Raw genomic sequence first — 57,671 nt, 5'->3', positions numbered from 1 at the left:
CGATTTCCACGAGCATCCAGACAACGAATTCGCGCCAGCGCGGCAAGGCGAGGGCGAACAGCGGAATCAGCCAGACGATGAACTGTGGTGAATACACCTTATTGACCATGACAAAGGAAGCAATGATCAAGAAGGCCATGGAGGCCAGGCGCGGGGTGCGTTTAGCAGTCAAGCCCAGCACTGCGACGCCCACGCAGCACAGGAAGAAGAGGACCAGGCCGTAACGGGAAATCTGTTCGGCTTCAAAGAGCGGGACCCCTCCCCTGTTATCGGCGATGACATTCCATGCGTGCCAGAAGCTGGAGAAGCCTGCCCCGCGTTCAGAAGAGAAGTTGAAGAAGTGCATGAACGAGTCGGGGAACGCCAGCGCATAGGGAAGGTTCACCAGTGCCCATGTCGCCGCGGCGGTTCCGCCAGTCACCCAGAAGGTCTTGAGCCTGCCGGTGCGAATGGCCAATACCAGCACCGCGCCGAGGATGAAGAACGGATAGATCTTCATCGCGGCACCTAAGCCGATCAGCACCCCGGCAAGGACGGTGTGCTTTCGTGCGAATGCCAGCATGCCCAGGGCCAGCAAGGCCACAGCCCACATGTCCCAGTTGATGCTGCCGGCCAGGATGATGCCCGGGGCAATAGCCACCATTGCGGCATCCCACGGGCGGCGCCCGGTCATCCGCAGGGTGGCGATCACGGTGACCATCCACAGGATCGCAACGAGCAGCAGGTTGATGTCGAAGTACAGCAGCGAACGGTTTTCGATCCCCGTGGGGATGATCGAGGCAACGGCCGAGGCCACCGTGCTCATCAGTACCGGGTACTCGAACTGGGCGGTCGCGCTGAATGGCGCCCAGGGGTTCTCGGCGAAGCCGCGGGCGGAGAACAGCGGAACCCAGTCGCTGTAGCACGCATAGGCGTACGGGTTGTTGCCAGTCCACCCGTTGACCCGGCAGGGGTTCTTGGCAAGGAGCATCAGCAAGGCGCCCACGGTGGTCATCAGGATAATGACTCGTTCCACGCTGAAGAATCCTGGATCGACTCGGCCTGGATCGCTGTGTCGTCCCAGGCGGCCACCGATCATTGCGGTGAACTGTCGAAGGAACCCGTCAGCGCGTGATGGCACGGTAATCCGCAGGGGGCCACGCGTGGGCTGTGACTGGTTTGGCTCGTGCATACCCTCCAGCCTAAATGTTCTGTGCCTAAGCTCCGCCTTGCACACTCATGTTTCATTAGTCGCTTTGATCTTTTATGCGGTTCCGAGGGCTCGAAATCCCTCTTCCGGATTCGCCTACTGGTACGTAAAACGCTTGCTGACCTCGCATTCAGCAAACAAACAGGTGATTACACCGGCACTTCACCGTGCGTTAACCCAGATGCCCCCTCTTAGTTAACTTGTGCCCATAGCGTCTTACTCGTGAGCAAAACCAACCAGCCAAATGCCATGGCGATCATCCCCGCCAGGGGAGGATCCAAGGGCATCCGGCTTAAGAACCTGCGTGAGATCGGCGGCAAATCGCTGCTGGGCCGCGCAATCGAATCAGCCAGATCCGCGGCGGCAGTCAGCGACGTCGTGGTCAGTACCGACCATGAGCAGATCAAGGCCGAAGCGCTTCGCTACGGGGCGCGAGTCATCGATCGACCGGCAGATATCGCCGGCGACACGGCCAGCAGCGAGTCAGTTCTGCTCCACGCGCTAGCGAATGCGGAATCTCAGCCAGAGATCACCGTGTTCATCCAGTGCACCAGCCCGTTCATCGATCCGGAGGATCTGGACGCAGCCATTGCGGCGGTTTCTTCGAAACGCGCCGACGTCAGCTTCGCAGCTGTAGCGGACCACGGTTTCCATTGGGGCCTGGATCCGCAGGGCGAAGCGGTCGCCGTAGGCCACGACAAGCTGCACCGTCCGCGTCGCCAGGATCGCGAACCGCGCTTCCGCGAAACCGGGGCCTTCTACGTGATGGATACCCGGGGATTCCGCGAGGCAGGGCACCGTTTCTTCGGAAAGGTCCGGGTTCACGAAGTTCCAGCAGAGCACGGCATCGACATCGATACCGAGGCAGACCTGCTGCTCGCTGGGCTGGCCGTTCCGGCCACCCGGGAACCGATCGAAGTCGACGCGGTCATCACGGATTTCGACGGGGTGCATACCCCGGACACCGCGTATGTCGATGAGCACGGAACCGAAACCGTGCGCGTCTCCCGCTCCGATGGAATGGGAGTGGCCCGGTTGCGGGCTGCCGGAGTGAAGTTCCTTATTCTCTCCAAGGAAATCAACCCTGTTGTCGCCGCCCGCGCCGCCAAGCTGAACGTCGAAGTGGCCCACGGAATCGACAACAAGGCCGAATACCTGGCCCGCTGGCTGGCTGACGAATCCATCAATCCGGCTCGTGTTGCCTACGTGGGCAACAACATCAACGATCTGGGCGCGATGGCATTGGTCGGCTGGCCGATCACCGTGGCCGATGCCCAGGAAGATGTGCACCGGGCAGCACGGTACAAACTGACCCGCAAGGGCGGGCACGGAGCGGTACGGGAACTAGCCGAACTGGTTCTCGCCGCACGCACCGCTACCAAGAGTTCTCCAAGTTTCACCCACTGAAAGGCAATACCCATGACTTCCATGACTACTGACATCAAGCCTGTTGCTATCGGCGACGTCCAGGTTGGCGCAGGCCAGCAGGTCTACGTCATCGGCGAGATCGGCATCAACCACAACGGCGACATCGAGATCGCCAAGCAGCTGATCGATATCTCTGCTGAAGCCGGTGCCAACGCAGTGAAGTTCCAGAAGCGCACCCCGGACATTTCCACCCCGATGGACATGCGCGACAAGATCCGCTCCACCCCATGGGGCGACATGACCTACCTGGACTACCGCTACCGCGTCGAGTTCGACCAGGCGCAGTACAAGGAACTCATCTCCTACGCAGCCTCCAAGGGCCTGCACGCCTTCGCCTCGCCATGGGATGTTCCATCGGTCGAATTCATGGAAGAGCAGGGTGCAGTCACCCACAAGGTCGCCTCCGCATCGGTCACCGACATCGAGCTGCTCAAGGCCCTGGCGCAGACCGGCAAGCCGATCATCCTGTCCACCGGCATGTCCACCATCGAGCAGATCGACAAGGCCGTCGAGACCCTGGGTACCTCGAACCTGGTCATGATGCACGCTACCTCCACCTACCCGCTGCCTCCTGAAGAGGCCAACCTGCGCATGATCGAGACCCTGCGCGACCGCTACCAGGTCCCAGTGGGCTACTCGGGCCACGAGCGCGGCCTGCAGATCTCGCTGGCTGCTGTTGCCCTGGGCGCAGTGACCGTCGAGCGCCACATCACCTTGGACCGCACCATGTGGGGTTCGGACCAGGCCTCGTCGCTGGAGCCAAAGGGCTTCGAGTCGCTGATCCGCGACATCCGCATCCTGGAGCAGGCCATGGGTGACGGCGTGAAGAAGGTCTTCCCAGGCGAGCTGGCACCGCTCTCGCGCCTGCGCCGCGTCGACGCCTAAGCACGCCAACGTATCCGGCGGTTGGACTCACCGACGGGTCCAACCGCCGTTTATTTTTGTCTGCATGAGGAAGGCCTTGAAGCACAGATGAGTTTGATCCCCGGGCGCATTTCCGTGGTTATCCCCGCCTATAACCAAGAAGCATATATTTGCGATGCCTTGTCATCGCTGGTCCGGCAGAAGCTGGGACGCTGGGAGCTGGAAGTGCTCGTGGTTGATGACGCTTCCGATGACCAGACTGCTGCCCTGGTTCGCAGCTACCAAGACCAGTTGCCTGGCCTGAACCTGATCTCGCTGCCTGAGAATGCCGGAGTTTCTGCCGCCCGCAATGCCGGGTTGGAACAGGTCACCGGCGAATACTTCACCTTCCTCGACCCCGACGACTGGTACTCCCCCGAGCATTTGGAAGCCCTGGCGGAATCCTTGACCGAACTGCACGTGGACTTCGTGCGTTGCGATCATGTGCGTGTCACCGGCACCAATCGCGTCATCCACCGCGCCCCGCAGGCGTTGCGCGGCATGCCGCTGAACCCGGCCGATGACATTGAACCTATCGATTCGCCGTCCATGGTGGACTACGCCTTCGTGTGGGCGGGCATGTACCGCACCGACCTGATGCGCGCCCGCGAACTGATGTACTTCGACGCGCAGTTGCACAGCGCCGAAGACCGCCTCTGGCTATGGAAGCTGCATCTGAACACCGAGCGCTATTCCGTCGTTTCCTCCCCCGGGGTGTTCTACCGCCGCGGCCTGCCCGGCTCGCTGACCCAGGTCTTCGACCACCGTCAGCTCGGCTTCATTCCGGCCTACTCGCAGATCCTCACCGAGGTGCGCTTGCACCCGGACGCGGATCGCCACCTGCCCAAGGCGATGCGGCAGTTCTTCGCCATCGTGTGCCACCACGAGAAGCGCGCGAAGAACTACCCGCCGGAAGTCCGCTTGGAGATGAAGCAGAAACTGCGCCAGGTATTCACCACTATTGATGCGCCGATGGCCCGCCAGGTTGCCCTCGAGATGGACGTTGCCCGTCGCCGCCATATTCTCTCCTTCCTCCAGCCAGGTCAGATCGGGGCCGCCAAGTGATCGCACTGATTGAAGCCAGCAGCTATTTCCAGCTTGCTTCTCTGGCCGCGATGGCCGATGCAGGACTGCTCCCCGAGGCAGATGAACGAATTCTCGTCTTGGCTAACGGCTCACAGGTTCCGGAACTGACTACTGCGTTGGATGAAGTCCCGGGCTTCGAGAAGCTTGCCGCCCGCTTTGACCGCGTGGTGGATTTCGCTGCGCTGACCTCCCCGCGTCGCCCGGCACAGTTCAACCCGCGTGAGGACGAGCTGCATATTTTCGAACGCCTCCTGCGCAGCGCTTGGGATCTGGGCAATGAACCCTTGACCTTGGTTCTGGAATCCATCCAGGTCAATCCGGCGCGTGCGCTGGCGCGTATTTTCTTTGATGCCCAGCTGTGGATCCACTCCGACGGCTTGATGTCCTATGGCCCAACCCGTAATCGATTGCCAATGCCGCTTCGCCAGCGCGTCATGGGCACCATCCATGTGGACTTGGTTCCAGGACTGCAGCCTCACCTGCTCGCAGAGCTCGAGCCGCGGCGCGAGGTCTTGGCCACCGGCGGCCTGGCTGCAATCTTCGGCGAACTGGCCCAGGGGGCAGAATTCGATCTGCCAACCGGCAGTGCGCTGATCCTCGGCCAGTACCTGGGTTCCTTGGGCCTGATGGATGCCGAGGAAGAATTCGAGCTGCATCTGGAAATGCTCAACGAGGTGGCCCGCCGGGAAATTTCCACCGTCCTGTTCAAGGCGCACCCATCGGCCAGCGCCACCTCAGCGGCACGCTTGTCTGCAGCCGCCAGGGACATGGGGCTGGAGTTCCGGCTGGTCGGCACCGATCATCTGGCGGAAACCGTCATCGCGGCGGTACGTCCAGCCGTGGTGATCTCCTGCTTTTCCACGGGCTTGGCCACCGCCAAGTACATCCTGGATACCGAGGTCTACGCAGTGGGCACCGGCAGACTGCTCCAGGCGCTGGCTCCCTACGAGAATTCCAACCGCATCCCGTTGTCCATCATCCATGCCTTGTTCGTCCAGGACGTGCCGGTTCCGGCGCACGGTGGCGGCAGCGACCGCCTCACCGAACTGCTGGCTGCCGTGGCCTACTGCATGCAGGCCGCGCAACTGCCTCACCTGCGCGAGCAGGCCGAGTCCTTCTTGTCCGCGCACTACCCGGAGTTCTCGGCTCATTTCAAGCGCCGGCGCATCACCAGGCTCGAGCTGCCTCCACGCTGGGCGCACATCAGCTCGCGCCGCTCGCTGCCTTCCAGAGTCCGCGGGGCCTCGCGCCGTGTGCTGCGCAATGGTTCCAAGCAGCTGGACACGCTTTCCAAATCCCTGAGCCGACTGGCAAAATGACCCTCACCATGATGAAACTGACTCAACATGACACCCACGAGGTGCCACGCCCGCGTTTCGGCACCGCGCACGTTTGGGTGGAGTCGCCACTGCAGCTGCTTTCGGCGGTAGAAACGCATGCCGCAGGGCTGCTGGGCACGGACATCCGGATCATCCCCCGTCAGGGAATGCCCCTGGAAGCCACGACGCAGGCAATGCTGAATCATGCCCCTGCAGGGGTTCATTTTGAACCGGCCGCTCGTAAGCCTCCGCAGCCCAAGGGCGCTGCCGATCGGTATGTCACCGGCGACGCCTACTCGGGCAAGATCCAGCGCACGCTGCTGGCAGGCGTACGGGCCAAGGAAATCGTGATCATCGATGACGGCATGGCTACGCTGGCCCTGATCAAGCAGCTCATTTCCGATGAGCCCACCCCGTTGGTGCGCGCCCGGACCAGGAATTCCGCAGCACGCGTGGCCATGGGGTTGGCGACCTGGCATCGCTTGCGCCAGCTGGCCCGTGAAGATCGCCTGCTGATCGTTTCAGCGCTGTATGTCGACCCGGCATCCCGTCAGAAGATGGCTGATCTGGGGATCAAATTCGCGCAGCACAAGTTTGAATGGCTCGCTACCCAGCCGGTAGCCGAGCAGTTCACCGAACCTACCTTGCTGATCGGTTCGGCGATGGTGGCTGATGAGCTGATTTTTGAGCAGCCGTATCTGCGCTGGATTGAGCAGATCGCTTCCGAAGGCCCGGTTGCGTACTTCCCGCATCGCCGTGAAACTCCCGAATTGCTGGAGAAGATCTCGAGGATTGATCAGGTGGTGCTCAAGGAGCACACCGTTCCCATTGAAATGCGTTTGCGTGTCCTGCGACCAGGCCAGGAAATCCGCGCCTTGCCTTCCACGGTGATTCCATCCCTGCGCCTGTTGCTGGGTCCTGATGCCCGCTGCCTCTATCCGCAAGCCGTGATTGACAGCTGGTGGACCCCTGGCACCCCATCCGAGTTGCGCGAGCACCTATCCAGTTCATTGAAGGTGTGAATCAGCCGATGAAGCCATCAATACTTGCCATTGCCGACTCGGATTCCTATCTGAAGCTGGCAACGAGCTTCCTGAACCGCCTAGGTCCCTCATGGGATCGCAAGGTGTATTTGGCGCGGACCCCGGTGATGCCGACCGCCGACCAGATCGCAGCCGCCTTTGATGGCACGGATCTGGATCCGGATATCCTGCAGGTGATTTCCGTATCCCAATTAGAAGCCGACACCGTAGATGAAGACATTGTTTTCGCTTCGGCCACCGGGCCGGTAGTTGCCGAGATCTACTCTCGCATGCTTCGCACCGAGCCGACTGATGGCCGGTGCACCGCACTGATTTCCGCCCTGCCCGGCGTGGCATTCCCCGCCACGCAAAAGGGGTGGAACTATCGTCGAGCCGGCGATGCGTTCATTTGCCATTCGCATGCCGAAGCCCGTGATTTCTCATTCATGATCGAAGGCCAGGTAGGGCACCAGCCGACCATCATGGTCAGCAAGCTCCCGTTCTTGCACTCGGCAGGATTCCCGCCAGCGCAAAAGCAGGTGGTCGAACGCTTGGTGTTCGCGCCGCAAGCGAAGGTACCTGCCCAAGAGAGCGAACGCGAGTCGATCCTGCTGGCTCTCGAGCAGGCCAGCAAGATGAATCCCGAACTTGAGGTGATCGTCAAGCTCCGCGCCAAGGCCGGTGAGCCCCAAACGCATCTCGAGGCGTTCCCGTACGATTCGCTGTTCGAAAAGTTGCAGTCCGAACGGCGGATCGGGACCGAATCGCGCCTTCGCTTCGATACCGGATCGATGAGTGAAGCATTGGCCGATGGCAGCGCCTTGGTAACAGTGTCTTCGACTGCTGCCTTGGAATCCATTGATCGCGGGTTGCCAACGCTGGTCCTTTCCGACTTCGGCGTCAGCGCGCAGATGATCAATACGGTCTTTGTTGCCTCCGGCGTCATCGGCACCTTGGATGACGTCGCCGGCTTGAGCTTCGGTGAACCTACCAAAGCCTGGTTGCGGGAAAACTACTTCCACAGGGTGGACCACAGTTTCGTTCAGTCCCTCGAGATTCTCGCGCAGCGAGCTCGAGCTGGAAAGCTGCACACTGATCCGGAAATGCTGGCGCATATTCGCCGCCAGCCTTTGCGCCACCGCCTCAGAACCACGTTGCCTGCACCGCTAGTCAGGGTTTTGGTGAAGTTGCGGCACCAGTTCGGGCTAGCACGCAAAAATGGCGCCAACTCATGGTCATGACCAACTAGGTCTTAGCCCATGAAGTCACTTTAATGCCTGAATTGATCGTCACTGTCAGTAGTATCTAATCCTTAGGTGCTTTACCTGCTATTGGTGCAGCTGCGCTGAGACAGTGCAGTAATCACCTCGGTTTCGCTAGCCCAGAGAGGCCGCCCCGATAGTTATTCGGTGATACCGGGCACGATTGGGAATGTTTGCGCTCCATTAAGACTTAAGATCATTATGGGTCAATTTGCGCAATGCGCTTTTGCGCGCCCTATTGCCCAAAGGTTTTATACATTTCAATAAGGAGTTCATGTGTCGGCGAACCCGATTCGCGTTGCCATCGTAGGCGTAGGCAACTGCGCCACTTCCCTTATCCAAGGTGTTGAGTACTACCGAAACGCCGATGCTGATTCCACGGTTCCAGGTCTCATGCATGTGCAGTTCGGCCAGTACCACGTGGGCGACGTTCAGTTCGTTGCCGCCTTCGATGTCGACGCCAAGAAGGTCGGGCTCGACCTCTCGGAAGCCATCTTGGCCAGCGAGAACAACACCATCAAGATTGCCGACGTTCCAACCACCGGAGTGACCGTTCAGCGCGGCCACACCTTGGATGGCCTGGGCAAGTACTACCGCGAGACCATCGAAGAGTCTGCAGCCGAGCCAGTTGACATCGTCCAGTCCCTGAAGGACAACGAAGTCGATGTCCTGGTTTGCTACCTGCCAGTTGGTTCCGAGCAGGCCGCCAAGTTCTACGCACAGTGCGCCATCGACGCAGGCGTTGCATTCGTCAATGCCCTGCCAGTATTCATCGCCGGCACCCCAGAGTGGGCGCAGAAGTTCACTGACGCCGGTGTGCCAATCGTTGGCGACGACATCAAGAGCCAGATCGGCGCAACCATCACCCACCGCGTGATGGCCAAGTTGTTCGAAGACCGCGGCGTTGTCCTGGACCGCACCTACCAGCTGAACGTTGGCGGCAACATGGACTTCAAGAACATGCTCGAGCGCGATCGCCTGGAATCCAAGAAGATCTCCAAGACCCAGGCAGTCACCTCGAACACCTCCGCCGCCCTGGGCGAAGACGACGTGCACATCGGCCCAAGCGACTATGTTGCATGGCTTGATGACCGCAAGTGGGCTTTCGTCCGCCTCGAGGGCCGCAACTTCGGCGATGCTCCGGTCAACCTGGAATACAAGCTGGAAGTTTGGGACTCGCCAAACTCGGCCGGCGTGATCATCGATGCCGTACGCGCAGCGAAGATCGCCCTGGACCGTGGCATCGGCGGTCCGATCCTGTCGGCTTCGAGCTACTTCATGAAGTCGCCACCAGAGCAGTACGACGATGAGACCGCGCGCAACAAGGTGGAAGCCTTCATTCGCGGCGACATCGAGCGCTAGCCCTCCGCGTTAGCGGAAAGGCAATGGCCAGGACCGTTCGGTCCTGGCCATTGCTGTATTCGACGGTGCTCTGGATGCGGAGAAGCCCGCCGGCTTGCAGGCCGGCGGGCCTCTTGGCGATGCCTTGCGAGTTCATCATGGGTACCTCGGATTCTTGTTAGCGGGCAACGGTAATGGCGTTGCCGGCCTTAGCGAATTCGAAGGTACATTTCTGGTGGCACGTGGTTCTTCAGCTCACGCTGACGCATGCGGCGGTTGAACTCGGTGCTATCAAGGTTGGTGAACTTGCGCTTGTCTTGACGCTTTTTCATTTGCTGTCCCTCCCTTCGGTCAAAGTAGAAGGGGAGGGAAGATCTTGGCGCGTAGTTGAAATGGCGCGAGCTTTCAGGCTTTCTGGTCCTGCGAAGATTAATTCCGAGGTGCGAACTGCCCGTTGAGCGGATGAGGAGAACAGTGGACTAGGCATGAAAAAAGTTCCTAAGGATGAGAGTCGATTACTGACCTGCAACCTCAGGAACTTATGCGGGATTTACCGTGAGTTAGGAATCCGCTTGTCCGGAGGTTGGGGAAATGAGCTTGCACAGACGAGACATGGGAGAGCCGCCAATAAATCGCGCTCCGCGATGAGTCTCTGTGTACCAATTGGTATTAATCATTTCGCCACCTCCTAAAATCTGCTCTCGGCCGGCCATGGATGCCATGGGGCCTCTTTGAAAAGTTTTCTCGATCCGCAAGTCTCATTGAGACTTCCCAATCACAGTATTCAGCATACATGGATTATCCCCGATGCGCTACAAATTTGCGCAGAAACTTTAAGCACTTTCCCGGGGACGGCAAAAGCACCCGAATCCATGCGGATTTCAGGTGCTTTTCCTTGGTGCTCAGGTCAGAGGTTACCCCTCGGTAGCCGATTCCTGGGCTTCAGGCTGTTCTTTCCACCAGGCGCGCAAGCGCTCAGTGGCGATTTCCGCGCCCAGCGGGCCTTCGTCCAAACGCAGTTCCAAGAGGAACTTGTATGCGCGGCCAACGACCTTGCTCGGCTTGATTCCCAACAGGTGCATGATCTGCTCGCCGTCAAGATCCGGGCGGATTGACTGGAGCTCTTCTTGCTCGGCGATCTGCGCGATGCGCGCCTCGAGGTCGTCGTAGGCAAAAGCTAGGCGGTCGGCCTTCTTGCGATTGCGGGTGGTGACATCCGAACGGGTCAGGCGGTGCAGGTGCTCGAGCAGGTCTCCAGCATCGGTGACGTAACGGCGCACCGCCGAGTCGGTCCAGCCGGCCTCGCCGTAGCCATAGAAGCGCATGTGCAACTCGACCAGTCGGGCTACGGACTTGGTGGTGTCCTTGTCGAAACGCAGGGCGCGCATACGCGCCTTGACGAGCTTCGAACCCACCATGTCATGGTGGCGGAAGGATACCGCGCCGCTTGGTTCAAATTTGCGGGTCGCCGGCTTACCGATATCGTGCATCAGCGCCGCGAAGCGCAACACGAAGTTCGGGCCGGGAACAGGTCCCTCTTCGTCGGTTTCCAACGCCATGGCTTGTTCCAGCACGGTCAGCGAATGCTGGTAGACATCCTTGTGCCGGTGGTGCTCGTCAATTTCCAGACGCAGTGCCGAGACTTCGGGCAGCACCTTATCGGCCAGGCCAGTTTCCACCAGAAGGTCGATTCCCGCGCGCGGGTCTGCACCGTTGATCAGCTTGACCAGTTCATCGCGAACCCGCTCGGAGGAAATGATGTCGATCCGATCGGTCATTCCGCTCATGGCTTCGCGCACCTCTGGACTGACTTCGATCTTCAGCTGCGAAGCAAAACGGGCAGCACGCATCATGCGCAGCGGATCGTCAGAGAAGGAGATATCAGGTGCACCAGGGGTGCGGATGGACCCGTCTTCCAGCGAGCTTACGCCGTCGAAAGGATCCACCAGCTCGAGCTGCGGCAAGCGCAGAGCCATCGAGTTCATGGTGAAGTCCCGACGGAAGAGATCGTCGTGCAGGTTATCACCGAAGGCAACGATCGGCTTGCGCGACTCCTTGTCATAGGCATCAGCGCGGTAGGTCGTGACCTCTAGCGTGTGTTCGCCCTTCTTGAAGGCAATAGTTCCAAACTCGCGTCCCACATCCCAAACGTTATCGGCCCAGCCGGAAATCACCTTGATGGTTTCTTCCGGGCGAGCGCTGGTGGTGAAATCGAGGTCCGGGGATACGCGTCCCAAGTACAGATCCCGAACCGGCCCACCTACCAGCGACAATTCATGGCCCGCCCGAACAAAACGGTCGGCCAAGTCGAAAATAACCGAGGGCAGGATTTGACGCAGTGCGTCAGGCGAGGGAAGTGCATGCATAGTTACTTAAGCGTGCCAGAAATCCCGGAAGAATGCTTGAAATTCCGACGGATTTGCCTGCGAGATAACTTACTTGTCCACGTCGATCAGGCGGCGAACGGTACTTTCTCGATAGAGTGGTTCCATGAACCGACCGATCCCGTCTGCCCCAAAGCGCACCCCATTGACTGCGTCAATGGCTCGCGCGCAGGCAACTGGCGGTCACACGAGCCTGCCGACCGTGGAAGAAGTCTCTTCCGGCGGCATCGTGATCGACTTCAACGACCCCACCTTCCCAGTGGCCATCATTGCCCGGTACAACCGTGGCGGACGGCTGGAATGGTGCCTGCCCAAGGGCCACCCGGAGGGCGTGGAAACCAATGAGGAAGCGGCTATCCGCGAAATCGAGGAAGAGACCGGCATTGCCGGACGCATCCTCGCCCCGCTGGGTTCGGTCGACTACTGGTTCACCGTGACGAATTACCGTGTGCACAAGACCGTGCACCATTTCCTGCTGGAAGCTACCGGCGGGCATCTGACGATCGAGAATGATCCCGATCATGAAGCCGTCGATGTTGCCTGGGTCCCCATCGGTTCCCTGGGCAAGCGCCTGTCCTTCCCTAATGAGCGCCGGATCGCTGATCTGGCACGCGAGGTCCTTACAAAGCATGTCTCAGGTTCCTAATCCATCTGCGGGCTCCGATCAGCTACACACCGGAGCCATGGACGTAGTCGCCGGACCTCCCCCGCAGCAGGCAGCTCAGCCTGTTGGCTCGCGCTCCAGGATCTATGCCCTGATGGCCTCCGGCACGATGGTCTCCCGCTTGCTGGGCTTCGTGCGCACGGCCTTGCTGGCGATGGCCATTGGTTCGGTCACCTCGGTGGCTGACATCTTTGAAAAAGCCAATATCATCCCGACTATCATCTACATGCTGCTGGCCGGCGGCATTTTCAACGTCGTGCTGATCCCGCAGCTGATCAAGGCCTCCAAGGCGAAGGACCGCGGCGCCGCGTACACGTCGAAATTGGTGACGCTGACCGTCGTGGGCATGGGTATCCTGACTCTGATCCTCACGCTCTGCGCCAGGCCATTGATCACAGTGCTCACCAATAACTGGACCGAGCCGATGATCGCGTTGGGAACGGCCTTTGCCTACTGGTCGCTGCCGCAGATCTTCTTCTATGGGCTCTACGCAGTGCTGGGCCAGGTGCTGAACGCGAATGGCCGCTTTGCCGCATTCATGTGGGCTCCTGCGGTCAACAACATCATCCAGCTGATCGTCATTGGCGCTTTCATCCTGACTTTCGGCGCCTACTCTTCGGGCGACCCGATGCAGGATTGGAGCGGGGTCAAGACCATGTGGCTGGCTGGCGGTGCCACCTTGGGTATCGTATTGCAGTCGGTGGCGCTGTTCTGGCCACTGAAGAAGACCGGGCTGAAACTGACACTGGACTTCCAATGGCGCGGCATGGGACTGCGCCACGTGGGCAAGCTGGCGATCTGGACCCTGGCGGCCATGGTGATCGGCAATCTCTCCTCGCTGGTGTACTCCAAGATCGTGTCCGGAGCTACCGCGGCTCGAGCGCAGCTGCCTCCCGAACAGGCCGCCTCGGTAGCCGGCGAGTACGCGTTGAACACCTCGCAGTTGATCACCGTGCTGCCGCACTCCCTGTTCGCGCTGACCGTCGCCACCGTGCTGTTCAACGACTTCGCCCGGGCTTTCACCGAGAACCGCCGCAAGGATGTTGGCAAGCTGCTCAATCAGGGCATGCGCTCCACCGCAATCCCTATCGTGTTCTGCACGCTGGTCTTCATCGTGCTGGCCGGACCGCTAGGCAGGCTCTTTGCCGGCAACTCCGAGAATGCTGCGCAGGCCGCGGGCGCTCTCGGGCAGCTGCTGGTGCTCACCGCGCTTGGGCTGCCGTTCAAGTCCTTGCAGTTCTTCATGCTGCGTGTCTTCTACGCAGAGGAAGATACCCGCACCCCGATGCTGATCCAGTCGGCCACCGCCGGGCTCGGATTGATCTTGGCGTTCGCCGCTGCCGCCGTGGTCGATCCGCTGCATATCGCCGCCGCCATTGCCTTCATCTACGGCTTGACCAACGTGCTGACCTGCGTCGGCACCCACTATCTGATCAAGCGCCGCTACGGCAACTACGGTGTTTCCTCTGTCATCGACACCTACATTCGAGTCGGTTGGATGGCTACGCTCTCCTCCATCATTGGATGCATCGCGCTCTGGCTGCTGGGTGGATTCAACTTCGGATTCGCCTACGACTCCGTATTCAGCGCCCTGGTTTCGGTGGCTATTGTCGCGCTGGTGATGGGCATCGTCTTCATTGGCTTGCTGTACAAAACCAAGGTCCCGGAGCTCCAGTCGTTCCTGGGTCCGATCCTTCGCAGAATCCCGGGACTCAATCGCTGATGGTCCGCTGAAACTTGCTAGTGATTCTGGGCAAATAGGCACCAAATAGCTTGATCTGACCGGTAACATGGCAGGTGGTGGTCCGTGGACCGCCACCGAACCAAAATCAACCCCTTGGAGATGCACGTGTCGCAGCCAATCGATGTCGGCTCTGTCCTCAGCGGTCGCTACCAAGTAACCGAGAGTGTCCTTTCATCAGCTGAAGGAGACTTGGTACTCGGTGGCGTAGACCAGGTACTGAACCGCTCGGTCAGCATCATGGTGGCTTCCGTGGAGAATTCATCGCAGCTGGCAACGAGCGCACGCGAAATCGCCATGGGCGAGCGCGCTTCGAACGTTCAGGTGCTGGATCTGGGCATCACCGATGCCAACCAGACCTACCTCGTCGCCAACACCGCGCGTTCCTCGGACCTGCTGGACCTGGTATTGGAAACCGACGACGCTCCATATGTTGAGCCGTTCTTCACCGACACCCTGGGCACCGAGATCTTCGGCGAGTCCCGCCAGGCCGTCCCTGAGACCTACGAAGACGACAACGAGTACTACGACCAGCTGCAGTACGAAGACGAACCAGAGCAGCAGGGCAAGATCGGTTCCGCCTTGGCTGGTGGCTTCGCAGGACTGAAGAACCGGTTCGGCAAGAAGAACCAGGAACAGCCTGAAGAAGAACAGTTCGACCAGACTGCGCCTAATGAGCAGGTTCCCGCCACCATGGCTACCCCGGTTGCGCCAGCTGAAAAGCCAGCGGCCGAAGACAAGCCGAAGGTCTCCCGCCTGGAAGACGAAGACGAGCCTAATGTCACCGCAACTGCGGCACTGGCTGCCGCTGCGCAGTCCAAGGGCAAGACGCCGGCCAAGCCTACCCAGAAGCCTGCCGAGGAAGATGAGAAGCCGGCAAAGAAGAAGGCTGCAGCAGCTGGAGCCGTAGCCGGCGCAGGCGCCGCTGCGGGTGCCGCCGCTGCCGCTGCCCCGAAAGCCTCGACCTTCCCCGCAGCTGCCAAGAATGCTCCTGCCCAGGACCCCCAGGTCGACGAAGAGGAAGAGGAAGAAGGCGGTTCCAAGGGAACTCGCCTGCTGGTTGGCGCCGTCTTGCTCATCGTGCTGATTGTTGCAGTCGTGTTCGCTTTCAACTTCCTTGGTGGGGACAAGAACACCACCGCCGATGGCGAGCAGCCAACTGCCGTGGAGTCCCCGGAAAAGCCATCCGAGACCGAGAAAGAAAAGGACTCAACCGAGGACGCCTTGCCTGCTCCGAAGATCGACGACGTATCCCGCCTGGTTCCCGGCAATCAGCAGCTGAACTCCGAAACCGATGGCAAGCTGGGCCAGATGATCGACGGCAACGCCTCGAGCACCTACTCAACGTACTCGTACACCACCGCTGATTTCGGCGGCTTCGCTTCCAACATGGTCTTCATCCTGGAACTGGACGAGAAGTCCAAGATCTCCGAGGTCAATCTCGAGGGCCTGAACGGCACCGGCGGCAACTACGAAATCCTCGTCGGCGAATCCGAAGACCTGGGCGATGCCAAGTCGGTAGCCAAGGGTTCATTCTCCGGTCCTTCGGTTTCGGTAACTGCCAAGGACGACGACAAGGACTACATGGAAGGAACCCACGTGTTCCTGGACATCACCGACCTGCCTCGCAAGGCATCCGGCGGCAATGATTCACGTCCATTCGGTCTCCAGATCGGTGAATTCTCCGCCAAGTAATAGAAGCGGAATTTTTTACGAAAGCAATGCGTTGAGGTGGATAGTGAGGTTAGACCTTGCTATCCACCTCGCATTATTAGAACGAAAGGGTTCTACCCCCGTGACTTCAGCACAGAACGACGAAATCCGCGACGTCATCATTGTCGGCTCCGGTCCGGCCGGTTACACCGCCGCGGTTTACACCGCCCGTGCGAATCTGAACCCACTAGTCATCGCCGGCTCAGTCACTGCCGGCGGCGAACTGATGAACACCACCGACGTGGAGAACTTCCCAGGCTTCCCCGAGGGCATCATGGGCCCAGACCTGATGGACAACATGCAGAAGCAAGCCGAACGCTTCGGCGCCGAGATTCTCTTCGATGACGTCACCGAAATGAACCTCGAAGGCGAAATCAAGACGCTGTCCCTGGCTGACGGCACCATCTACCGTGCTCGTGCTGTCATCGTCTCCACCGGCTCCGCCTACCGCGAGCTGGGCCTGCAGGACGAAAAGCGCCTCTCTGGCCATGGCGTCTCCTGGTGCGCCACTTGCGACGGGTTCTTCTTCCGCGATCAGAGAATCGCCGTGATCGGCGGTGGCGACTCCGCCATGGAAGAAGCGCTGTTCCTGACCAAGTTCGCCTCCAAGGTCATCGTCGTGCACCGCCGCAACGAGCTGCGCGCTTCGAAGATCATGGCCGACCGCGCCCTGGCCCACGAGAAGATCGAGTTCATCTGGGACTCCGAAGTCATCGGCATCAACGGTGCCGATAAGGTCGAAGGCTTGGTTGTGAAGAACCGCACCAGCGGCGAAGAATCCACCGTGGATGTCACCGGTATCTTCGTGGCCATCGGCAACGACCCACGCGTGGATCTGGTCAAGGACCAGCTGCAGCTGACTTCCGAGGGCACCATCGCCGTTGAAGGCCGCACATCCAAGACCTCGCTGCCAGGTGTCTTCGCCGCCGGCGACGTCATCGATTCCACCTACCGCCAGGCCATTACCGCGGCCGGCTCGGGCTGCGCCGCGGCCCAGGACGTGGAGCACTACCTGGCCAACGTTTCCGAAACCCTCGCTACCGCCTAATAGTTTTCTCAGAAAGGGGTTGTCTCTCATGAGCAACGCAAAAGCAGTAACTGAAGCAACCTTCCAGGCCGATGTCCTGGATGCCGACAAGCCAGTGATCGTCGATTTCTGGGCTGAATGGTGCGGCCCTTGCCGCCAGCTCGGTCCAATCCTGGATCAGATCGCAGAAGAGCACGCTGCGAAGGTCGACGTCGTGAAGGTCAACGTCGATGAGAACCAGGCAATTGCCGCGAAGTACGGCATCACCAGCATCCCAGCCGTATACGTCTTCAAGGGCGGCGAGCATGTCGCTACTTCCATCGGCGCCAAGCCGAAGGCTGTCATCGAAAAGGACTTCGCAGAATACCTGTAAGCCAAGAACATGATTGAAGTGGGGATCAACCGCAAGGTTGGTCCCCACTTCTTATTTAACCGTGGCGCCGCGAGAAGTTCACTTGCTTTCGTTTTCTGGCCGTTTCCGAGCCTTACCCCAGCTCAGGTGGAGCCGGTTCTTCATCTGAAGGCCCTTTTGACATGCTGTTGCGAATATCCAAGGCAAAATATTTGTTTTTATTATTCTTGCTCTGTTCTATGAAGCTTTGCACCGTACTTTGGCACCCGTCAGCCAAGATGCGCATTTCATGCTCAGCAATGGACCCGGCAAGTTCGGGTTCGCATTTGATCGTTTCTCTGGCCACCTAGACAGGTTCCCGAATTCTGAATCTTGATGTCCTATGCAAAATTCAGCGATCCGCAATCGCCGTATTTCTAGCCCTTCAACTTCGGCCCACAATTCCAGACTGCACTGTGAAGGGCCGCGGAAACGCATCCGGATACGCCGCACATGCTAGCTGATTGGATGTGCTTTCTGAGAGACAGCCAAAACCAATTCCTCATGGGACTATCCGCTTCCGGTCGAAATTGCGTCAAATTCTGTCCATGGATAATCCAGGCCATGCCGACTGCCGCATCCCCGTGTCGCCGCGACACTCAGTTTTCATGGGCGTCTTTAGCTGGAACAGCATCTCTTGGTCTTGATTATTGGGGAGGGTTCAACGCGCAGTGAGAACTGCCAGGGCTAACGGAGTTCCAGGGAATTAGCGGAGCACTCCCCTTCCGCGTATCCACTGGTTGCTCACTGAGCCTACTGTTTCGCCGTCAATCGTCAGAATCCATGATGCTATCTCTTCCAAAGTCCGAACGGTTCAGCAACGAGTTCCTGAGGACGTTCTCTGGCTAAACTGGCACGCAGCAAGCAGAACAGAATCTTTCGGCTTGTGAGTTGTTGCCGTAAGTCAGTTGCTGCGGCCCAAACCATGTTTCGTGCCGATACGTCATCACCCACTGCGCAACTGTCACATGGGCCGCTGGGTAATGATGAGGTGCGACCTGTCGAAGATTGAATGAATCTGAGGTCGATTGCCGTGGAGCGAACGAGCCACATCATCGCTGGATAGCTGTTCATACCCATCGGGGCGAAGCTTGCCGGTAGAACCTGCATCAGGGACAAAGGCCTTAGACTCATGCTCGTTGCCCTACTGTCGACTCGCGAAGAGAAGGCCTGAATCTCCAATCTGCTAGTGATCGGAGGGGTTTATCTCTGATCAGGTCATTGCAATTCTGCACTAGGTCCTAGTGCAATCAACTAACTCTGAACAGCGCGCTACCTATCTTTCGGGAAGTCGGTTTCCCCGAGGGCCAGTACTAACCCCACATATAAGTTCTTTCATTCACACGCTTCCCTCCTTCAGGTTCTCTTGCCTTTCAATTAATGGAGGTCTTCGCCCAGTTCTCCAACCCTGAGAAATTTAGGTTGATCACTACTACGGGCTTCGGCACCTGGGGCTTCGCACTCCACGGCATCATGCCTACCTATTGCGCGGCTGGTGCATGGACAGCTGGTCCGAATTCCCGCGCTATTTACCTTGGGGCTTTTTTCTAGTGAATAGTTCCTTCGAACCGGGACAAAAGCAGGAGCGGGTTGAGCCGGGTTTGCGGAGACTCTAGTGAACCTATTTCACCGCTAATCCTCCTGCTCTCTTGGATTGAAGGTTGTGATCCTTCTGGATTTCCCTTCGCTCACCTTGCTCATGAGCGGGATCTGGAGCGCTGCCGGGCCGCTCATGCCCGACAGGGCTCCCGGAGACCCATACATCCGCCTAGGACGCGCTTCTGCAGCCTCATAAGTCACTCCTAAGGCTTTCTGGCCATCTGTTGCCTTGACCCCTCCCTAGGGCCTTGGCGTCATTTCCTCCTGTCAGCTGCTGGCGTTGAAGTGGTTGGACGATCGTATCCAGGCTTCACCTTCCGCGCGTATGGGACCAAGGGTCAAGTTATCCCTCGGCATCTCGCGACGCTCTTACTTTCCTGCACGCCGTGCGTGCTCGCCGGGTTTTTGGCGCTGGAACGAACTTCCTCATGTCCGCGCCGCAAGCCGCAGGCTGATCACTGTCCTCTCACGTAGGCACCGGCCAGACAGGTCCTCTCCGGCGCTCGTACAGGCCTACGCATGTATTCAGCAAGCTTCTTATGCCTCATCTCAGCAAAGGCTGTCAGCCTCCGGGTAGTGGGTATAGCATCATTAGCTATTCATCTCGGGGGGCGGGGTGCCCAGGTCGTGCGTGGCCGCTCCATTCTGTGCAACGTCAACCCTGTATGTGCTTTCAGGTCGTTCTGGTTGTTTCACGTGAAACACCAAGCGCATCGTTGAATTCAGGACAATCAAAGGGCGGTCAGGTTAATGTTTCACGTGAAACACGTTTCGCTTCGCAGACGTCAGCAGGTTCGAAGGGCGGTCTGGATCATGTTTCACGTGAAACGTTGCTTCAAGGCAGCTGCTCTCAGTGTTCATGTTGCGGTTCCGCCCCCACCAGTCGCAGTCGCCGATTCAAGAAATTCGAGAGACGGTGACACGATTTCATGACAGCTCGAACTCGGATTTCTAGAGATCTGGATGTCGGTTCGGCAAGGGTGCGCACCAATGTTAATCCCACACCTGCGTCAGGAATCTTAATGGAGTCGTTGCTTCTCATCAGCGTGCCCTGGCTCAGGGTGCGCGTAATGGCTTCGGGAAGGGCTAGTACCACTCCCCCATCGCACGGCATGGCGCATTCGACATAAGAAGTTCCGGTCATGCCCGCAACACCAACTGAAGATCGCCTTCTTATCGTCAAACGGAATCGGACCTGTACCGTCCAATTCTCCCTACGCCAGCTCGGCATTGGTCAGCAAACCGGACGGTACTTCGCCCGATATGGATGGTTAGGCGAAGACAGCCTCTCCTCAGGGTGAACCAAGCAATCAGTATTCGCCGAGGCATCAACCTCGTCACCATTGGCCTCACCCCAGCGGACAATCGGCGGATTGGACCTGGTTAGCACCGACTTCTGTTAATAACGATCAGCTGCATCAACGGCCGCAGTACCGAATGGAATGTAATCCACCTTGACGATGATCAACAGTTTGTATTGCATAAGACGCAGCAACTCATGAGTCGATTTCCCTCCGTGATGCGCCGCCACCAACCTTTACGCGCAGCCAGAGCTGTTCATCGAAGAGCATTGGATACCACTGCCGGCAGGCTTTGACACCCAGCGCAATACGCGAGTTAGTATTCACCGCCCATGGCGGTCCTCTACAGGTCACGAGCATAGCTGTCGGGATGATCGCCGTCCTGGCCCGGCAGGCTTCACGAGTCCATCCCTCATCATGTGCTGGATCAACATGCTACTTGCACGTCCGACAGATTGATGGCATTTTCATGGCTCTCGCCAACTGCTCAATCGTTTCTTCCGAAGTACGCATTACTGGTCATCATGAAAGTCGTGGATGTCCAGGCAAGGGATTCTACTGCCGGCCGATACCTAGCGTGACGCGACCACGCAGCCGTGGTCGTGGCCAAATAACGGTTGTGCGTCGAATCTTGCTCAACGCACAACGCAGTAATCTGCACATGTGCCGGATCGGTAATCATTTGGTGCTTGTGAATATTCGGTGGTTTGAGAGCCACCCAATATTGCGCCTCTGGGCCAGTCGTTATTGTGGTTCAGATCCACCCAATAGTCTCCCTTAGAACCACCTGCCGGATCATCAGTCCGGCAGGCAGTCATGAACGAGGATTCCATCGAATCAACGCCCCGTGGCTAATGCTCCGGCCGAGAGTACACCTCACACATGTTGCGCCCACCGGTCTCAACCCAAATCGTATCGTGCACGACATGATTCATGATCGCGTCGGCCAACGCACCAGCGTCCAGCCGGGCACGCCAATCCGATTGCTTGTACTGCGTACAGAAAATGGTGGATGCAGCGTCATACCGCCGCCCTATGAGCTCGAAGATGATTCTCAGCAACCCGCCGGCTGGAGGATCCAAAAGCCACTCATCCATCAGCAAGACGCAACCACCGGCGCGCGCGGACAGAATACTGGGTGGCTCAGAACCGCAATATTGGCGGCTCTCGAAAAGTCCAATATTCAGCTTGTCCAGCACCGCGGAGGATCAGCCACCACCGGCTGGCCGCAGACCCTCTATCCATGGTCACCGTGGAATCAACAATCCGGCCAATGTCTGAAGGATGCACCAATTAATTATTGCGGCCCAGACTCATGCTATAGGTCCTTCTCCATCGTGCCCGATGGCTGAGCCCGGTACTGATGGCATCGAAGGCGAGATGATCATTGTGCCTAGAGCCTACGGCGACCGGTCGATGCTCCGGACCTGGATCGGGCTGAACGGTGTACATTGGCTTTCGGTAGACACCCGTCGAGCTGTTTGCTGAGATTCTGAAGGAAAGAGGATTCAAGCAACTGGTTGCATTCGGTTTGCTCTTTGAACTCAGAATCTCTCGGTGGAGCCAGAATGCTCCTGCTAGCCAGCGGCTCGGCAAGCACTGAATTGGCTTCCGTGTCTTTCCTTTTGCTTCCGAATCGCGGATTCACGGTCCCAGATTCTGCTCTTGAGGACCGCGTCATCATCGTCGTTCTAGCTCCACATCCCAACGCTCAGATCAGGGCATTGCCAACTAGGAATCATCAGCGCTTTGAACACCCTCAAATGCGACAGCCTCATCATCAGCTCCGGCAGCATCAGAGCCTGGTCGGATCCGACAGATGTCCGTGGCTTGGGGAACCACAGGTCCACTTGCGCGGCTTGCCCTGATTCGTGGACCATCCGGTCCGCAGGGCCCACGTTCGTGTATTCCGGACATATCAGTGCGACCCGGTTCTTCAACGTGGAGATGGAATTCGTTCATTCGATTCGTTCGTCGATGGCCGTCGCCGGCATGCGCGGATACTCGCAGACCAGCCTGCGGGTTTCTGGTTCGAAAGCGTCAGCGATGGAACCACGCTTCGTCTGCAGGTCATTTGCAGACTCGGTGACTGCCAATGCTGAACATACGGTGTTACGTGCGATGCCAAGTCGCCGCGAGATCGCCGTTATTGGCACGCCTTCTGCTCAATGCAGTCGACGGATCTCTGCGTACTGTTCCACATTGATCCTTCCCTCAGAATGTCTGTTGAATGGATCAGGTGGGGTGAAAATTCAAAAGTCGTTCAATGGTTAGCATTCAGTTAGCGTTGGCACCCCTCCGAACTTGCCCCCGGTTGGTCCTGCCATAAGTCCATAGCGGCCTTTCTTGGCCCTTCACGGCCTTCGTGCGAGCCTTCCTCTCCCCTACCCGACTCCCGGCTCTCGTGGCGTCGCTATACGCCCACCTTGCTGCTCAGAGAGTCATCACGGTATGCCTGACTATCTGATCTTGCTGTTCCAGAACATGCTGTATGCAGTCCTTGCTCAACGCCGTTGCATATCTGCCCTAAGCAAGAACGATGAAACGTACCCTTGGAATCGCCCGATACGGCTTCTCGGTCCAAGGTTTTCGGAGTTGTGCTCAGTTGCGGACAGCATCCTGGCTCCCTTGCACATCAGTCCTCGAACAATCTAAGAAGCATGGCTGACACATGCCACTGCGCATTAGATGGAGTAGAGCCAGGCAGGGATAGACCGCGAAAACCATCAGTGTCTCTACTGATCGCACCTTGTGTTCTCCTTCGCACTGGAAGGTAGCCGGAATACTGTGCACCAAATGCGGCACCTATCGCCCCGGATGTCCTACCAAGCAGAATACTGGCTGCCCAAATCCGTATCCGCTGGGGTAGTTCCCGCAGCCAGGCGGGTCGAATCATGCGTTCTATCCTCTTCCCGTTCTCCGTAGAATTCATTAAGTGGAGGCATTTCGGTGACCTAAACTGAATGGCTCGCTGATCCTCAGGAGCAGGCATCGGAGAATGGTTACGAAGCGAGGTGAAGGGCTCGGCTCAGCGATGCGGTGCCAATCCCGAACCTGGTACGGTGTGTCCTGCTTTCTCTACATTTCTGGACAGCGTCGTGGCTACTTCGTGCTCATGCCATCGGCATGTACGTTCCCTCTTTGATAAGCCAACGGCGGATGCCAACAATCAGTTTTATGCTTGCTGTGGTTCATGATCCATTTGATGCGAAAGCTATGCGGGCACACCTAAGTATCCGTTTATGGACAGCAGCGGTTTCCTACCCACCAACGATTCATCTCCATGTGCCGCCCTCATACTTGGTTGGCAGTAACCTCGCATGGAGTATTTGTTTCACGTGAAACACAGGCTCTAGATACAAGAAAGGCGCATGTTTCACGTGAAACATGCGCCAGTTCATGAAATTACGAGTTCATAGTCGGATCAAGAACCTGCATGATGCGGTTCAGATCATCCACCGAAGCGAACTCGATGCTGACTTTGCCCTTGCGGCTGCCAAGCTGAATCTTGACGTTAGTGTCCAAGCGGTCCGCGAGCGAAGTTGCCAGGAAGTCCAGGCGTTCATTGCGCTGGGTCTCTCGCGCCTTCTTTGCTGGCTTTCGTGGCTTGTCGTCACTCAGTGCCACTGCTTCTTCGGTCGCGCGCACGGACAAGCCCTCATTGATGATTCGCTGAGCCAGCCGCTCGATGACTTCGTTGTTCGACAGTCCTAGCAACGCGCGCGCATGACCGGCAGAAAGAACGCCAGCCGCAACACGACGCTGAACGAGTGGAGGTAGTTTCATCAAGCGAATCGTATTGGAAATCTGCGAACGGGATCGTCCGATTCGTTCTGAAAGCACTTCCTGGGTGCAATTGAACTCTTCTAGAAGCTGCTGATAAGCAGCGGCCTCTTCCAGTGGATTCAGTTGTGAGCGATGCAGGTTCTCGAGCAAGGCGTCGCGCAACAGATCGGTGTCATGCGTGTCGCGGATAATGGCCGGGATAGTCGCTAGGCCAGCCGCCTGTGTCGCGCGCCAACGGCGTTCACCCATGACCAGCTCATACGGAGCGTCATCTTTCTCGCGGGAAGGGCGGACCACGATAGGTTGAAGCAATCCAATTTCGCGGATCGAATGGATGAGTTCATCCATGTGCTCCTGATCGAAGTTGGTACGCGGCTGCTTGCGATTTGGGTGAATCAGCTGGACGTCGAGTTCAGCGAACTGTGCGCCAGGAACTTCGACAAGATCGGGAGAGTCTGATTTTACAGGTTGCGGCTCGGTCTTCTTAGGTGCTGGTTTCTCAGCTGATGCGTCTTCCTGAGGTGCAGAGGTATTCTTTCCCCCAAGAGTTGTACTCAAGCCAGGCATAGTTGCGCGAGCGCGCTTTGCCGGCTTTGCGGGAGTGGTTGGCGCCTTAGGTGCCGAGGACTTGCGTCCCGGTTCGAAGAACATATCGACAGGACGTGTAGCGCGCGACTTCGACGCTTCCGCGGCCGGATCTACAGGAGCTGTTTCACGTGAAACATTCTGGTTTTCCTCAGGAGCCGCCGTCGCCGGTGAGCTGGAAATAAGGGCACCCAGTCCCCTGCCCAATCCCCGCTTCTTATCTGCCATGTTCTTCGCACGCCCTTTCATCCGAAATTTCAGCCCGAGACTAGTCTACTGTTTTTTGGCTTTGAACCGGGGATGCGCACAGTGCGTCAGCCGTGGCTCTCACCGTACGAATCTCGCATCCGCATCAGATAGATCTGGAAAAACAAACGAAAATCTAAGGGGATGATCTTTTCCAGCGTGAAACGTATTTATAAGGTCTTACGCGCCTCGTTCAGCCATCTCTACGGCTGCTTCGGAGTACGACAATGCACCAGTCGAATTTGGATCATAAGTAATGACGGTCTGCTGGTAGCTCGGCGCTTCAGAGATTCGTACCGAACGAGGGATGACGGCCTTGAGCACCTGCTCTGGGAAGTGCTCACGGACTTCGTTGGCGACCTGCGCGGCCAAATTCGTGCGACCGTCGTACATGGTCAGCAGTATCGTCGAAACCGTCAGCTTGGAGTTCAAATGCTTCTGGATCATTTCAATGTTCTTCAGTAGCTGGCTCAGGCCCTCGAGCGCATAGTACTCGCACTGGATTGGGATGAGAACTTCACGAGCGGCAACGAAGGCGTTAACGGTCAGCAGGCCTAGGCTTGGCGGGCAGTCGATGAAGACGTAGTCCAAGCGAGGCAGCCCCTTGCGCTGGCGGGTACGCGCGTAGTCATCCAGGGCGCGCTGCAGGCGCTGTTCGCGGGCTACTAATGAAACCAACTCGATTTCAGCGCCTGCCAGGTGAATGGTTGCAGGAGCGACCTGCAGGGTTGGCAACTCTGGGCATGTAGCTACTACGTCAGCCAATGGAAGATCATTGATTAACACGTCATAAATGCTGTCTACTTCAGCGTGGTGTTCAATGCCCAGCGCGGTAGAAGCGTTGCCCTGCGGGTCGATATCAATGACCAGGACGTTTAGCCCGCCCTTGGCTAGGGCGGCGGCAAGGTTGACCGTGGTCGTCGTCTTGCCTACGCCACCCTTCTGGTTGGAAATGGTGAAATAGCGGGTCTTCTCAGGCATTGGCACCTTGCGGGCCTCCAAAGCTTCGCGACGACGATGTTCACTAGCTATCTGAGTAGCCAAAGGCGAGGACGAGTCGTTGAAATCAAACGCGCTATCCGATGAATCCTTAGTCTTAGACAAAGGTAAAACTCCTCCTCGTGAATTGATGCACCTAATGCTCATGGCGTGCACCGATAATGTTTCACGTGAAACATTCAAAACAAGTCATGCAGATTGCGAAATGGCTTCATCCTCGAAAACTATGAGGATGAAAGCCATTTCGCTTCTATAACTATTTAACAGACTATCGCGTCAACCTTAGCCAACCTTGATGCGAACCACCGTGGTTGGCTCTGCAAGGATGCTTTCGCCCACAGTGAGCACTTCGGTTTCCCTGCCGCCAAGCTTGCGGATCGCCTTGGTAGCCTTAGCGATCTCTTCGACAGCGGAGCGGCCCTTGATGGCGATGAGCTCGCCCTGTCCGTGTAGCAATGGAATAGTCAGTCCAGCCAAGTTGGTCAGAGCAGATACGGCACGGGCCGTGACATAGCGTGCGTTGACGACGTCGACCATCTGCTCTGCACGGCCACGCATCACGGTGACGTTGTCCAGACCCAGATCATCGATAACCTCGGAGAGCCAGATGCAACGGCGCTCCAGAGGCTCAATAAGCGTCAATTTGAGGTCCGCGCGGGCAATTGCCAAGCAGAGCCCTGGAAGGCCAGCACCGGAGCCTACGTCGGCTACCTCGGCGTCCTTCTCCATGACCTCTTCGATCACGGCGCAGTTGAGCACGTGACGGGACCACAGACGGGGTACTTCCCGTGGGCCAAGAAGCCCGCGCTCAATGCCCGAGGTTGCCAGATGCTCCACATAGCGCTTGGCAAGATCCAGGCGGTCACCGAAGATCTTCTCGGCAGCCAGGGTCTCTTCTGCAGTAAGGCTGAGGTCCTCAGTCATGGTCGTTGGTCCTTAGGTCGATCAGCACGCTCTCGCGTGATGGTTCTTAGCTGTCCAGTACCGAAATAACGATATGGCGTCGGGTCGATTCACCCTCGGATTCCGAGTGCAGTCCTGCATCGGCGATCACGTCGTGCACGAGCTTGCGCTCGTAGGCGCTCATTGGATCCAAGTGGGTCTTCTCGCCGGTTTCGCGTACCGACGCAATAGCATCTTCAGCGATCTTGCGGAGCAGTTCTGCGCGCTCTGCGCGGTAGCCGGCAATATCCAGGATCAAGCGCGAACGCTCACCGGTAGCAGTGAGCACTGCCAGCCGGGTGAGTTCCTGGAGGGCATCGAGGACTTCTCCATCCTTGCCTACGAGGCTCTCCAACGAGGCGTCTGCGTCCTCAGCAAGGATCGAGATGTAGGTGCGGCCACCGCGGATCTCGATGTCGATATCGCCGTCCAGATCTGCAATGTCCAGAAGCTCTTCGAGGTAGTCGGCGGCGACGTCGCCCTCGTCCAGAACTTCCTGGTCGTCTTCGATCTGGTTTTCCAGTTCTGGTGCGTCGATGTTCTCAGTTGCAGTCATGGCTACTTCTTCTTTCGACGGTTCTTGCGCTGCGGCTGTTCACGCTGGCCCTTGGCCTGCTGCTCTGCCGCGGCGGTGGCAGCGGCATCAGCGTCTTCCTTCTTCACGCCTACTGGAGGCAGGCCCTTGGCGGCGCGGCGAGCGTTAAGTTCGCGCTCTGCTTCCGAACCAGGGGTCGGGTTGTTGCGGATAACCCAGAACTGCTGGCCCAGGGTCCACAGGTTCGAAGCGGTCCAGTAAATCAGCACACCGATTGGGAAGTTGATACCACCGATACCGAAGACCAGGGGCAGGATGTACAGCATCATCTTCTGCTGCTGCATGAACGGGCCCTCGAGGGCCTCCTTGCTCATGTTCTTGGTCATCAGCTGTCGCTGGGTGAAGAACTGCGATGCGGTCATTGCAAGGATCATGACCACCGCAACGATGATCACTGCCCAGTTGATGGCACCGGAATTGATGGTGCCCAAGAAGGTCTCGGACAGCGGAGCGCCCAGGATCGAGGAATTGTCGAAGCTGCGGATGTGCTCAGCGGACAGAGCGCCGATCGAACGTCCATCATCGCTGGCGCGGGAGGCTTCGTTCAGAACGCGGAACAGCGCGAAGAAGAACGGCATCTGCACGAGCAGGGGCAAGCAGGAAGACAGCGGGTTGGTCTTATGCTTCTTGAACAGCGCCTGCTGCTCCTGAACCATAGCCTGGCGCGACATCTGGTCGGTCTTGCCCTTGTACTTGGCCTGCAGCTTGCGCAGATCAGGCTGCAGTGCCTGCATCGCGCGCTGGGACTTGATCTGCTTGACGAACACTGGGATCAGCAAAGTACGGATCAGCAGCACGAGGAAGATGATCGACAAGGTCCAGGTAACACCCGAATCCCCGTTCATTCCAATCGCGGTGAACAGTTCGTGGAATGCCCACAGAACCCACGAGACTACGTACGTAAACGGAGTCAGTATCGTGTCTAGGAAGTTGTTCATCAGTGGTCGAGCTCCTTGCGGCCGCTTTCCGCGGCGTCTTCATCGTCGGGAATCACAGGATGATTCAGAACTATGATCCTCGGCAGTTTGCCTTCTGGCCAAATCCTCGGTCCCTCAGGAACGTGGTCGACGCCTCCGTGGGACCACGGATTGCATCGGAGAATCCGCCAAGTGGTCAATCCGGCGCCTTTGACAACGCCGTGCTGAGTCACTGCTTCGAGCCCATAGGCAGAACAGCTAGGAAAGTATCGGCATACATCGCCATATAGTGGCGAGATGAGTTTTCGGTAAGTCTTGAGCAGCCCGATAACGATGTTGCGTGGGATATCGATGATGAACCACAGCAAACCGGTACGCGGAGCTAAGTCCTTACGCATCAGCGCGCCTCAATCTTGCGCAAAACAGCGGAGAAGGCTGAATTGACCTGGGAGTTGAGTTCTTCCCAAGAGAGTTCGGCGGCGCCAGGAAGTGCACGGAAGACGAAATCGACGTCGCCGTCCACGCGCCGCAGCTCGTGGGCGATTTCCCGCATTCGTCGTTTGGTGAGATTCCTTTTAACGGCAATACCTACAGCCTTGGAAACAATGAATCCAAACCTGTCACCAAGGAACTCTTCGGTTTCTCGGTGCCGTGCATATAGCACGACGTTCCGGCGTCCGCTTCGGACGCCGGAACGTACAGTGGCTGTAAGGTCTTGCGCTAGGCGCAGTCGCTGATTCTTAGGCAACATCGGCTTCGGGTTGCTCTTTAGCTGAGCTCGTTGAAGTCATGCTGCCAAGAGCTGTTTCGCAAATTTATGCGGACAGCTCGGTGCGACCCTTGCCGCGACGTGCCGAAAGGATGGCACGACCTGCACGGGTACGCATACGAAGGCGGAAGCCATGCTTCTTCGAACGACGACGGTTGTTAGGCTGAAAAGTCCGCTTGCTCACGGTGACACTCCAAAACGTTTTAGATGATGCGTACTACCCGTTACTAGCTAGCTGGATAACAACAGGATGACGCTCGTGCTTTTTATAAAATGCGCTTTTTTCGCGGGCTCTTCCAAAAATGAGCAAGTCGCAAAAAGATGCGCATAGGACTGAATAACAATAGAAAACTATGCGCGCAAGGTCAAATTGGCGCACGAGTTCTGCCCATGCTCCCCGCTTCGAGAGTCGGCCTGTGAATAATCTACCCCAAACTTGTGGATTAAGGCTGTGCATAACGAAAGAAAATTCACAGTTTTCCGCAAAGCAGCTAGTCATCTCGCAGCGAAAAACGCTTGATTTCAAGGGAAAACCCGTTTTCCACAGTAATAACACCCGGTTTTTCCACGGAGCTGTGCATAACTGTGTGGATGATGGATAGAATCAATGCAGACGTGGTCCAGAAAACGACGTTTTAGAAGCCTGGAAACAGGATTCTTGTGACCAAGATTGCATTTAAACGGAAGCGGGGCGCCCTTAGTGAGCAGCGACGAAACCAATAGCATTGGTAGCTCTTGGCGCCAAGTCATCCGGAAGATCGAGGATGATGATCGCGTCAAGGCGCGTTACCGTGCCTTCGTATCGCTGGCTAAACCTCAGGGACTAATCGGTACGACGCTCTTAGTTGCGGTACCCAATGACCTCACCCGCGATATTCTGCAGACTCAGCTGCGCGAGCCGCTGGATGAAGCACTGCGAGAAGTCTTCCAGGACGAGATCCGTTGCGCCGTCAGCGTTGATCTCTCGCTCTCGGATGAGCTCGAAGAAGATGAGCCTGAAGCCAAAGCCGCCGCGCCGTCAGCTCCAGCAGTCGTTGAGACTCCTGGTCCGCGCCCCCAGCCAGCACCGCAGCCAACTCCCCCATCGAATTCGCAGGAGTTCGGCCGGCTGAACCCGAAGTACATTTTCGACACCTTCGTGATCGGCTCATCGAACCGCTTTGCCCACGCCGCAGCCGTTGCTGTTGCCGAAGCGCCGGCCAAGGCCTACAACCCGCTGTTCATCTATGGTGATTCAGGTCTGGGCAAGACTCACTTGCTGCATGCCATTGGCCACTACGCACGCCATCTCTACAAGGGCATCCGCGTGCGCTACGTGAACTCCGAAGAGTTCACCAATGATTTCATCAACTCGATCCGCGACGACGAGGGCGCAAGTTTCAAGCAGACTTACCGCAACGTCGACATTCTGCTCATTGACGACATTCAGTTCTTGGCCAACAAGGACGCTACCCAGGAAGAGTTCTTCCATACCTTCAATGCGCTGCACAACCACAACAAGCAGGTTGTCATCACCTCTGATCTGCCTCCCAAGCAGCTGCAGGGATTCGAAGACCGGATGCGTTCGCGCTTCGAGTGGGGCCTGCTGACCGATATTCAGCCACCAGAGCTGGAGACGCGTATTGCGATTTTGCGTAAGAAGGCCGACGCCGAAAATCTTTCAGCTCCAAGTGATGTCATGGAGTACATTGCTTCGCGTATTTCCACGAATATCCGGGAACTCGAAGGTGCTTTGATCCGTGTCACCGCTTTCGCGTCGCTGAATAACCAGCCCGTGGACCTTGCATTGGCCGAAACCGTGCTCAAGGACTTGATCAGCGAAGACGGGGCCCAGGAAATCACGCCGTCGACCATCATCAAGCAGACCGCAGAGTACTTCGGACTGAGTATTGATGAGCTGAACAGCAAGTCGCGAACTCGTACTTTGGTCACCGCGCGCCAGATCGCCATGTACTTGCTGCGTGAGCTTACCGACATGTCGCTGCCGAAGATTGGTGCAGAACTTGGCGGCCGCGACCACACCACCGTGATTCACGCGGATCGTAAGATCCGTGAGCTCATGGCCGAGCGTCGAGCGATCTTTAATCAGGTCACCGAGCTAACCAACCGGATTAAGCAGAGCCAGCGGGAGCACTAGCGGCGAGAAATCACAGGTGTGGATAAGACTGTGGATGATTTGGTGACGACCTGCGGATAAGTGCGCAAACCATGTGGACGTTAAAAATCATGGAACTGAGTATCAACAGGATGATGGAACTGAGTCTCATGTTCAACCACAGATTGTTCACATGCACAATCGTGGGCGGGTCTGGGGTTACAGGCCTTATCCACAGTATCCACAAGGGTTATTAACACTTCTCCTTTAAACCCTTAATCATCCAAATAACGAGTCCACTCCACACCCTCGAGCCAAATCCTGTGCAGAACAATTTTTTGTTGCATCGTCCACACTTCGTTCATTGAGCAGACGTTGCGCTATCAGGGCGTGGCAAGATTAGATGGATAAAACGTGCAATTACCTGCTCTATGCTTAAGAACTTGGCGAGGGAACAACCTTCTTGGCCTGACTTAAGACTTATGGGTTCCGAAAGGCGGATTTTTCGTGAAGTTCAGCGTTGAAAAGGATGTATTGGCAGACGCCGTATCCTGGACTGCCCGGTCCCTGGCACAGCGACCACCATCACCTGTTTTGGCTGGCATTCTCATCACCACCCATGAAGGCCTGGTTCGGCTCGAGGGATTCGACTATGAGATTTCCTCGCATATTGAGATTCCCGCGGACATTTCTGAGCAGGGTTCGATCTTGGTTTCCGGCAAGCTCTTGGCTGAGATCACCCGATCGCTGCCTAACTCGACGGTCACCTTGGAGACCGAAGGCTCGAAGATCTCGCTGACCTGTGGCCGTTCACGATTCCACCTGGCCACCATGCCAGTTGATGAATACCCAACCCTGCCTGAACTTCCAGCTATCGCCGGCACTATCGATGGCCAAGCATTCTCCGAAGCTGTATCGCAGGTTATCGTTGCGGCGTCCAAGGACGACACCTTGCCAGTTCTCACCGGCATCAAGGTTGAAATTGAAAATGACCTGATCACATTCTTGGCCACGGACCGCTACCGTCTGGCTCTGCGTGAACTCAATTGGACTCCGAACCAGGCAGAAATCTCGACCTCCTTCCTGATCAAAGCCAAGACCCTCAACGAAGTTGCCAAGACTCTCTCGAGCTCTGGCGAGCTGAAGCTTGCAATGAGCGAGAACGGAGAAATGGTTGGCTTCGAAAGCTCCAACCGCCGGACCACTTCGCTGCTGATCAATGGCGAATACCCGAAGATCCGCTCGCTGTTCCCAAGCGACACCCCAATCCATGCCACCGTTCGCACCAGCGAGCTGATGGAAGCTGTTCGTCGTGTATCGGTGGTTGCCGAACGCAATACCCCAGTTCGCATGGCTTTTACCGATGGCCAGCTGACCTTGGATGCTGGCACCGGCGAAGACGCGCAGGCTGAAGAAGCTATTGTTGCGTCTCTTCGCGGCGAAGACATCGTCGTTGCCTTCAACCCGACCTTCTTGTCCGAAGGCCTGAACTCCTTCAATACCGATTTCGTGCGCTTCTCCTTCACCAGTGCGCCCAAGCCGGCCATGCTGACCGGCCAGAAGAAGCTGGATGAGGATGACCAGGACCAGTATCGCTACCTCGTGATGCCGGTTCGGTTGCCCAACTCGAACTAAGCCAATTTCGTGGTGGATGGCTAAAGCCATCCACCACCTTCTTTCTGTCAGGACCTCGGTGTATATCTCGCAGCTTTCACTCACGGGCTTCCGCTCGTATGCGCAGGCCGACGTGCACCTGGCCCCTGGGATCAACGTTCTGATCGGCCCCAACGGCGTCGGCAAAACCAATATCGTTGAGTCCGTTGGCTATTTGGCCAATCTCTCTTCGCATCGCGTGAGCAATGACGCCCCTTTGCTGCATTTCGGTTCTGAGCGCGCGCTGATCCGCGGCACCGTGCATCGCGGCCCGCAAACCACAGTGATCGAGGTCGAAATCACCAGTGGCAAGATCAATCGTGCCCGCATCAACCGGGCCAACCCGGTTCGCGCTCGGGAGATCCTGGGCATGGTGCGCACCGTGCTCTTCGCCCCGGAGGACATGGCGCTGATCAAGGGCGACCCGTCCAACCGCCGCAAGTTCTTGGACGAGCTCCTGGTAGCCCTGCGCCCGGTAGAAGCCGGCACCAAGAACGACTACGACCGCATCGTGAAGCAACGCAATGCCCTGCTCAAATCCATCCGCGGCAAGTCCAAGCTGAGCACCTCGCAGGAAAACACCCTCAAGGCCTGGGATCTGCAGTTGGCCTTGACGGGCGCTCGATTGATCCGCGGACGCCTTGACGTCCTGGCCTTGATTCGCCCGTACATGCAGGCCGCCTACGCGGATTTGGCCGATGGCGCGAAGGAAGCGCGCGCCGTCTACCGGTCCTCGCTCGAGGGCGAACTCGATGAAAACAGCCTTCCGGCAGAGGACCTTGAATCCTTGGACCAAGAAGAAATCCAGGAACTGCTGCTGAACGCCATTGAAGTTAATCGCAGTCGGGAAGTCGACCGCGGAATTTCGCTCTTTGGACCGCACCGGGACGATCTGACCCTGATCCTGGGACCGACCCCTGCCAAGGGCTATGCCTCGCACGGGGAAACCTGGTCCTTTGCCCTGGCCCTGCGCCTTGCCGCCTACCGTGTTTTCGGCGATGACGATCCGCGCCCAGGTTCCGGACCCATCCTGATCCTTGATGATGTCTTTGCCGAACTGGACACCACCCGTCGTGATCGTTTGGCGCATATCGTTGCCGGAGCCGAGCAGGTTCTGGTGACCGCCGCCGTTGTCGAAGATGTTCCAGAAGCACTGAAGGGACATTTCTTCCAGGTCTCCCCTGGCCAGGTTGTCGATGCATGAGCCATCAGAACGGGATGAACACCGCTTCGATCCAGAGATCGATGCGGCCAAAGCACTGCTCAACCGCATGCGGAAGCTCGCCGAAGAACGTGGCGAGAAGCGCATAGATGCGGCGCGCATGGACAAAGTGCGCAAGCGAAAAGCCTCCCGCCGCGGATTCGCCGCTGAAAAGCCGGAATCCGCCGAGGGGGCGATCCGCGATCCGCGCGCCATCGGCGAAGTAGTCTCCCGCTTGTCCAAGTCCCGCGGCTGGAACACCCAGGTCGCGGTCGGATCGGTACTCGGCCGCTGGCCCGACATCATTGGCGTGGAGAACGCGAAGCACTGCAAGCCGGAATCCTTTGAAGACACGGTGGTGGTGATGCGCTGCGATACAACAGCGAGAGCTGCGCAAATGCGCCTGCTCAGCCACGATATTCTGAAGAAATTCGATGCCGAGTTGGGTCCCGGGATCGTCACCGTGATCAAGGTGCTCGGGCCTAATGCTCCCTCCTGGCGCCATGGCATGCGTTCGGTGGCCGGCCGGGGTCCACGCGACACATACGGGTAGAAATTGCTGGCACGGCATATGGCGCACTCACGGACCCGGAGGGTGGATCCCCCCACACTTGATCGCCCCAACTGCCTCAGAACGTCAATTAGCAGCTTTTGGTGGGCGATTTAGGCCTCAAAGTCACCGTTTATTTTGGTCTACGCGGTAGAATTAGAGGTAGTGAAATGACTCCGCTGCGGGCTTGCCCGGCGGCGGTGTCCCTCCAGACCATGATTGCCTGACGCGCTGAATCCATCGCAGCGGGCAATCGCGCGCCAAATCCGAGGAGTTCGTAGCACCCGTGTCTACCGAAAATGCTTCACCGCAGGAACCGGCTGAAAGCCAAGCCCCCGCGGAATCGATGACTTCCAAAGTCGAACACACTTACGGCGCCCAGGATATTACCGTCCTCGAAGGACTCGAAGCGGTACGCAAACGCCCGGGCATGTACATCGGTTCCACCGGCCCTCGAGGCCTGCACCACTTGGTCTACGAAGTCGTCGACAACTCCGTCGATGAGGCGCTGGCTGGCTACTGCGACACCATCAACGTCACGCTGCAGGCCGATGGCGGCGTGCGCTGTGAAGATAACGGCCGCGGCATCCCAGTAGACATCCACCCAACCGAGGGCAAGCCAACCGTAGAGGTTGTCATGACCATCCTGCACGCAGGCGGCAAGTTCGGCGGCGGCGGCTACGCGGTCTCCGGCGGCCTGCACGGTGTGGGCATCTCCGTGGTGAACGCCCTGTCCGAGAAGGTCGACACCATCGTGCGCCGCCAGGGCCATGCGTGGCGCATCGGCTTCGGCAACGGCGGCCACACCGTCCAGGAGCTGACCAAGGGCGAAGAAACCGAGCTGACCGGCACCAGCCAGACCTTCTACCCGGATCCGGAAATCTTCGAGACCACCGAATTCGATTTCGAGACGCTTCGCGCCCGTTTCCAGCAGATGGCCTTCCTGAACAAGGGCCTGCGCATCACCCTCACCGATGAGCGAGTGCAGGACAACGAAGAGCCCGAGGCCGAGGTCGAGGAGGAAATCGAGAACCAGGTAGTCAAGCCGCGCACGGTGGACTACCTGTACAAGGACGGCCTGCTGGACTACGTCAAGCACCTGAACGCCGCCAAGAAGATCGAACTGGTCCACGACGAGGTCATCGCCTTCGAATCCGAAGATGCTGCCCGCGGCATCAGCCTGGAAATCGCGATGCAGTGGACCAGCGCCTACGCCGAATCCGTGCACACCTACGCGAACACCATCAACACCCATGAAGGCGGCACCCACGAAGAGGGCTTCCGCGCGGCCCTGACCGGCCTGCTCAACCGCTACGCACGCGATAACAAGATCCTGCGCGAAAAGGACGACAACCTCACCGGCGAGGACGCCCGCGAAGGGTTGACCGCCGTGATTTCGGTCAAGCTCTCCGAGCCCCAGTTCGAGGGCCAGACCAAGACCAAGCTGGGCAACTCGATGGCCCGAGGCTTCGTCCAGGGCGTGGTCAACGAGGAACTGGGCGACTGGTTCGAGCGCAACCCGAACGTGGCCCGCGACATCATCCGCAAGGCCCAACTGGCTTCGCAGGCCCGCATGGCCGCCCGCAAGGCCCGCGACAACGCCCGCCGCAAGTCGCCGATGGAATCCTTCGGCATGCCGGGCAAGCTCTCGGACTGCTCCTCGAAGAACCCTGCCGAGTGCGAAGTGTTCATCGTGGAGGGCGACTCCGCAGGCGGCTCCGCCAAGCGCGGACGCGACCCGCACACCCAGGCCATCCTGCCGCTGCGCGGCAAGATCCTGAACGTGGAACGTGCCCGCCTGGACCGCGCGCTGGGCAATGCCGAAGTGCAGGCGATGATCACCGCCTTCGGCACCGGCATCGGCGAAGAGTTCGACATGGCCAAGCTGCGCTACCACAAGATCGTGCTGATGGCCGATGCCGACGTGGACGGCCAGCACATCACCACGCTGCTGCTGACCTTGATCTTCCGCTTCATGCGCCCGCTGATCGAGCACGGCTACGTCTACCTGGCAGCCCCGCCGCTGTACCGCATCAAGTGGTCCAATGCGCCGCATGACTACGTGTTCACCGACAAGGAACGCGACCAGGAGCTGCTTGCCGGCCAGGCCGCCAACAAGCGCCTGCCCAAGGACAACGGCATCCAGCGCTACAAGGGCCTGGGCGAGATGGACTACTCGGAACTGTGGGACACCACCATGGATCCGGAGCACCGTACGCTGCGCCAGGTCACCATGGATGACGCGGCCGCCGCGGACGAGGTGTTCTCCGTGCTGATGGGCGAGGACGTCGAGTCCCGCCGTAACTTCATCCAGCAGAACGCCAAGGACGTGCGCTTCCTGGATATCTAGCCGGCCGCCGCCACCACAGATATCCACCGAAGACTTTTTTGACTTGTAAGGGAAGAAATTGAGCGACGAGCAAACCCCTGAGAACGCACCAATGGACGGCGAGATCATCGAGCCGGTCCCAGAAGGCGGTCGCATCGACCAGATCGACCTGCAGACCGAAATGCAGCGTTCGTACCTCGACTACGCCATGGCCGTTATTGTCGGCCGCGCGCTGCCGGATGTGCGCGATGGCCTGAAGCCGGTGCACCGCCGCGTGCTGTACGCAATGTACGACGGCGGCTACCGCCCTGAGCGCTCGTACAACAAGTGTGCCCGCGTGGTCGGCGAAGTCATGGGCCAGTACCACCCGCACGGCGACACCGCGATCTACGATGCGCTGGTCCGCCTGATCCAGGACTGGGTCATGCGCTACCCGCTGGCCCTGGGCCAGGGCAACTTCGGCTCCCCGGGCAACGACGGCGCCGCCGCCCAGCGTTACACCGAAACCAAGATGGCCCCGCTGGCCATGGAAATGGTCCGCGACATCAACGAGAACACCGTTGATTTCCAGGACAACTACGACGGCAAGAACCAGGAACCAACGGTTCTTCCGGCGCGTTTCCCCAACCTTTTGGTCAACGGCTCCTCCGGCATCGCCGTGGGCATGGCCACCAACATCCCGCCGCACAACCTGCGCGAAGTCGCCGAGGGCGTGCAGTGGTACTTGAAGAACCCGGAAGTTTCGCGCGAGGAGCTGCTCGCCGAGCTGATGCTGCGCGTGAAGGGCCCGGACTTCCCATCCGGCGCCATGATCCTGGGCACCAAGGGCATCGCCGATGCCTACCGCACCGGCCGCGGCTCGATCACCATGCGCGCAGTGGTCAACGTGGAGGAAATCCAGGGACGCACCTGCCTGGTGGTCACCGAACTGCCGTACATGGCCAACCCGGATAACCTCGCGGTGAAGATCGCCGAACTGGTCCGCGACGGCAAGATCGCCGGCATCGCCGACATGCGCGACGAGACCTCGGGCCGCACCGGCCAGCGCCTGGTCATCGTGCTCAAGCGCGATGCCGTGGCCAAGGTAGTGCTGAACAACCTGTACAAGCACACCGAGCTGCAGTCCAACTTCTCGGCCAACATGCTCGCGATCGTCGACGGGGTGCCGCGCACCCTGCCGCTGGATGGATTCATCCGCCACTGGGTCACCCACCAGATCGAAGTGATCGTCCGCCGTACCGAATACCGCCTGAAGAAGGCCGAGGAAGAAGCCCACATCCTGCGCGGCCTGCTCAAGGCCCTGGATGCCCTGGACGAGGTCATCGCCCTGATTCGCCGCTCGGCTACCACCGAGGCGGCGCGCGACGGGCTGATGGAGCTGCTGGACATCGACGAGAACCAGGCCCGCGCCATCCTCGATATGCAGCTGCGCCGCCTGGCCGCCCTCGAGCGCCAGAAGATCCAGGACCGCCACGCCGAGCTCGAGCGCATGATCGCTGAATTCGAGGCGATCATCGCCGATCCGGCACGCCAGCGCCAGATTGTCTCCGAAGAACTCAGCGAGATTGTCGACAAGCACGGCGACGACCGCCGTACCAAGGTGCTGATGGGCTACGACGGCGACATGAGCGTCGAAGACCTGATTCCCGAAGAGGAAATGGTCGTCACCATCACCCGCGGCGGCTACGTCAAGCGCACCCGCATCGACAACTACCGTTCGCAGGCACGTGGCGGCAAGGGCATCAAGGGCGCGAACCTGCGCGGGGACGACGTGGTGGAGCACTTCTTCGTCACCTCGACCCACAACTGGCTGCTGTTCTTCACCAACCACGGCCGGGTTTACCGCACCAAGTGCTACGAGCTGGCCGAGGCCGGCCGCGATGCCAAGGGCCAGCACGTAGCCAACGTGATGGCCTTCCAGCCGGACGAGCACATTGCCCAGGTGCTGGACCTGCGCACCTACCAGGATGCGGCCTACCTGATGCTGGCTACCCGCAACGGCTTGGTCAAGAAGACCCGCCTGGAGGATTACGACACCAACCGCACCGCCGGCGTGATCGCGATCAACCTGCGCGAGGACGATGAACTGGTCTCCGCGCAGCTGGTCAGCGAATCCGATGACGTGATGCTCGTCTCACGCAAGGGCCAGTCGGTCCGCTTCACCGCCACCGATACCGCGCTGCGCCCCATGGGCCGTGCAACCTCGGGCGTGACCGGTATGAAGTTCCGCGAAGACGATGAACTGCTGGCAGCCGACGTGGTCCGCGAAGGCTCCTACGTCTTCACCGTGACCAACGAGGGCTACGCCAAGCGCACCACCGTCGAGGAATACCGTGTGCAATCCCGCGGTGGTTTGGGCATTAAGGTGGCCAAGCTCAACGAGGAACGCGGTGAGCTGGTTGGCGCGCTGATCGTCGACGAGACCGATGAGGTCTTGGTGGTGATGGGCTCGGGCAAGGTGGTCCGCTCGGCCGTTTCGCAGGTTCCTTCCAAGGGCCGCGATACGATGGGCGTCATCTTCGCCAAGCCGGACAAGAAGGACCGGATCCTTGCGGTTGCCAAGAACTCTGAGACTGAGCTCGAAGAGAACTTGGAGGAAGATGCCGTAACGTTGGACGCAGAAAACACGATCGATGAGTCATCGGCTGTGCCAGAAAACGAATCCGGCGCGGAAAATGATGACAACACTAACGGAGGTAACGCATGAGCACGCCCTCGACGCCACGCCCCAGCGGCGGTGCCCCGAAGAGCGCAGCGCCGCGACCTACCCAGGTAAAGCGTCCAGCTCCGACCGGTACTGGCGCCCGTCCGGCTAGCGCCGGCGCACGACCAGCAACAGGCCAAGCGCGTCCAGCGGGCCAGCGCCCGACAGGAGCGCCGCAGCGCCCAACCAGCCAGCAGCGTCCGGCCAATGGCCAGGATCGCCTGGTTCGTCCAGCGCCCAAGGCAAAGGTCCGCAAGGCCCGCCTGCTGGTTTCCAAGGTGGAGCCTTTCTCGGTTCTGAAGCTGGCCTTCCTGCTCTCGGTAGCTTTCGGTGTGATCACCGTGGTTGCCGCCGTGGGCATCTGGGCTGTCTTGGATCTGACCGGAACCTTTGATGCGTTCAACCAGCTGATGCGCGAGGCCATTGGCGCCGACGGCAACTTCGACCTGCGCGACACCATGTCGCTAGGCCAGGTGGCTTCCTACGCGACGATCATCGCAGTGGTGAACGTAGTGGTAATTTCCGTGGTCTCCATGCTTGGCGCGGTGCTGTACAACATTGCTGCTTCACTGGTCGGCGGAGCCGGAGTGACCCTCACCGACGACTAGGAACACCCCAAGTCGAGCCCGGGATTCATGCTGTGATGCATGACACCCGGGCTCGATTTGTATCTTTGGGAGAACACCGGTAAAGTTTTATTTCGTTCCGAAGGGAACAAAAACAAAAGCAAGGGCGTATAGCTCAGGCGGTTAGAGCGCTTCGCTGATAACGAAGAGGTCCCAAGTTCAAGTCTTGGTACGCCCACGGAAACCTTGCTGGAGAGAAAGAGGGAGTAATGAAAAAGTTCCTGGTTCTCGCATCGATCGCGGCTGCTGCAGTAGTCTTGGTCAAGAAAGCGAAGGCTTCGTCGGAAACGAAGGAAACCTGGCATCAGGTAGCCGATAAAGTTTCCTAAAGCTTTTGGGGCCTTAGCTCAGTTGGTAGAGCGTCTGCTTTGCAAGCAGAATGTCAGGAGTTCGATTCTCCTAGGCTCCACAAAAGAAAGTGGCGGAAAGTGAAAACTTTCCGCTAATTCTTTTTGATTGATTCGGATGAATTGATCTTGGAGTGGAAACTTCAAAATTGAATACGGGGCCTTAGCTCAGTTGGTAGAGCGTCTGCTTTGCAAGCAGAATGTCAGGAGTTCGATTCTCCTAGGCTCCACATTTGCCAAAAGGCGGAAAGTGAAAACTTTCCGCCTTTTGCGTATCCAGAAGAAAATTCTATTTCGCTAGTGCCGGATCCGGGCCATCCGGACATGCTCATAGTGTCCAATAAGCTGCTCGCCAATGCTGTGCCAGGACCGATCCTGGACACTGCTAAGCGCAGCGCTGGCAAAAGCCAGCCGTTTCGCATCGTCATAGGCCAAGTCGCTGACCCGACTGCGCAGCTCACTAAGGTTTCCTGGCTGATAGAGCCAGCCCGTGCGCGAGGAATCCACCAGATCCAGCGGTCCCCCACGGCCTACGGCCACGACAGGCACACCACAGGCCATGGCTTCCTGAATGGTCTGGCAAAAGGTCTCTGAGGCGCCAGGATGCACAAAGATGTCCAGCGAAGCCATGACCTCGGCCAAGCGTTCCCCGGAAAGGAAACCGGTGAAGTGGGCGTTGGGCAAAAGGCTGCGCAGTTCGTCCTCGAGTGGGCCGGAACCGACGATCACCAGCCGAGTATTCTCAAGACTCGCCAGGGCCTGCAGGTCCGCGACCTGCTTCTCTGCTGCCAGCCGGCCGACGTAGCCAATGACTACCTCGTCATTCGGGGCAACCGCCTGCCTGAACTGCTCGCTTCGCCGTCTTGGCGTGAACTGCGCTGTATCTACTCCCCTGCCTGAAATGGCAAGCCGCGGAACGCCCAGAGATTCGAGCTGGTGGTAGGAAAACGTGCTTGGAACCAGAGTGAGGTCCGCACCCGTGTGGATCGCTCTGACGTGCTCCCAGAGCCTCTGCGTCAGCCACGGCATTTTGTAGCGTGCCGCGTAGCTGGGAACCTCGGTCTGATACAGCGCCACGGTGGGCAATTCGAGTTCCTGTGCAGCGCGCAGAGCCTGCCATCCAAGGATGAACGGGCTAGCCAGATGAACTACGTCGACGCGCTCTCGAGCCAGCATCTTGCGCAGGCGCGCCACACTGGTGGTAGCGACCCGAACCTCGGGATAGCTTGCCAAAGGCATCGACGGAACTGTGAGGATCTTGAAGCCCTGATAGAGCTTTGGCACGCCATGGCCCGACAGCTCCCCTGCCAGCGAGCCTGCAGGGGTAATGACCACGGCCTCCTGGCCAGTCTGCCTGAGGTGATCCAGCGTCTTGAGGATTGAGTTGGTGACCCCATTGAAATGGGGAAGGAACGATTCAGCGACGATTGCTACCTTCACATCTTCAGCATGCTTTTCGTCAATTACACGCAAGTGAATATGACAAGGGTAGTGGATTAACTTCAGCTGTCTCGTTGTGGCCGCAACTCTTTAGTGGCAAAATACCTAGGTGCCCTATGAACAGTCCAGCCCTTCCGCCGTGGCGGTAAATGCCAATAAGAACGAAAAAGACTCCCGCATCGCGGTGTTGCTATTCCCTGTGCTGATTTTGCTGGGCGGACTGTGCGGAATGCTCGTTCCCCAAGCGTTCGTGGGGTTTTCCGGATGGATAAATCCCCTGCTGATGGTGATCATGTTCTGCATGGGGCTGACGCTGACCTTGCCAGACTTCGCCCTGGTGTTCAAGAACCCGTTGCCGGTGCTCGGCGGTGTCGCAGCGCAGTTCATCGTGATGCCATCCATGGGCTGGCTGGTCGCCACGCTGCTGCAGCTTGAACCTGCCTTGGCCGCCGGCCTGATCCTGGTTGGCTGCGCACCAGGTGGCACGGCATCGAATGTGGTTTCCTACCTGGCTCGAGGCAATGTCGCCTTGTCCGTTGCCATGACGTCCGTGTCGACCTTGCTCGCACCGCTGCTGACCCCGGCGCTGGCCTTGTGGCTGGCTGGCCAGTACATGCCGGTCGATGCTGGATCCATGGCCGTCAGCGTCATCAAGATCGTACTGATCCCTGTGGTCCTAGGCATCGTCCTGCGCATGCTGTTCAACCGGTTCGTGGCGAAGATCGGTGGTGTGCTGCCATGGCTGTCGGTGCTAGCCATCACCTTCGTGGTGACGGTCATCGTCGCGGGCAGTGCACAGACGATTTTGACTGCTGGCCTGCTGGTCCTGGTTGCGGTCATTTTGCATAATGCCCTGGGCCTGGCTTTGGGGTATGCCATGGGTGTCCTGTTGCGCGTTCCCGAAGCTTCCCGGCGCACAATCGCCATCGAAGTCGGCATGCAGAATTCAGGCCTCGCCGGTGGGCTAGCGAAGCAATACTTCTCGCCTGAAGCCGCTCTGCCAGGTGCCGTATTCTCTGTTTGGCATAACTTGTCCGGCGCATTGATCGCAGCTTATTGGCGGAGAAAAGACGCTAAATAGCTCGAGAGTGCGGGCACGGATAAAAGTATTCCATCATAAGAATATCTTGATCTGTCCAAGTATTCGCCGGATCCGGCACGTTCCGAGTTCGAATGAAGCCCATGCGCTGGGAAACTGTAATCTTGGTTGGTGACCATCTTGCTTGCCTTGGTCGGAATTCTCGGGATTTCGGCATCCGGCCCCATTATTGCCGCCTTCCCTGGTGTCCCGGTTCTCTCCATGGCCTTTTGGCGCAATGGAGCTGCGGCGGCCGCGCTCAGCGCACCGGCACTGCGAAAGAACTCCAAAGCTTATCTGCAGATGACCGGGCGAGAATGGTTCTTCACCGGGGTAGCAGGTGTAGCTCTCGCACTGCATTTCGTGTGCTTCATGTATTCGATGCGACTAACCAGCGTGGCTGCTGGAACGGCACTGGTGTGCATTCAAGGTGTCTGGATCGCGATTTACCAGGTTCTTCGCGGAACCAAATATCGAACGCAGGTTTTCCTTGGCATGGGCATTGCGCTGCTTGGTGCAATCATCATCACGGGATTCGACATGGGGCTGGGACGTGATGCCATCATTGGCGACCTCTTGGCACTAGCCGGTGGCGTCTTGGCCGCTGTGTACACGCTGGCCGGATCCGTGGCTCGCAGGACCTTGGGAACTACAACGTATGCCTCGAGCTGCTATGCCATTACCGCCGCAGTGCTGCTAATCCTGTGTTTCCTGACTGGAACGCCGATTTGGGGTTTCGACGCCCGAGGATGGATGGCGATCATTCTGCTGACGCTTTGCGCGCAGATCTTTGGCCATACCGCCATGAATCATTTGCTCAGCGTGCTCGGTCCGCTCACGGTCTCGACGCTGATTCTGCTCGAGATTCCTGGCGCGGCAATCCTGGCGGCAATGTTCTTGGGGCAGGTAGTTCCTATCGCTACCTATGCCGGGTTGGCCGTGATACTTGTTGGGCTTGCCCTCGTGATTCGAGGGCAAGCCCAACCAAAAGCAGCCTAGACGGCTTTATTTGTCATCTTCGAGGATTTCGCGGATTTCTTCCACGCTGGCTTCACGCGATTCAACAGGCTCGTGCGGTTGTGCAGGAAGTGGTTCGTTTTCCCATGGATCCTCAATTGGTTTCGAGGCCTTCCACACAGCTACCAGCACTGCGACAAGTCCCGCAATCAAGCCAACGGCTAGTACTTTTCCTGCTTTGCTCTTCTTGCTCATGCATTGCTCCCGATCCGAAAAAATTCACGCTAACCGACAGTTCAAGACTAGGCAGTTCTATGCCCAGTGGCCAGCAGTATCGGACAAGCAACCTAAGAATGGTCCAAATTTTCTCTCAACGCGTACGTCAGTATTTAGCGGGTCGAGCATAGATCATGGAAGAATGAAGGCATGACCGCAAACGCAACTCATAAAGCCACGATTCACACTACTTTGGGCGATATCGTTGTCGATCTCTTCGGCAACCACGCACCAAAGACCGTAAAGAACTTCGTTGGCCTCTCGACCGGTGAGCAGGAGTGGGTACACCCAGAATCCGGTGACAAGAAGACCAACACCCCGCTGTACAGCGGAACCATCTTCCACCGCATCATTTCTGATTTCATGATTCAGGGTGGCGACCCACTGGGCCAGGGCTTCGGCGGCCCAGGCTACCAGTTCGATGATGAGATCCACCCAGAACTGAACTTCAACGAGCCTTACAAGCTGGCCATGGCCAACGCGGGCATCCGCATGGGCCGTGGAACCAACGGTTCGCAGTTCTTCATCACCACCGTTCCTACCACCTGGCTGCAGGGCAAGCACACCATCTTCGGTGAAGTCCTTGACGCTGACTCGCGCAAGATCGTTGACGCGCTGAACGCCGTTGCTACCGATGGCCGTGACAAGCCACTGGAAGACGTCGTTATCAACTCGGTCGACATCGAGACCCTGTAACAACACAGGCGCACCAACCCGAGGCTCTGACGATTCCCTAGCGGCATTGTCGGGGCCTCGAGTACTTAATCCTTCTCCCCCAACTCAAGGCAGGAACTGATGTCCTTTGGACAGGTTTTCCCAGAGGGCCAAGCAACTCCGACGTGCTATCGACACTCGCAGACGGTGTCCTATGTTTCATGCCACCGGTGCGGACGTCCGGTCTGCCCGCAGTGCCAGGTCTCTGCGCCTGTAGGTGTGCAATGCGTAGACTGCGTCGCGCAAGCCAATAAGAACCTGCCGCGGCAGAAGACCCAATTCGGTGGCCGGGCTCGATCCGGTGCTCCTGTTATCACCTACACTTTCATCGGCCTGAACGTGCTGGTGTATCTGCTGCAGTGGATCATCCCTGGATTCACCAATCAGCTTGTACTTGCGCCGGCTCTGGCCGCCTATGAGCCATGGCGCCTGATCACCAGCGCCTTTGCCCACTCCACGAGCTCCTTCTTGCACCTTGCCATGAACATGTACGGCGTCTACATCTTCGGCACCATGCTCGAACCAAGGATGGGACGGCTGCGCTTCACCTGGCTATACCTGCTCAGCGCTTTTGGCGGTTCACTAGGCGTTCTCCTGCTGAGCAACCCGATCAGCGCCACGCTCGGCGCTTCGGGCGCACTGGCAGGCTTGTTCCTCGCAACTTTCGTAGTGTTCCGTTCCAACAAGCAGGCACTTCGCTCCATGGGAATCATCCTGGCGCTGAATGTCGTTCTCGGCTTCGTTATTCCCAGTATTTCGTGGCAGGGGCATCTGGGCGGAGCGATATTGGGTATCCTCGCAGCCTGCTGCATTGTGCTGATCCCGCGAAGTAATCCACAGCGTGCGCGTAACCAGATACTTTTACTCACGGCCTTGTCGATTGCGTTGCTGGCAGCCCTTTACCTCTCCACGGAAGCAGTGAAGTGGCCCTTGGGATAGTTCGAAAAGAAGCAATGCAGTTATCCACACTGCTTATCCACACTGTTAATAACTTACAAGCGTGTAACTCTCGAGGCCTAGTGGTTATTAACAGCCCCAAGACCCCGTGATATCAGGGATATTCGCCTTGGAGTACCCAATACTCACAACCTCGTCCCCAGTTGTGGATAACTTTTTAACAACCCCTGTAGATAGTGCATATACGAATCCACCGACTGTTAATAACTTCGGGTTCGAAAGTTTAAACGAATCATGAGAATCACGGTTCAATAAGCGGAATCACGCCTTATCCACAGCCGGAATCCACAGTGTTAATAACTTACAAGCATGTCATTTCAGTTTCCAATATCCACGTTGACCTGTACTTTATCCGAAAAATCGTGAACTCTACCCAAGTTCTCCCCAGCTGTGGATAACTTTGTGAACAACTGTTTATAAAAGTTGTTCACAGTCACTGTGGATAAGCGTGTTTGCCTGTGGATTACTTGGTGAGAACTGGCAGGATCAGCATGCTGGCAAAGATGAGCATGACGATTCCGATAAGTACATCAAGTACCTGCCACGCCTTGGGGTTGGCAAAGAGCGGGGCAAGGAAACGTGCGGCGTAGGCAAGTGCGAAGAACCAAGTGAAGCTGGCAATGATCGCACCAGTGGCGAAATAGGGTGCGCCTGCGGCTTGGGAAGTAGCAATTGAACCAAGAAGCAGTACCGTGTCGATATAGACATGTGGATTCAGCCAGGTGAGGGCCAACGTCGTTCCGATGATCGAGACGGCTGTTGTTGCACCGGGGAGCCCTGAGACTTTCAGCGCCTCGGGCTTCAGTGCTCGGCGGAAAGCGAAAATCGCGTAGCTTGCCAGGAAGATGAAACCGCCTATTCGCGCAATCACCAATATCCAGGGCGCTCGGTCGACAAGCGCTCCCATGCCGCTGGCTCCGGCGGCAATCAGGATCGCATCTGATAATGAGCACACCAAAGCGGTGATGAAAACATGCTCTTTCCTGATTCCCTGGCGCAGCACAAACGCATTTTGCGCACCGATGGCGACGATGAGGGACAGGCCAGTGGTAAAGCCGAAGAACAAGGATCCAGAGAGCATGTAGAAACTGTAAGAGATTAGCTGATCTGCGTCGAACTTAAGTTTCTGATTCTAGATTAGAGTTCCTAATGTGAACATGGATGTGGAACACCTCGAAACCCTGCTTGCGGTAGTTGATGCGGGAAGCTTCGATGATGCCTCGATTGATCTGGGAGTGACCGCTTCGGCCGTCAGCCAGCGCATCAAGGCCTTGGAGAACCGCCTGGGCGCAGTCCTGCTCGTCCGCAGTCGCCCGGTTAGGCCTACCGAGCATGGACTGAAAGTTCTGCGCTATGCGCGACAGATGACGCTGCTCAGTGCAGAGTTCTCCAAAGAGATAGCCTCCGAAAATCCGATCCCGATCGCCATTGGAGTCAACGCGGATTCGCTCTCCACTTGGTTCGGTCCGGTATTCTACGAGCTCGCGAAGTTCGAAGACCTCTCCTGTGAAATAGTGCGTACCGATGAAAACAGGGGACTGGAGCTACTTCGAACCGGTCGCGTCAGCGCCGTGGTCACCAATGCGGAGGAGAATATCCAGGGTTGCATCAGTGACAAACTGGGTGCACTGCGCTATCGCGCAGCCGCGCAAGCTTCGGTGGTCCAACGCCATGTACCTACTGGGGCCGTGGAAGAGCTCATTCGCACTCCGATGGTGGTCTTCGATCGTGAGGATCCCTTGCAGCATGAGATGCTCCAGCGGGTTGCCGGGGCTAAAGCGCGACCGGAAGGCCAAGTCCACCATGTTCCAGATTCCATGCAGTTCGTTGCGGCCATAGAAGCGGGGATGGGGTGGGGGATGATTCCAGAAACGCAGCTGCAGAAAGCCAGCGGGCTGCAGGTACTCAACGAGCAATGGTTTATCGATGTGCCACTGTATTTTCAGCGCTGGGCTGTGGACTCGCAGATCCTCGCGAGGATAGGTGGCATTTTGGTCACAGCCGCGAGACAGCAAGGCCTGCATTTGCTAGCCTGAGGTGGTCACCAGCAATCATTGCTTGGACCCGGACGAGGGAGCCGTACCCGGAGCGCGACAAGACGGCCAGAAAGTATCTGGCATGCATTGGGTAATTTTGATCGTTTCCGGACTATTCGAAGCGGTATGGGCCATCGCTCTTGGCATGAGCGAGGGGTTCTCCAAACTCGTTCCGACCATCGTCTTCTTCGCGGCGCTGGTTGTGTCCATGGGTGGACTGGCCTACGCCATGAAGGAAATTCCCGTCGGCACTGCATATGCCATCTGGGTAGGCATCGGAGCCTCGCTTGCCGTCATTTACTCGATGGCCACCGGACAGGAAGCCTTCAGCGTACTGAAGATGGTCTTCATTCTCGGATTGGTTGGTTGCATCATCGGCTTGAAAGCCGTCAGCCACTAATATCAAAAGCCGCCATTAAACAACTTCGCCGGCCCCCTCAGCAGGGGGCCGGCGATACGGCTATTTCCAGCCCGTTGTCATGAAAAAGCCGACCATCGCAATACCGAAGCCGACAACGATGTTCCAACCGCCGATATTCGGAATCGGGTACAGGGTCTGCGAAACGTAATAAACGATGATCCACAGCAAGCCCAGAAGCATCAGTCCGAACATGACTGGCTTGTACCAGCCCGGCATCGGCTTATCGATGGCATGGGCGCTCTGGCGCGTCTCCTGCGGCTGTGAATTCTTCTTGCGTCGTGGCTTTGACTCCGGCACTCGAATGCTCCCTCGGCTTCATCTGCTTAATGTAGTAAATGTGGGTGACCTTCAGGTCTTCCCGGTAGGCTTGGGTGCAAGAATGCTGAGAACTGCTTAGTGCATTCCTACGTAGCTTCCATACTAGCCGTTACCCGCTGGAACTCTGGGTTTTGGCCAGTATCGACCCATCTTAGTTGACCTATTTCGCGCATTTCTTTCCCTTAAGGAGCCAGACCGCCGTGAACCGATCAGCCACTGCGCAGGGACGTCGCATGCAGCACCGACGACCGTCGGCAGGAAACCGTATTGCCGGATTCTTTGGCGAACTGCTGATCACCCTTGGCATCTTGCTGATGCTCTACGTGGTGTGGGAACTGTGGTGGACGAATATCGACTCGGCCCAGGCCCAGAAGGAAGTCACCGCAAACCTCGTGCAAGAACTTGGCGAGGTCGTGGTGCCGGAAGGCAACGAGGAGGAAGAGGAGAAGGACTACGGTCCGGCTCCGGTCACGGAATTGGCTCCCGGAGAAACTTTCGGGATCATGTATTTCCCGCGCTTTGGCGCTAGCGGATCGCACCACCCGGTGACCTACGGAGTGGAAGACCACGTGATCGATAACCTCGGCATTGGCTATTACCCGACCACGCAGCAACCGGGGGAGCTGGGCAACTTCGCCGTAGCGGCCCACCGCCAGACCCATGGCCAGGTCTTCTGGGATATTGACAAGCTGCAAGACGGCGACAAGATCTATCTGCAGACTGCACAGGGGTATTACACCTACACCTGGTACGCCACCGAGATTGTGGCTCCATCCAATGGCGATGTCCTGTTGCCTACCCCGCACCAGTGGGGAGTGGAACCAACGAAGTCCATCTTGACCATGACCACCTGCCATCCGAAGTACTCGACCCAGCAACGCATGATCGCGTATTCGGAACTCACCGATTGGCGTCCACTGGATGCAGGTCCGCCGAAGGAAATCCGTGACATGGTCATCGACGCAACGAGCTAGGAGAAGAGATGTACGCCTGGATATTTAGAAATCTGCCCGGCCCTTTGTGGCTTCGTATTTTTGAAGCATTGATTCTCATTGCCGCGATCGTGCTATTACTGATGATGTACGTTTTCCCATGGCTGAACCAGTACATCAGCCCATTCACCGATTCAACGATTGGCCAGAGCACCCCGTGAGCAGCACCAGGATCCTCGTGATCGATAACTACGACAGCTTTGTGTACACCCTCGTGGGTTACCTGCAGGAGCTGGGCGCGGAAACCACCGTATACCGCAACGACGATTTGAGCGTTGGGGAAGCAACTAAGTTGGCTGCGGAATACGACGGTGTGCTGATCTCCCCGGGCCCGGGCGAGCCTGCAGGAGCGGGTGTCAGCATCGATCTGATCAAGTGGTGCGGGCAGCAGCGCAAGCCAATGCTCGGTGTCTGCCTTGGGCATCAGGCGCTCGCTGAAGCCTATGGCGGCACGGTCACGCACGCCGAAGAACTAATGCACGGCAAGACCTCGCTGGTGAGCCACGAAAACCACCCGGTCTTCAACCAGGTAGCCAACCCCTTCACCGCAACGCGCTACCACTCCCTGGCAGCCGTACGCGAGAGCATCCCTGCTGAGCTTGAAATCATCGCTGCTACCGCCGGGGGAGTCATCATGGGGCTGGCGCACCGGGAAGCACCACTATGGGGCCTGCAGTACCACCCAGAGTCGGTGCTGACCGAGCAGGGATACCAGATGCTGGGCAATTGGCTGGAATTCGTAGGACTTCAGGGGGCAGCCAAGAAGGCCACGACCCTGAGCCCGCTCTTCAGCGGAGAGTAGCCTAGCAGCCTATCGGTCGCGCCCGTTTTCCCGTGGCGGGTTAGTCCGATCTGGCGGGCCGTTCCCATTGGAAGGAGCCGGAGCGTCACTGGTAGGCGAAGCACTGTCGGACGGATCATCGGATTCTTCTGAATCTGGAGATTCGGTCTCGCTGGGCGATGGTTCTTCACTTGGTTCTGGTGCCGGCGGAGCCTTGGCCACAGAAATCTTCACCAGGCTTCCCTGAGCCACGTCCTCGGAGGCCTCGGGGGACTGCTTGAACAAGGTTCCCTCAGGGTAGTCGTCGGTTGCCACCTCATCGAACCGAACTTCCAACCCGATGTCGTCCGCAGAGAGCTTCTCTTCAGCTTCCTCACGGCTCATCTCGGTAACGACCGGAACGGTCACCATGCCGGTAGAAAGGATCAGGTCGACTTCGCTGCCGGCCTTCACCTTGGAGCCCAGCTCCGGGCTGGTGCCAATAACCCAGTCGGTTGGAATGGTTGCAGAGTTCTCCCGGCTGACTTCACCCACTTCGAGGCCAGCTTCACGCAGGGCATCGCGGGCAGCCGTCTCGGACTGGTTCGCCAGATCCTTGGGAATCGTGCGCTGTTCCGAACCATCGGAAATGAACAGCGCAACCGTGGATTCCTTGGAAACCATGGACCCTTCTGCCGGGTCGGTTCGGGTCGCCTTGCCCTGCTCTACTTCATCACTGAATTCCCGCTCTACACGCACCTGGAAGGTGGAATCGCGCAGCAATTCACGTGCGTCGTCTTCGGACATCTCCAGGACCTTGGGCACAGCAACTGGGGCACGCTTTTCAGCCTCGGCCTGGATCGAGCGGATCACCAGGAAACTGGCGATACCCACAGCGATCAGGGCAATGATGGTCAGCAGGATGATCAGGCCGCGGTTGGACTTGTGCCGTGCAGGGGCCTCGGGAGCCTCATCTTCGACGAAGACCGGGTGCTGGCTGGTGCCTGGCGCTGACTGCGCGATGAACCCGGTTTCAGTCTCGCCGTGCATGCCGTATATCGGCAAGGTGTAGGTTGATGGTGCCGGTTCGTCATCATGGAATTCAATGCCGTTCAGTGCATCTTCCAACGCAGCCGCGAAAGCGCCTGCGCTCTGGAAACGGTCATCGCGTTCCTTGGACAGAACCTTGGAAACGATCGGGTCGAAGATCGGGTCAACGTCGTGCTTGACCTCGCTGGGCGCTGACGGAATCTCGCCAACGTGCTGGTACGCGACCGAAACCGGCGAATCACCGGTGAACGGGGGGCGCTGGGTCATCAGCTCGTAGAACAGGCAGCCAACAGAGTAGATATCCGAACGGAAATCGACCTGTTCGCCGCGTGCCTGCTCAGGAGAGAAGTACTGGGCGGTTCCCACCACAGCGGCGGTCTGCGTCATTGTCGCCGATGTGTCCAAGGCACGGGCTATGCCGAAGTCCATCAGCTTCACGTGGCCGGCATCGGTCACCATCACGTTGGCCGGCTTGATGTCGCGGTGGACGACATTGTTATTGTGCGAATGATCCAGGGCATTGCATACGCCGCGGGTGACGTGCACAGCGAAGGAAGCGTCGACATCGCCCGAAGCGATCACCTGCTTCAGAGTCCGGCCGGTCACGTATTCCATGACCATGAAGGGCAAGCGCTCACGGCTATGATCGGTAGCAGGCAGCTCGCCGGTGTCGTAGACGGCAACGATATTCGGATGGCTCAGGCCCGCGACGGCCTTGGCTTCACGGCGGAATCGATTGACCACCATGGGGTTGCTTGCGGTATCCGGGCGCAGCACCTTGACCGCGACCTTGCGCGAAAGCACATGGTCGGTGGCAAGATAGACATCCGCCATGCCGCCGCGGCCTACCAGCGATTCGATCTCGTAGCGATCGTTGATCAACCGTGGCAAGCCGGGGGGCAAGGCTTCGACTTCACTCATGGCGCTTCGCTTTGGTCCGGCTCTGCAGCTTCTGGGGATTCAGATGCCGACGGGGTAGCGGACTCGGATGCTTCGGGTTCTTCTGGGCCCATGGAAATATCCAGGGTCACCGTGGTGCCCGGCTCTACTTCGCTGCCGGCTGGAACGTCCTGCGCAAGCACCGTGCCAGCGACCGAAGAGTCATGGCGTTCCTCGCCCTTGGCCACGGCCAGCCCAGCGTCCTGGATGCGCTTCTGCGCAGCTTCGTAGCCCATGCCGGTTACCGAAGGAACGCCAACGGTTTCGGGAGCCATGGCGTAGGTAATCGAAATGGTTTCGCCCTTTTCGACGCTGCCGGTCGGGTTCAGCGAAATGACTTCGCGTGGGTCGTACTCATTGGTTTCCTGCGGGGTCGCGTCAACGACGAGGCCCTTGCCCTCAAGCTCTGCCGTCACGGTGTCGATATCCTGGCCCACCAGCGAGGCCGGAACCTCTACGTAGGTCACGGTTTCACTCGGGGTCGGGGAAGAGGACTCGGAGGTCTCCGATGCTTCGGTGGTTTCTTCCGAAGGATCGGTGGATTCCTCGGTCGGAGAAGGGGATTGGGAAACATCGGTGCTCTGCGTGACCGAAGCCGTCGGCTGATTGTCCTTGTCGCTGCTCATGGCAGGGATCAGCCACGCCAGCAAGGCAATCACGGCGGCCAGCGCGATGATCACGATCAGCGGGACCAGCCAAGGGCTGCGTTTGGCCCCGGCCTCGCCAGCCGGATCCTGGGTATCCACGTCCTCGTCATCGAATCCGCCGGCTGCGGCACTGGACCCGGAGAAACCGCTGGTAGCGCCGGCAGGTTCCACCACGGTTGGCATCGCATTGGTCATTGTCGGCGCGGAATCAGCACGCGGCACCACCTGGGTGGCGTCGTTACCCATGTTGACCACTTGGGTTGCGTCGGTGGCGATACCGGTGGCCAGCATGCCGGGAACGGCCAAGGTCGCGGTATTGGTATCACCGGAGCGCAGCGCATCGGCGGCCTTCGCCAGCGCCGTTGCGTCCTTCGGGCGATCCGACGGGTTCTTGGCCAGCATCGACATGATCAGCTGGCGTACCGGTGCCGGGATGGTGTCCGGCAGCGCCGGGGGAGCATCGTTGACCTGTGCCAGGGCGATGGCGATCTGCGATTCGCCGGTGAACGGGCGGCGTCCTGCCAGGCACTCGTAGCCGATCACGCCCAAGGCGTAGATGTCAGAGCTGCCGGTGGCGATCTGCCCGGTGGCCTGTTCCGGGGCCAAGTACTGGGCGGTTCCCATTACCTGCCCGGTGGCGGTCAGCGGAACCTGGTCAGCAAGGCGGGCAATGCCGAAGTCGGTGATCTTCACGACGCCCGAAGGCATCACCAGGATGTTACCCGGCTTCACATCGCGGTGCACCAGGCCGTGCTCGTGGGCTGCTGCCAGCGCGCGGGCGGTCTGCGCGATCAGCGAGAGCGTACGGTCCACGTCGAGCTTGCGCTCGCGCTCGATAATGGTGGACAGCGGCGGGCCGGGAACCAGTTCCATCACCAGATAGGCGGAGCCCTGTTCCTCGCCGTAGTCGAAGACGCCAGCGATGCCAGGGTGGTTCAGCAGCGCGGTGTGGCGTGCTTCCACGCGGAAACGCGTCAGGAAGCTCTCATTATCGGTGTATTCCTCTTTGAGGATCTTGATCGCTACCAGACGTCCTAGGACCTGGTCTCGTGCCTTCCAAACTTCGCCCATGCCACCGATCGCAATGCGGTCGGTCAGCTTGTAACGACCGCCCAAGGTGGTGCCGGTTACTGGCCTCACTTGTTGAACACCGCCTCTAACATCGTCTTCATAAGTGCACCTGCCGTGTTGTGGCCGGTGTTGTAATCTACGTCTTGAATATTGACCGTGATGGCAACCTGCGGATCATCGGCCGGTGCGAAACCGGTCATCCAGGAGTTCACCATGCGGACTCCGTTCTCTGACGGTCGCTGCGAGGTGCCGGTCTTGGCTCGGAAATCCACGCCGGGAACGCGGGCATTCATGGCCGTACCGCTCACAACCGGGCCTTCCATCAGCTCGGTGAGCTGTTCGGCAACTTCCGGGGTGGTGGCCGTGGAGAACTTCTCCGGCTTCGGGTCCTCGATAACTCGAAGATCCGGCGCGATGACCTTGCCGATCAAATTCGGCTTCATGATCACGCCGTCATTGGCGATGGCCATGGCGGCCATGTTCATCTGCAGCGGAGTAGCCTTGTTTTCCCATTCGCCGATTGCCATCTGCGCCATCTGCGCTTCATTGGCCTCAGCAGAAGGGAACTCGCTTGGAACAACATTCTGCGGGATGCTCAGCTGCTGCCCGTAGCCGAAGCGCTCGGCAACCTCGGTGAAGGCATCCTTGCCGACGGTCTGGCTGATTTCCATGAACGGGGTGTTGCAGCTCTGGGCAAAGATGAACTCGAGCCTTGCCCGGGTATCCCGCGCGCAGATGCCCTCATTGAAGTTGTTCATCTTAGCGGTCGAATGCGGATAATTCACCGACACCGGATTGTCGATGGGGGTTTCCATATCGAACTTGCCCGATTCCAGGGCCGCAACGGTGCTGAGGATCTTGAACGAGGAACCTGGGGTCACCGGGTTGCTGATGGCCGGGTTCCGGTAGGGGCTCAAGCCGTCGGTGTTGCTGATGTCCTTCAGGTTCTGGGCCGCCTGGGAGGTCGAGTGCACCGCCAGCAGGTTGGTGTTGTAGCTTGGCTTGGAAGCCATCGCCAGGATGTCACCGGTCTTCGGATTGGTCACGATGATCGTGGCCTTCAAGTCGTCAGGAATCGCTTCGAAGGCAGTCTTCTGCAACTGCCCGTCAATGGTCAGCTCAACCGAGGCGCCTTCGGAACGGGTACCGGTGAACATGGCCGACAAGCGGTCGAAGAGCAGATCCGAGCTCGTGCCGGTCAGCCAGTCGTTCAGCTGCGATTCGAGTTGGGTGGTGCCATTCGCGAGCGAATAGTAGCCAGTCAGGTGGGCGTAGGTTTTCGCGTCGTGGTAAACACGCTGGAATTCGAACTGGCCATCATCGGTCGGAACGGATTCGGCAATCGGCTTGCCGTCGACCAGGATCGCGCCGCGGGGCAGGTCGAACTCGCGGTAGAGTTCGCGCTTGTTCAGCGCATTCTCCGAGAGCGGCTTGGCGTCGAAGAACTGGATGTAGCTCAGTCCACCCAGGCAGATGACGAACAGGACGGTTAGCGCAACCCAAACGCGCTTGATTGCATGATTCACTTTTTCGTCACCGCCTTGGTGCTGGAGGTAAGGGCCGTGCTGGCACTTGCAAATTCATCGGTTGGTCCTACGCCGCCAGTCTTCGGGCGGCGCGAGTTGTGGGAGATCAGGAGCAGCAACGCGATGATGATCCAGTTCGCCAGCAGCGATGAGCCGCCGGCGGCCATAAATGGCGTTGCCAGGCCGGTCAGCGGGATCAGCCGGGTGACGCCTCCGATGATCACGATGCATTGCAGGCCCAGGGTGAAGGACAGGCCTGCAGCCAGTAGCTTGCCGAAGGTATCGGCCGAGCCCAAGGCGGCCCGCAAGCCACGGGAGACCAGCAGCATGTAGAGCAGGATGATCGCGGCCACGCCGATCAGGCCAATTTCTTCGCCGAAGGAGGCAATGATCATGTCGGAGTTGGCCAGCGGAACACGGTAGGGGGAACCCGCGCCCAGGCCGGTGCCGAACAAGCCGCCGTCAGCCATGCCGAATAAGCCTTCTACGATCTGCATGCTGCCACCCTTGGCCTGGTAGATCGCAGGGTCAAAGGCGTTGAGCCAGACGTCCAGGCGGCGGGTCACGTGGCCCATGGTCAGGCCCGCGACGATGCCTCCGGCGACAACCATCAAGGCACCGATGAGCACCCAGGAAATACGCGCGGTTGCCACGTAGATCATCACGATGAACAGGCCGAAGAAGAGGATCGCGGAACCGAGGTCTCGCTGCACCACGAGCACGCCGATGGAGAGCAGCCAAGCGATAACCATCGGAGCCATATCCCGCAGGCGGGGCAGCTGCAGCGGTCCGAACTTGCGGCCAGCCATCAGGATCAAGTCGCGGTTCGACGAGAGATAACCGGCGAAGAAGATCGACAAGGTGATCTTCGCGAGTTCGCCTGGCTGCAGCGAGAACATGCCCATGCGGATCCAAATGCGGGCACCGTTGATCGTGACACCCAGTTTGGGAATCAACGGAAGCAGGAGCAATACGACCGATAGCAGCAGGGCGATATAGGTAAACCGACGCAGCAGGCGGTGGTCCTTGATTGCCCAGAGAACGACCGAAGCAATGACGATGGCAATGGCAGTCCAGAGCAGCTGGCGCGCCGACTGGGACGTTCCTTTAGCCAGGTCAATGCGGTGAATCATGGCTAAGCCAAGGGAGTTCAACGCAATCGTAATCGGAAGTATTACTGGATCGGCATATTTGGCGAAGATGCGCAGCAGCACATGAACCGTCAGGGATAGTGCCGCCAGGATGCCCATCTGCACGTAGAAGTCGGTGTTGTCGACATCCTCGGTGGAGCTGCCCACCAGATAGAACGCGGCACCGCCCACGCAGAGGGCCAGCAGCACCAGCAGCAGCTCGAGATTGCGCCGAGGCACCGGTGCGGTTTGCACTTCGGTCATTGCATTATCTCCTGGCAGTAGGCGGGCAGTTCGAGCTGGTTGGCGGAATCCGAGGATCCGGGAACGGTGACCGGGCAGTTCTGCTTCGCGGTGACCAGGAGTTCCTGGATGATCATCTGGGCATGCTGCTGGTTCTCTGCCGAGATGGTCGATTCAACGCGGTGGCGTGAATACTCCGGCAGGGCTTCGAGCGGCACCTTGCTGACTGTGTCGACCTCGGAGAGCGAAATCGGTCCGAGCTCCTGGGGAACGCCCTTGTAGATTGCGACCTTTCCATCGACAGTGCCAACAAAGTACTGGGTCTGGGTCCACATGTAGCCCCAGACGCCCAGGGCAATGACGAAGAAAGCCGTCAAGGTCAGCAGGATCGGCATCATCCAA

General features: G+C 58.4%; 52 protein-coding genes, 3 tRNA genes and 1 riboswitch (2 of these 56 cut by a window edge). Of the genes, 32 read left to right on the top strand and 23 right to left on the bottom strand.

Annotated features, from left to right (window positions below):
• On the bottom strand, positions 1-1,171 hold the 5' portion of the coding sequence (locus AC1Z36_RS02740; RefSeq protein ID WP_133833771.1) for a glycosyltransferase family 87 protein. Its footprint begins 293 nt before the window's first position; 1,171 of the gene's 1,464 nt are visible here — the first part of the coding sequence; it begins with the start codon at positions 1,169-1,171; the stop codon falls past the left edge of the window.
• 240 nt (positions 1,172-1,411) lie between these two features.
• On the opposite strand from AC1Z36_RS02740, the gene AC1Z36_RS02735 reads away from it, so the two are divergent.
• From AC1Z36_RS02735 to AC1Z36_RS02705, 7 genes are all read left to right on the top strand, one after another.
• The gene (locus tag AC1Z36_RS02735) at positions 1,412-2,596 is read left to right on the top strand and encodes a cytidylyltransferase domain-containing protein (RefSeq protein WP_483561631.1); all 1,185 of its coding nucleotides are present in this window, start codon (positions 1,412-1,414) and stop codon (positions 2,594-2,596) included.
• Between the two features lie 12 nt (positions 2,597-2,608).
• Positions 2,609-3,502, top strand: a complete 894-nt coding sequence (locus AC1Z36_RS02730; protein ID WP_105656602.1) for an N-acetylneuraminate synthase family protein — start codon at positions 2,609-2,611, stop codon at positions 3,500-3,502.
• Between the two features lie 87 nt (positions 3,503-3,589).
• Positions 3,590-4,585 (top strand): glycosyltransferase family 2 protein, encoded by a 996-nt coding sequence (locus AC1Z36_RS02725; protein WP_105656603.1) that lies wholly within the window; start codon positions 3,590-3,592, stop codon positions 4,583-4,585.
• Complete coding sequence (locus tag AC1Z36_RS02720) at positions 4,582-5,925, top strand: polysialyltransferase family glycosyltransferase (RefSeq protein ID WP_483561630.1); 1,344 nt, start codon at positions 4,582-4,584, stop codon at positions 5,923-5,925. Before AC1Z36_RS02725 ends, AC1Z36_RS02720 begins: the two co-directional genes overlap by 4 nt.
• Before the next feature lie 8 nt (positions 5,926-5,933).
• Positions 5,934-6,947: a hypothetical protein gene (locus tag AC1Z36_RS02715; RefSeq protein ID WP_286172165.1), complete on the top strand. Its 1,014-nt coding sequence runs from the start codon at positions 5,934-5,936 to the stop codon at positions 6,945-6,947.
• Between the two features lie 8 nt (positions 6,948-6,955).
• Positions 6,956-8,188, top strand: coding sequence for a DUF6716 putative glycosyltransferase (locus tag AC1Z36_RS02710; RefSeq protein WP_483561629.1), 1,233 nt, complete (start codon positions 6,956-6,958; stop codon positions 8,186-8,188).
• 297 nt (positions 8,189-8,485) lie between these two features.
• A complete protein-coding gene (locus tag AC1Z36_RS02705) occupies positions 8,486-9,571 on the top strand; it encodes an inositol-3-phosphate synthase (protein ID WP_105656607.1) in 1,086 nt (361 codons plus the stop codon).
• A 188-nt stretch (positions 9,572-9,759) separates the two neighbouring features.
• Here AC1Z36_RS02705 and AC1Z36_RS02700 read toward each other — a convergent pair whose 3' ends face one another.
• Both AC1Z36_RS02700 and AC1Z36_RS02695 read right to left on the bottom strand, forming a co-directional pair.
• Positions 9,760-9,882, bottom strand: a complete 123-nt coding sequence (locus AC1Z36_RS02700) for a hypothetical protein (protein ID WP_255209577.1) — start codon at positions 9,880-9,882, stop codon at positions 9,760-9,762.
• A gap of 582 nt (positions 9,883-10,464) precedes the next feature.
• On the bottom strand, positions 10,465-11,916 hold the full coding sequence (locus AC1Z36_RS02695) for a CCA tRNA nucleotidyltransferase (RefSeq protein WP_105656608.1): 1,452 nt from the start codon (positions 11,914-11,916) through the stop codon (positions 10,465-10,467).
• Positions 11,917-12,040: 124 nt separating this feature from the next.
• On the opposite strand from AC1Z36_RS02695, the gene AC1Z36_RS02690 reads away from it, so the two are divergent.
• The 5 genes from AC1Z36_RS02690 to trxA all read left to right on the top strand — a co-directional run bounded on the left by AC1Z36_RS02690 (position 12,041) and on the right by trxA (position 17,452).
• Positions 12,041-12,580, top strand: coding sequence for an NUDIX domain-containing protein (locus AC1Z36_RS02690; RefSeq protein ID WP_105656609.1), 540 nt, complete (start codon positions 12,041-12,043; stop codon positions 12,578-12,580).
• Positions 12,581-12,617: 37 nt separating this feature from the next.
• Positions 12,618-14,321: a murein biosynthesis integral membrane protein MurJ gene (murJ, locus tag AC1Z36_RS02685; RefSeq protein ID WP_332595065.1), complete on the top strand. Its 1,704-nt coding sequence runs from the start codon at positions 12,618-12,620 to the stop codon at positions 14,319-14,321.
• Between the two features lie 126 nt (positions 14,322-14,447).
• On the top strand, positions 14,448-16,034 hold the full coding sequence (locus tag AC1Z36_RS02680) for a hypothetical protein (RefSeq protein ID WP_483561628.1): 1,587 nt from the start codon (positions 14,448-14,450) through the stop codon (positions 16,032-16,034).
• A 100-nt stretch (positions 16,035-16,134) separates the two neighbouring features.
• Positions 16,135-17,100 (top strand): thioredoxin-disulfide reductase, encoded by a 966-nt coding sequence (gene trxB, locus AC1Z36_RS02675; protein ID WP_105656612.1) that lies wholly within the window; start codon positions 16,135-16,137, stop codon positions 17,098-17,100.
• A 28-nt stretch (positions 17,101-17,128) separates the two neighbouring features.
• Positions 17,129-17,452: a thioredoxin gene (trxA, locus tag AC1Z36_RS02670; protein WP_105656613.1), complete on the top strand. Its 324-nt coding sequence runs from the start codon at positions 17,129-17,131 to the stop codon at positions 17,450-17,452.
• A 112-nt stretch (positions 17,453-17,564) separates the two neighbouring features.
• On the opposite strand, the gene AC1Z36_RS02665 is transcribed toward trxA, so the two are convergent.
• The 11 genes from AC1Z36_RS02665 to rpmH all read right to left on the bottom strand — a co-directional run bounded on the left by AC1Z36_RS02665 (position 17,565) and on the right by rpmH (position 29,393).
• Positions 17,565-17,777, bottom strand: coding sequence for a hypothetical protein (locus AC1Z36_RS02665; RefSeq protein ID WP_402741395.1), 213 nt, complete (start codon positions 17,775-17,777; stop codon positions 17,565-17,567).
• Between the two features lie 3,444 nt (positions 17,778-21,221).
• Positions 21,222-21,467, bottom strand: a complete 246-nt coding sequence (locus AC1Z36_RS02660) for an ATP-binding protein (RefSeq protein ID WP_402741393.1) — start codon at positions 21,465-21,467, stop codon at positions 21,222-21,224.
• A gap of 861 nt (positions 21,468-22,328) precedes the next feature.
• Positions 22,329-22,466 (bottom strand): hypothetical protein, encoded by a 138-nt coding sequence (locus tag AC1Z36_RS02655; RefSeq protein WP_402735400.1) that lies wholly within the window; start codon positions 22,464-22,466, stop codon positions 22,329-22,331.
• Between the two features lie 1,309 nt (positions 22,467-23,775).
• A complete protein-coding gene (locus AC1Z36_RS02650; protein WP_483561627.1) occupies positions 23,776-24,969 on the bottom strand; it encodes a ParB/RepB/Spo0J family partition protein in 1,194 nt (397 codons plus the stop codon).
• A gap of 198 nt (positions 24,970-25,167) precedes the next feature.
• Positions 25,168-26,091, bottom strand: coding sequence for a ParA family protein (locus AC1Z36_RS02645; protein WP_402735399.1), 924 nt, complete (start codon positions 26,089-26,091; stop codon positions 25,168-25,170).
• Positions 26,092-26,268: 177 nt separating this feature from the next.
• On the bottom strand, positions 26,269-26,910 hold the full coding sequence (gene rsmG / locus AC1Z36_RS02640) for a 16S rRNA (guanine(527)-N(7))-methyltransferase RsmG (RefSeq protein WP_105662203.1): 642 nt from the start codon (positions 26,908-26,910) through the stop codon (positions 26,269-26,271).
• Between the two features lie 46 nt (positions 26,911-26,956).
• Positions 26,957-27,484, bottom strand: coding sequence for a Jag family protein (locus tag AC1Z36_RS02635; protein ID WP_133833763.1), 528 nt, complete (start codon positions 27,482-27,484; stop codon positions 26,957-26,959).
• A 2-nt stretch (positions 27,485-27,486) separates the two neighbouring features.
• Positions 27,487-28,461, bottom strand: a complete 975-nt coding sequence (gene yidC / locus AC1Z36_RS02630; RefSeq protein ID WP_483561626.1) for a membrane protein insertase YidC — start codon at positions 28,459-28,461, stop codon at positions 27,487-27,489.
• Entirely contained in the window at positions 28,461-28,838 is a 378-nt protein-coding gene (gene yidD / locus AC1Z36_RS02625; protein ID WP_105662201.1) for a membrane protein insertion efficiency factor YidD, read from the bottom strand. The genes yidC and yidD overlap by 1 nt, the downstream gene beginning before the upstream one ends.
• On the bottom strand, positions 28,838-29,191 hold the full coding sequence (gene rnpA, locus AC1Z36_RS02620; RefSeq protein ID WP_105658694.1) for a ribonuclease P protein component: 354 nt from the start codon (positions 29,189-29,191) through the stop codon (positions 28,838-28,840). The genes yidD and rnpA overlap by 1 nt, the downstream gene beginning before the upstream one ends.
• 64 nt (positions 29,192-29,255) lie before the next feature.
• The gene (gene rpmH / locus AC1Z36_RS02615; RefSeq protein ID WP_075972541.1) at positions 29,256-29,393 is read right to left on the bottom strand and encodes a 50S ribosomal protein L34; all 138 of its coding nucleotides are present in this window, start codon (positions 29,391-29,393) and stop codon (positions 29,256-29,258) included.
• Between the two features lie 516 nt (positions 29,394-29,909).
• Between rpmH and dnaA the strand changes: the two genes are divergently transcribed.
• The 11 genes from dnaA to AC1Z36_RS02560 all read left to right on the top strand — a co-directional run bounded on the left by dnaA (position 29,910) and on the right by AC1Z36_RS02560 (position 40,944).
• Positions 29,910-31,346, top strand: a complete 1,437-nt coding sequence (gene dnaA, locus AC1Z36_RS02610; protein ID WP_105658693.1) for a chromosomal replication initiator protein DnaA — start codon at positions 29,910-29,912, stop codon at positions 31,344-31,346.
• Between the two features lie 465 nt (positions 31,347-31,811).
• Positions 31,812-32,939, top strand: a complete 1,128-nt coding sequence (dnaN, locus tag AC1Z36_RS02605; RefSeq protein WP_105658692.1) for a DNA polymerase III subunit beta — start codon at positions 31,812-31,814, stop codon at positions 32,937-32,939.
• A gap of 58 nt (positions 32,940-32,997) precedes the next feature.
• The gene (gene recF / locus AC1Z36_RS02600; protein ID WP_105658691.1) at positions 32,998-34,161 is read left to right on the top strand and encodes a DNA replication/repair protein RecF; all 1,164 of its coding nucleotides are present in this window, start codon (positions 32,998-33,000) and stop codon (positions 34,159-34,161) included.
• Positions 34,154-34,711 (top strand): DciA family protein, encoded by a 558-nt coding sequence (locus AC1Z36_RS02595; RefSeq protein ID WP_402735397.1) that lies wholly within the window; start codon positions 34,154-34,156, stop codon positions 34,709-34,711. Before recF ends, AC1Z36_RS02595 begins: the two co-directional genes overlap by 8 nt.
• 343 nt (positions 34,712-35,054) lie before the next feature.
• Entirely contained in the window at positions 35,055-37,058 is a 2,004-nt protein-coding gene (gene gyrB / locus AC1Z36_RS02590) for a DNA topoisomerase (ATP-hydrolyzing) subunit B (RefSeq protein WP_219844139.1), read from the top strand.
• Positions 37,059-37,116: 58 nt separating this feature from the next.
• Positions 37,117-39,744: a DNA gyrase subunit A gene (gene gyrA, locus AC1Z36_RS02585; protein ID WP_483561625.1), complete on the top strand. Its 2,628-nt coding sequence runs from the start codon at positions 37,117-37,119 to the stop codon at positions 39,742-39,744.
• Positions 39,741-40,349, top strand: a complete 609-nt coding sequence (locus tag AC1Z36_RS02580) for a DUF3566 domain-containing protein (RefSeq protein WP_133833758.1) — start codon at positions 39,741-39,743, stop codon at positions 40,347-40,349. Before gyrA ends, AC1Z36_RS02580 begins: the two co-directional genes overlap by 4 nt.
• 122 nt (positions 40,350-40,471) lie before the next feature.
• Positions 40,472-40,545: transfer RNA gene (locus tag AC1Z36_RS02575), tRNA-Ile, on the top strand.
• 31 nt (positions 40,546-40,576) lie between these two features.
• Complete coding sequence (locus AC1Z36_RS02570) at positions 40,577-40,696, top strand: DLW-39 family protein (protein ID WP_219844366.1); 120 nt, start codon at positions 40,577-40,579, stop codon at positions 40,694-40,696.
• Positions 40,697-40,703: 7 nt separating this feature from the next.
• Positions 40,704-40,776 (top strand) — tRNA-Ala (locus AC1Z36_RS02565).
• Positions 40,777-40,871: 95 nt separating this feature from the next.
• Positions 40,872-40,944 (top strand) — tRNA-Ala (locus AC1Z36_RS02560).
• A gap of 67 nt (positions 40,945-41,011) precedes the next feature.
• Here AC1Z36_RS02560 and AC1Z36_RS02555 read toward each other — a convergent pair.
• Positions 41,012-42,187 (bottom strand): glycosyltransferase family 4 protein, encoded by a 1,176-nt coding sequence (locus tag AC1Z36_RS02555; protein ID WP_483561624.1) that lies wholly within the window; start codon positions 42,185-42,187, stop codon positions 41,012-41,014.
• A 76-nt stretch (positions 42,188-42,263) separates the two neighbouring features.
• On the opposite strand from AC1Z36_RS02555, the gene AC1Z36_RS02550 reads away from it, so the two are divergent.
• A complete protein-coding gene (locus AC1Z36_RS02550; RefSeq protein WP_332594769.1) occupies positions 42,264-43,235 on the top strand; it encodes a bile acid:sodium symporter family protein in 972 nt (323 codons plus the stop codon).
• Positions 43,236-43,364: 129 nt separating this feature from the next.
• Positions 43,365-44,231 (top strand): DMT family transporter, encoded by an 867-nt coding sequence (locus AC1Z36_RS02545; RefSeq protein ID WP_105658702.1) that lies wholly within the window; start codon positions 43,365-43,367, stop codon positions 44,229-44,231.
• Between the two features lie 6 nt (positions 44,232-44,237).
• Here the strand turns inward: AC1Z36_RS02545 and AC1Z36_RS02540 are convergent, their stop codons facing one another.
• Positions 44,238-44,444, bottom strand: a complete 207-nt coding sequence (locus tag AC1Z36_RS02540; RefSeq protein WP_105658684.1) for a hypothetical protein — start codon at positions 44,442-44,444, stop codon at positions 44,238-44,240.
• A gap of 171 nt (positions 44,445-44,615) precedes the next feature.
• On the opposite strand from AC1Z36_RS02540, the gene AC1Z36_RS02535 reads away from it, so the two are divergent.
• Both AC1Z36_RS02535 and AC1Z36_RS02530 read left to right on the top strand, forming a co-directional pair.
• On the top strand, positions 44,616-45,161 hold the full coding sequence (locus tag AC1Z36_RS02535; protein WP_105658683.1) for a peptidylprolyl isomerase: 546 nt from the start codon (positions 44,616-44,618) through the stop codon (positions 45,159-45,161).
• Between the two features lie 237 nt (positions 45,162-45,398).
• Positions 45,399-46,118, top strand: a complete 720-nt coding sequence (locus AC1Z36_RS02530) for a rhomboid family intramembrane serine protease (RefSeq protein WP_166650743.1) — start codon at positions 45,399-45,401, stop codon at positions 46,116-46,118.
• Between the two features lie 481 nt (positions 46,119-46,599).
• On the opposite strand, the gene AC1Z36_RS02525 is transcribed toward AC1Z36_RS02530, so the two are convergent.
• On the bottom strand, positions 46,600-47,217 hold the full coding sequence (locus AC1Z36_RS02525; protein WP_105658681.1) for a LysE/ArgO family amino acid transporter: 618 nt from the start codon (positions 47,215-47,217) through the stop codon (positions 46,600-46,602).
• Between the two features lie 76 nt (positions 47,218-47,293).
• On the opposite strand from AC1Z36_RS02525, the gene AC1Z36_RS02520 reads away from it, so the two are divergent.
• The gene (locus AC1Z36_RS02520) at positions 47,294-48,172 is read left to right on the top strand and encodes an ArgP/LysG family DNA-binding transcriptional regulator (protein WP_105658680.1); all 879 of its coding nucleotides are present in this window, start codon (positions 47,294-47,296) and stop codon (positions 48,170-48,172) included.
• A 5-nt stretch (positions 48,173-48,177) separates the two neighbouring features.
• Positions 48,178-48,243, top strand: a riboswitch (guanidine-III (ykkC-III) riboswitch).
• 11 nt (positions 48,244-48,254) lie between these two features.
• Positions 48,255-48,572 carry a DMT family transporter gene (locus AC1Z36_RS02515; protein WP_105658679.1) on the top strand — a complete coding sequence of 106 codons (318 nt, stop codon included), beginning with the start codon at positions 48,255-48,257 and terminating at the stop codon, positions 48,570-48,572.
• Positions 48,573-48,632: 60 nt separating this feature from the next.
• On the opposite strand, the gene AC1Z36_RS02510 is transcribed toward AC1Z36_RS02515, so the two are convergent.
• The gene (locus tag AC1Z36_RS02510; protein WP_105658678.1) at positions 48,633-48,890 is read right to left on the bottom strand and encodes a cell division protein CrgA; all 258 of its coding nucleotides are present in this window, start codon (positions 48,888-48,890) and stop codon (positions 48,633-48,635) included.
• 221 nt (positions 48,891-49,111) lie between these two features.
• Between AC1Z36_RS02510 and AC1Z36_RS02505 the strand changes: the two genes are divergently transcribed.
• The 3 genes from AC1Z36_RS02505 to AC1Z36_RS02495 are packed head-to-tail and all read left to right on the top strand — an operon-like array spanning position 49,112 to position 50,705.
• Positions 49,112-49,885, top strand: coding sequence for a class E sortase (locus AC1Z36_RS02505; protein ID WP_105658677.1), 774 nt, complete (start codon positions 49,112-49,114; stop codon positions 49,883-49,885).
• An 8-nt stretch (positions 49,886-49,893) separates the two neighbouring features.
• Positions 49,894-50,064 carry a hypothetical protein gene (locus AC1Z36_RS02500; RefSeq protein ID WP_013347422.1) on the top strand — a complete coding sequence of 57 codons (171 nt, stop codon included), beginning with the start codon at positions 49,894-49,896 and terminating at the stop codon, positions 50,062-50,064.
• On the top strand, positions 50,061-50,705 hold the full coding sequence (locus AC1Z36_RS02495; RefSeq protein ID WP_105658676.1) for an anthranilate synthase component II: 645 nt from the start codon (positions 50,061-50,063) through the stop codon (positions 50,703-50,705). Before AC1Z36_RS02500 ends, AC1Z36_RS02495 begins: the two co-directional genes overlap by 4 nt.
• A gap of 9 nt (positions 50,706-50,714) precedes the next feature.
• Here the strand turns inward: AC1Z36_RS02495 and pknB are convergent, their stop codons facing one another.
• The 5 genes in view from pknB to AC1Z36_RS02470 are tightly spaced (each overlapping or abutting the next) and all read right to left on the bottom strand, a layout consistent with a single transcriptional unit that may run on beyond the window.
• A complete protein-coding gene (pknB, locus tag AC1Z36_RS02490) occupies positions 50,715-52,634 on the bottom strand; it encodes a Stk1 family PASTA domain-containing Ser/Thr kinase (protein WP_483561623.1) in 1,920 nt (639 codons plus the stop codon).
• A complete protein-coding gene (locus AC1Z36_RS02485) occupies positions 52,631-54,439 on the bottom strand; it encodes a protein kinase domain-containing protein (protein WP_105662197.1) in 1,809 nt (602 codons plus the stop codon). Before AC1Z36_RS02485 ends, pknB begins: the two co-directional genes overlap by 4 nt.
• Positions 54,436-55,896 carry a peptidoglycan D,D-transpeptidase FtsI family protein gene (locus AC1Z36_RS02480; protein ID WP_105662196.1) on the bottom strand — a complete coding sequence of 487 codons (1,461 nt, stop codon included), beginning with the start codon at positions 55,894-55,896 and terminating at the stop codon, positions 54,436-54,438. Before AC1Z36_RS02480 ends, AC1Z36_RS02485 begins: the two co-directional genes overlap by 4 nt.
• Positions 55,893-57,290 carry an FtsW/RodA/SpoVE family cell cycle protein gene (locus tag AC1Z36_RS02475; RefSeq protein WP_105658672.1) on the bottom strand — a complete coding sequence of 466 codons (1,398 nt, stop codon included), beginning with the start codon at positions 57,288-57,290 and terminating at the stop codon, positions 55,893-55,895. Before AC1Z36_RS02475 ends, AC1Z36_RS02480 begins: the two co-directional genes overlap by 4 nt.
• Positions 57,287-57,671: the end of a PP2C family protein-serine/threonine phosphatase gene (locus tag AC1Z36_RS02470; protein ID WP_105658671.1), read on the bottom strand. Its footprint extends 1,010 nt past the window's final position; 385 of the gene's 1,395 nt are visible here — the last part of the coding sequence; its start codon lies off the right edge, out of view; its stop codon occupies positions 57,287-57,289. Before AC1Z36_RS02470 ends, AC1Z36_RS02475 begins: the two co-directional genes overlap by 4 nt.

It is taken from the genome of Glutamicibacter sp. BS14, from assembly GCF_056934375.1.
This window is presented reverse-complemented; position numbering and strand designations above follow the sequence as displayed.

Bases quoted from the DNA above. Each gene is read 5' to 3' on its own strand.
- rsmG (WP_105662203.1), bottom strand. From the start codon at position 26,910: ATGACTGAGGACCTCAGCCTTACTGCAGAAGAGACCCTGGCTGCCGAG.
- AC1Z36_RS02635 (WP_133833763.1), bottom strand. From the start codon at position 27,484: ATGACTGCAACTGAGAACATCGACGCACCAGAACTGGAAAACCAGATC.
- AC1Z36_RS02500 (WP_013347422.1), top strand. From the start codon at position 49,894: ATGTACGCCTGGATATTTAGAAATCTGCCCGGCCCTTTGTGGCTTCGT.
- AC1Z36_RS02580 (WP_133833758.1), top strand. From the start codon at position 39,741: ATGAGCACGCCCTCGACGCCACGCCCCAGCGGCGGTGCCCCGAAGAGC.
- rnpA (WP_105658694.1), bottom strand. From the start codon at position 29,191: ATGTTGCCTAAGAATCAGCGACTGCGCCTAGCGCAAGACCTTACAGCC.
- AC1Z36_RS02535 (WP_105658683.1), top strand. From the start codon at position 44,616: ATGACCGCAAACGCAACTCATAAAGCCACGATTCACACTACTTTGGGC.
- AC1Z36_RS02660 (WP_402741393.1), bottom strand. From the start codon at position 21,467: ATGGATGAGTGGCTTTTGGATCCTCCAGCCGGCGGGTTGCTGAGAATC.
- AC1Z36_RS02695 (WP_105656608.1), bottom strand. From the start codon at position 11,916: ATGCATGCACTTCCCTCGCCTGACGCACTGCGTCAAATCCTGCCCTCG.
- AC1Z36_RS02690 (WP_105656609.1), top strand. From the start codon at position 12,041: ATGAACCGACCGATCCCGTCTGCCCCAAAGCGCACCCCATTGACTGCG.
- AC1Z36_RS02700 (WP_255209577.1), bottom strand. From the start codon at position 9,882: ATGAAAAAGCGTCAAGACAAGCGCAAGTTCACCAACCTTGATAGCACC.
- AC1Z36_RS02520 (WP_105658680.1), top strand. From the start codon at position 47,294: ATGGATGTGGAACACCTCGAAACCCTGCTTGCGGTAGTTGATGCGGGA.
- AC1Z36_RS02715 (WP_286172165.1), top strand. From the start codon at position 5,934: ATGATGAAACTGACTCAACATGACACCCACGAGGTGCCACGCCCGCGT.
- trxA (WP_105656613.1), top strand. From the start codon at position 17,129: ATGAGCAACGCAAAAGCAGTAACTGAAGCAACCTTCCAGGCCGATGTC.
- AC1Z36_RS02570 (WP_219844366.1), top strand. From the start codon at position 40,577: ATGAAAAAGTTCCTGGTTCTCGCATCGATCGCGGCTGCTGCAGTAGTC.
- pknB (WP_483561623.1), bottom strand. From the start codon at position 52,634: ATGAGTGAAGTCGAAGCCTTGCCCCCCGGCTTGCCACGGTTGATCAAC.
- AC1Z36_RS02710 (WP_483561629.1), top strand. From the start codon at position 6,956: ATGAAGCCATCAATACTTGCCATTGCCGACTCGGATTCCTATCTGAAG.
- yidC (WP_483561626.1), bottom strand. From the start codon at position 28,461: ATGAACAACTTCCTAGACACGATACTGACTCCGTTTACGTACGTAGTC.
- murJ (WP_332595065.1), top strand. From the start codon at position 12,618: ATGGACGTAGTCGCCGGACCTCCCCCGCAGCAGGCAGCTCAGCCTGTT.
- AC1Z36_RS02725 (WP_105656603.1), top strand. From the start codon at position 3,590: ATGAGTTTGATCCCCGGGCGCATTTCCGTGGTTATCCCCGCCTATAAC.
- gyrB (WP_219844139.1), top strand. From the start codon at position 35,055: ATGACTTCCAAAGTCGAACACACTTACGGCGCCCAGGATATTACCGTC.
- AC1Z36_RS02475 (WP_105658672.1), bottom strand. From the start codon at position 57,290: ATGACCGAAGTGCAAACCGCACCGGTGCCTCGGCGCAATCTCGAGCTG.
- AC1Z36_RS02540 (WP_105658684.1), bottom strand. From the start codon at position 44,444: ATGAGCAAGAAGAGCAAAGCAGGAAAAGTACTAGCCGTTGGCTTGATT.
- AC1Z36_RS02515 (WP_105658679.1), top strand. From the start codon at position 48,255: ATGCATTGGGTAATTTTGATCGTTTCCGGACTATTCGAAGCGGTATGG.
- AC1Z36_RS02650 (WP_483561627.1), bottom strand. From the start codon at position 24,969: ATGGCAGATAAGAAGCGGGGATTGGGCAGGGGACTGGGTGCCCTTATT.
- AC1Z36_RS02525 (WP_105658681.1), bottom strand. From the start codon at position 47,217: ATGCTCTCTGGATCCTTGTTCTTCGGCTTTACCACTGGCCTGTCCCTC.
- yidD (WP_105662201.1), bottom strand. From the start codon at position 28,838: ATGCGTAAGGACTTAGCTCCGCGTACCGGTTTGCTGTGGTTCATCATC.
- AC1Z36_RS02595 (WP_402735397.1), top strand. From the start codon at position 34,154: ATGCATGAGCCATCAGAACGGGATGAACACCGCTTCGATCCAGAGATC.
- AC1Z36_RS02730 (WP_105656602.1), top strand. From the start codon at position 2,609: ATGACTTCCATGACTACTGACATCAAGCCTGTTGCTATCGGCGACGTC.